This is a genomic window from Kineococcus gynurae (assembly GCF_042433995.1).
Classification (GTDB): domain Bacteria; phylum Actinomycetota; class Actinomycetes; order Actinomycetales; family Kineococcaceae; genus Kineococcus; species Kineococcus gynurae.
In genome coordinates, this window is record NZ_JBHLUI010000003.1 from 169,955 (window position 1) to 226,518 (window position 56,564).

Consider the following 56,564-nt stretch of genomic DNA (forward strand, 5'->3'; position numbering starts at 1 on the left):
GCTGCCCGCGGCCCTCGGCGCGGTGCTCGCCGCGCCGGACCGCGAGACCGTGCTGCTCATCGGCGACGGTTCGGCGCAGCTCACCGTGAACGAGCTCGGCCGCCTGCTGGAGCAGGGGTCCCGGACGACCGGCCCGGCCCCGACGATCTTCCTGCTGAACAACGAGGGTTACACCGTCGAACGGGCCATCGCCAGCCCCGAGGCCGTGTACCAGGACGTGCTGGCATGGAACTGGACGCAGCTGCCCGCGGCGCTCGGGGCGCCGGCCACCGCGGTGTTCCGGGCGGCGACGTCGGCCGACCTGACCAAGGTCCTCGCCGAACGTCGGGCCGACCCGCAGCGGCCGGCCCTCATCGAAGTCGTGCTTCCCCGCGACGATGCTCCCGAGCTGCTCAAGGTGCTGGCCCGCAGCATCCGCTGAGCCGGGGGGTTCCCCCACGCACGTCCCGTGTGAGTTTCCTCGCCCCCTCGTCGCTGAAGTTGACGGGGGCAGCAGCGGCTCCTAGCGTTCCCTCAGGTCATGAGTGACAGCGCGAAGCCCTGGCTGGCTGTCCGGCAACCCTCCTCCGTGGCGGGGTGCCCCAGGTGAAGACTCGGCCGCTCCCCGCCCGGGGCCGCGGCAAGTACGGGTTCTGAGTCGCCGACGAGCGTTCCGTCGGCACGAGCGTGAAAGAGGTCGACCAACCATGTCCAGCACCGGGTCCTCCCCCGCCCTCCCGCCCAAGCCGAAGCGCAGCCCGGTCCCGATCGTCGCGGGAATCGTGGTCGCCGTCCTCGTCGTCGTGGGCGCGGTGATCTTCTTCAACCGCGGCGGCGACGACGTCACCACGACGGCGGCCGGCGGGGCCGAGGCGCAGACGGTCAAGATCGGCGTCGCCGACAAGGCGCAGGACTACTGGAAGCCCTACGTCGAACTGGCCAAGTCGCAGCTGAACGTGGACGTCGAGCTGGTCAACTTCGGCGACTACAGCCTGCCGAACCCGGCGCTGTCGCAGGGTGAGCTGGACATCAACCAGTTCCAGCACATCCAGTACCTGGCGAACTACAACGTCACCGCCGACGACGACCTGCAGCCGATCGCCTCCACCGCGGTCTACCCGCTGCCGTTGTACTCGACCACGGTCGACGACGCCTCGGCGATCCCGCAGGGTTCCGTCGTCGCCATCCCGAACGACGCGATCAACGAGGCGCGCGGCCTGCTCGTGCTGCAGTCGGCCGGGCTGATCACGCTGGCCGACGGCGGCAACGCCTACTCCACCGTCTCCGACGTCACCAGCGCCAAGGTCAAGGTCACCCCGATCGACGCCTCGCAGACCGCCAACGCGCTGCTCTCCGGTTCGGCCGTGGCCGCGATCGTGAACCAGAACTACGCGACCGACGCGAAGCTCCCGCTGGACGACGCGATCGCCCAGGACGACCCGTCCGACCCGACCGCGGCGCCGTACGTCAACCTGTTCGCGGTCCGCGCCGAGGACAAGGGCAACGAGACGTACCGCAAGCTCGGTGAACTCTGGCACGACCCGTCGGTCCAGGAGCTGTTCAAGAAGGCCAACCCGACCGCGGTCGTGGTGGACGAGTCCGCGGCCAAGCTGCAGGCCGACCTGGCCACGGTCGAGCAGGACGCGCGGGACGCGGCCTGACGTGACCGCGCTCGTCACGCTCGACAAGGTCGGCAAGCGCTACGACCGGCCCGGGGCCGGGCCGGTCGTGGCGGTCGACGACGTCAGCCTCGAGGTCGCCGAGGGCGAGGTGCTGGCGGTCATCGGGTACTCCGGGGCCGGCAAGTCCACCCTGGTACGCCTCGTCAACGCCCTGGAGATGCCGACCTCGGGATCCGTCCGGGTGGCGGGTCAGGACCTGACCCGGTTGTCCGAGAAGGAGCTGCGGGCCGCGCGGTCGCGGATCGGGATGATCTTCCAGCAGTTCAACCTGTTCCGGTCCCGGACGGTCGCCAAGAACGTCGGCTACCCGCTCAAGGTGGCCGGTGTCGCCCGGGCCGAGCGGGACCGGCGGGTGGCGGAGCTGCTCGACTTCGTCGGGCTGCTGGACCGCGCGCACGCCTACCCCGAGCAGTTGTCGGGCGGGCAGAAGCAGCGCGTCGGCATCGCCCGGGCCCTGGCCACGAACCCGCCGCTGCTGCTCGCCGACGAGGCGACCAGCGCGCTGGACCCGGAGACCACCGAGGAGGTGCTGGCCCTGCTGCGGCGGGTCAACACCGAGCTCGGGGTCACCGTCGTCCTCATCACCCACGAGATGGAGGCGGTCCGCCAGATCGCCGACCGGGTCGCGGTCATGGAGAAGGGTCGGATCGTCGAGATCGGCGACGTCTACGAGGTGTTCACCGCCCCGAAGACCGCGGCCGCCCGACGTTTCGTCCGCACGGCCACGCACGACCGGCCCTCGCCGGAGATCCTCCGGCGGTTGCGCGAGCACCACACGGGCCGCCTGGTGTCGGTCCGCATCACCGACCGCCCCGGGCTCCAGCAGGTCGTCGATCGCTGCTTCCGCGACGCGGGGGTCCAGGCCGAGCTGGTGTTCGGCGGGGTGGGGGAGATTGCCGAACGGCGGGCGGGGTCGCTGACCTACGAGCTGGGCGGCGGTGACGGGGTCGCCGACGTGGACGCCGCCCTGCGCAACCTGCGCGACGCCGGGATCGACGCCGAGGAGGAGAACTGACGTGGACGGCTTCTTCGACGGCGTCGACCCCGACGTCTACCTGACCGCGATCGGGACCACGCTGTTCATGACGGTGGTCTCGATGGTCATCGCCGGGGCCGTGGGGCTGCTGCTCGGGGTCGCGCTCTACGCGACCCGGCGGGGCAACATCCTCGAGAACCGGATCGCCTTCGGGATCATCGGGTTCGTCGTCAACCTCATCCGGCCGATCCCGTTCGTGATCCTCCTGGCCACCCTGTTCCCGCTGCAGCAACTGGTGGTGGGGACCTCGATCGGCACCCCGGCCGTGACCTTCACCATCGCCTTCGCCGCCGGGTTCGCGGTCGCCCGCATCGTCGAGCAGAGCCTCGTCGCGGTCGATCCCGGGGTCGTCGAGGCGGCCCGGGCCGCGGGTGCCTCCCGGCTGTCGATCCTCTTCACGGTGGTCGTCCCGGAAGGGCTCGGCCCGCTGGTGCTGGGCTACACGTTCATCTTCATCGGCATCGTCGACATGACCGCCCAGGCCGGGATCATCGGCGGTGGTGGGCTCGGCGACTACGCCATCACCTCCGGTTCGCAGCGCTACGACTACGGCGTGGTCATCGCCGCCGTCGTGGCCATCGTGGTCATCGTCCAGATCGGTCAGCTCGTCGGGAACCGCATCGCCCGGGGTGTCATGCGTCGGTGACGCGGTCATCCCGGTGGGCTCACCCGTCCCGCCGTTCAAGACCGCCGACGGCGGTGCCGAACGATGAAGGGTGTTGCGGACCTGGCGCTGGACCCTCCCCGCGCTGCTGTGCGCGGCGGCGGTCGTCCTACCGGCGTTCCATCCCGGCCCGGTCGCCCGCTTCCCCGTCGCCGTGGCCCCACCCCTGCTCCTGCTCGGGGTGGGGCTCGTCGGCTCCCGCCGGGCCCACCCCGTCGAACGTTGCGGCTGGCGCTGGATCAGCATCGGCGCCGGGTTCCTCGTCGTCGGGTTCGTCATCTTCCACGTCCTGTGGCTGCAGCAGGGGCACGCGGTGTTCCCCTCGCTCGCCGAACCGTTCTTCGCCGCCGGGTGGCTGGCCCTCATCGTCGGGCTCTACCGCTGGGGTCGGGGTGCGGAACGGACGCTGCTGTCCGACAGTGTCGTGCTCGCCCTCGGGCCGGGACTGGTGGTCCTGTCCCAACTGGTCCGTCCGCTGCTGGCCCGGGCGGACTCGGTGGAGATCTTCGTCACCGCCGCCTTCCCGCTGCTGGACCTGGTCCTGCTCGTCATGGTCGTCCGGCTGGGGTTGCAGGGGCGCATGCGCATCGCCTCGGTCGCGCTCATCAGCACGGGGTGCGGCCTCCTGCTGGTCGGCGACACGTTGCTCACCGTGCTCTACCGGGTCACCGACACCCCGCTCGTCTACTGGTTCGGCGCCCCCACCTCGATCGCCGTCTCGCTCATGGCCGCCTCCGGCCTCGTTCATCCGGCGGGTGCCCGCTACGGGACGGAGTTCGGCGACCGCATCCGCCTCACGCTGCTCCCCATCGCCGCGTGCGTGCCGCCGGTCGCCCTGTTCCTGCAGGGCCTGGCCGGCCACCCCGTCGACTGGCAGCTCCTCGGTGGCGGATCGGTCCTCATGGCGGTCCTCATCACCTTCCGCCTGCGCGGTGCGCTGCGGACCATGGGCGAGCAGTCCCGCCGCCTGCGCCGGGAGGCCAGCACCGACCACCTGACCGGCCTGGCCAACCGCCGCAGCCTCGCCGGAGACCTGGACCAGGTCTTCGCCCATCAGGAGTTTCCCCGGGTCGCCGTGATCCTGCTCGACCTCGACCACTTCAAGGCGGTCAACGACCGGTTCGGCCACGAGCGGGGCGACCAGGTCCTGCAGGCCTGCTCGGCCGCCTGGGCCGGGGTGCTGCACCGCCGTCACCCACGCTCGACGCTCTACCGCTGGGGCGGGGAGGAGTTCCTCGCCCTCGTGCACGAGGTGGGGGTGCGCGACGCCCTCAGCCTCGCCGAGGCGTTGCGCGAGGCCACGCCGATCCCGAACACGGTCTCGGCCGGGGTGGCCGTGCTGCGCCCGGGGGAGACGACGGGTGACCTCCTCGCCCGCGCGGACCGCGAGCTCTACCGGGCGAAGCAGTCCGGGCGCGACCGGGTCTGCGTCTGAGCCACCACGCTCCGCGTCGAATGCGACAGTGATCTCCCACTCCCGAGGAGGTCCACCTGCGCACTCTCGACACCACCCTGCATCTCACCGACGAAGACCGCGCGGCCCTGCGCCAACTGGCCCGACCGGCCTCGTCACCCCGCGGTGACCGGATGCTCATGACTCACCAGGTCGCGGACGTCCTCGCCGAACCCCGGACGACCGAATGGTTCGCCGAGCACGCCGGGTTCCCGATCCCCGAACTCCCGGGACTGCTGGCACGCGGCTTCACCACCGTGTGCACGGGTCGGGAGGACGGAGCGTCCGGGCGCTGGTCGGCCGTCGTGGGTTTCCTCCCACCAGCGGTCGAGACGTGGTCCGGTTTCCGGGAAGCCCGTCGGGCGGGACTCGTCTGGATCGGCCTCGGCCCCGCCCGTGAATATGCGGGGGGAGACCGCGGCGACGACCCTGATCGGCCCCGCCGCCCCGACGTCCACCTGCTGCCGACGGGCGAGGAGGGGCACCTCGGTGTCCAGAAGCGTTCGGGGGGTACCCGGGTGGGGTGGCTGACGACCACGGTCCGGCCCCGGTTGGAGATCGAGGTCTGGACCTCGTGGGACCCGTCGTCCTCGATCGACCTGTTGCGGGACAGTCGACACCTCCCGGTCTGAACCCGAGGAAGGGCTCGCGGGCAGGAGGGGTGACCGGTCGACGGTCGGGGTCGACCGGCCCCGCTGGTTACGGTGGGGTGCGTGCCCCCCCGACCACCCCTGTCCGTCGTCCCGGTCCGCACCAGCCGTCGCAGGGTTCCGCTGGACCTCGTCCGCGGGGGCCTCATCGGGTGCGCAGAGGTGGTTCCCGGGGTCAGCGGCGGCACGATCGCCCTGGTGACCGGGGTCTACGGGCATCTCATCGATTCCGCCGGGCACGTCCTCGGCGCGGCCCGGGCCGGGCTCACCGCCGGTCCGCGCGCGGCGCGCGACCGGCTGCGCCGGGCCCACTGGGCGGTGCTGATCCCCGTGATGGTCGGCATGGTCGTCGCCCTGCTCGTCGCGACGACCGTGCTCGAACCCGTCGTGACGGAGCACCCGGTGGGTTCGCGGGGCGTGTTCTTCGGTCTGGTGCTGGCCTCGGTGATCGTTCCGCTGCGGATGGTGTCCCGATGGTCGCCGGCCCGGCTGGCCACGACCGGGGCCGTGGCCGTGGCCGCGTTCGTCCTCACCGGGCTCCCCGCGGGCTCGGTGTCGGACCCGCCGCTGGTGCTGGTCGCCGCGGCCGCTGCGGTGGCGGTCTGCGCCCTCGTCCTGCCCGGTGTCTCCGGGTCCTTCCTCCTGCTGACGCTCGGGCTCTACGAGGTGACCCTCGCGGCGGTCAGCGAGCGGGACCTCGCCTTCCTGGGCGCCTTCGTCCTCGGTGCCGTGATCGGCCTGGGCTCCGTCGTCCGCGTCCTGCAGCACCTGCTGCTGCGGCACGCAGACCAGACCCTGTCGGTGGCGACGGGGCTCATGCTCGGTTCCCTGCGGGCCTTGTGGCCCTGGCAGGCCGACGATCGCACGCTGCTGGTCCCCGGATCCGACCTCGTGACGGTCGCCGCCCTGGCCCTGGCCGGGGCCGCCGGGGTCGTGCTGCTGCTGCTCGTGCAGTCCCGGGCGGAGCAGGGATCCGGTCGGGCATGAACGAGCAGCCGGGTTCCCGCCTGGGTGCGGGCCTGTTCCGGTTCGGTCGGGCCCGGCGGGACGTGATCGCGTCGTTCCTGCGACGGCGGGGGTGGAGCTACGCCGTCCTGCCCTACCCGGGATACGGCACGTCGGAACAGGTGCGGGTCCTGGCCCGCGTCGTCCTGGCCGCCCCGGGGAAGGACCCGGACTCGGTCCGCGGGGTGGCCGCCTGGCGACGGCTGGTCACCCTGCAACGTTCCCGGGTGGACGTCGAGATCGGGGTCGACGGCATCGCGGGGCCGGCGGAGGTGCGCAGCGGCCCCGGAGGACTGATCGACAGCACCCTGCCGTGGTCCCTCGGGCCGGGGGAGCACCGCGTGACCTTCCGGGTCGGCGACCGCCCGCCGGTCACGGCCCCGGTGCACGTGGCCGCCCCCTCCGCGCGCACCGGGATCGTCTGCGACATCGACGACACCGCGCTGCTGACCGGCCTGCAGCGCCCGTTGAGCGCCGCCTGGCGGACGCTCACCCGGGCGTTCGCGCAGCGGGCCCCGGTCGAGGGGATGGCGGACCTGCTCGCCGCCGCCCGCGAGCACGGTGACGAGCACGCGCCGGTGGTCTACCTCAGCACCGGGCCCTGGAACTTCAACGAACCGTTGACGCGTTTCCTGCACCGCAACGGGTTCCCCGCCGGACCGTTGCTGCAGACCCGGTGGGGCCCGTCGGAGGAGGGTTTCTTCCGCGACGGGCAGGCCCACAAACGGCGCAGCCTGCGGCGGCTGCGCGAGGACTTCCCCGACGTGCGGTGGCTGCTGGTCGGCGACGACGGGGAGAACGACCCGGCGATCTACCGCGAGTTCGCCCGGGAGCATCCGGGCAACGTCGCGGCCGTCCTGCTGCGGCAGGTCCGTGGCGACGTCGACCCCGCGGCGACGGAGCGCGGCCCGGTCGAGACGGTCGGGGGCTCGGTGCCCGTGGTCCGCGGGCCGGACGGTCACGTCCTGCTGGAGCGCTTCCGCGCGGCGAGAAGCACCGGGGGATAGAGCACGCGCCCCCCACCCCCACCCTCCCGTGATCAAGGAATCAGTGATCACGCATCCCAGGCGTCCCACCAGCCGGTGTGACGCGGGGGACGTGAGGCAAGAGATTCCTTGATCACCGGAGGTGGGGTGGGTCAGGCGTCGGGGGCGAGGGCGGCGCGGACGCGGTCCTCGGTGATGCCGAAGTGCTCGTGGGCGATGGCGCCGGCGCGGTCGGCGTCGCGGGCCAGCACGGCCTCGACCAGCTCGGCGTGCTGGGGGAGGGCGCGTTCGTAGTCGGCCTGGGTGAACGGTTCCCAGACCAGACCGAGGTTGACCCGGGCCAGCAGCTCGCGGCTGAGGGCGGCGAGCTGGGAGTTGTGGGTGGCCGCGCAGATGGCGTCGTGCAGGTCGGCGTCGGCCCGTCGGCCCCGCTCGGCGTCCCCCTCGGCGGCGACGTAGTCGGCCAGGCACTGCCGGATCAGCTCGGCCTCCGCGTCGGTGTGGCGCAGGGCGGCGGTCCGGGCGATGGTCGCCTCGACCAGGCGGCGCAGGTCGAAGGACTCCTCCAGCTCGGTCCAGCTGGGCAGCAACGTCCGGGCCACGGCCGAGCTGGTGCGCTCGTCGGCCCCCTCCAGCACCCACGTACCCCCGGAGCGGCCGCGGCTGGTGGTGAGGAACCCGGCGACGGTGAGCTCCTCGATGGCAGCCCGCAGGGTCGGGCGGCTCACCCCGAGCAGTTCGGCCAGTTCCCGTTGGGCGGGCAGTCGCTCCCCGGGAGCGAAGTCGCGCACGGCGATCGCGGTGATCAACCGGTCGACCACCGCCTGCACGCTCGTCCGCGGCCGGGCGGGGTCGAGCGTGAGATCGCGCCGCGCTTCACCCATGGGCGCCATCATGGCAGCCCGATCACGCGTCACCCGTTTGTGACAATCTGGTTAATGGTCTTGTCCATTAACCATTGAAACGGCACGCTCGTCGCATGTCGTTCACGTCCTCGCCACCCAGCGCTCCTCCGATCCCGGTCAGCGAGCGGGTCCTGCCCTTCGGGGAGCACGTCACCGCGGTCCGGGTCACCGGTCGCCTGGAGCCCGGCGCCGGCCGTCGTCCGCTGGTCGTCCTGCACGGTGGCCCCGGGTGCACGATGGACTACGTCCTCGCGATCGCCGACCTCGCCGAGCGGGGTGTCCCGGTCGTCCACTACGACCAGCTCGGCAACGGCCGTTCGACCCACCTGCGCGACGCCGACCCCGGGTTCTGGACCCCGCAGCTCTTCCTCGACCAGCTCGACTCGGTGCTGGAGGGCCTGGGCATCGCCGACGACTACGACCTCCTCGGGCAGTCCTGGGGCGGGATGCTCGCGGCCGAGCACGCGGTCCTGCGACCGGCGGGCCTGCGCCACCTCGTGATCGCGAACTCCCCCGCCTCGATGGCGACCTGGTCCAGCGAGGCGCTGCGGCTGCGGGCGGGCCTGCCCGAGAACGTCCGCAGGGCCCTGGACGAGCACGAGGCCGCCGGGACCCTGGACTCCCCGGAGTACCAGGAGGCCACGGCCGAGTTCTACGCCCGCCACGTCTGCCGGGTCCGGCCCATGCCGGCGGAGGTCGCCCGGACGTTCGCGTGGATCGACGAGGACCCGACCGTCTACCACACGATGAACGGCCCGACCGAGTTCCACGTGACCGGCACGAACCGTGGCTGGACGATCGAGGACCGTCTTCCGGCGGTGACCGCGACGACCCTCGTGCTGAACGGTCGTCACGACGAGGCGACCGACGCCTGCGTGGCCCCCTTCGTCGAGCGCATCCCCGGCGCCCGGTGGGTCCGGTTCGAGGAGTCCAGCCACATGCCCCACGTCGAGGAACCCGAGCGCTACCTCGACGTCCTCGACGAGTTCCTCGGCGACGACGTCCGGTCCCCCCGCACCCCTTCCGCAGAGCAGGAGTAGTCATGTCCGCCACCTCCGCCGGACCCGCCGGGGCCACCGGGTCGGGTCCCGCCGAACCCTCGGGCGACCTCAGCGCCTACGGCTACACCCAGGAACTCAAGCGCGGCCTGTCGCTGCGCAACCTGGTCGTCTACGGCATGGTCTTCATGGTCCCGATCGCGCCGTTCTCGATCTTCGGCGGCGTGTTCGACGCGTCCCGCGGCATGGTACCGCTGACCTACCTCATCGGTTTCGTCGCCATGATCTTCACCGCGGTCAGCTACCAGCAGATGTCGCGGGCGTTCCCCGTCGCCGGATCGGTGTACGCCTACGCCGGTCGCGGGATCGCGCCGCCGGTCGGGTTCCTCGCCGGGTGGGCGATCCTCCTCGACTACCTGCTGGTCCCCACCCTGCTCTACGTGATCGGCGCCAACGCCATGGCCTCGGTCGTCCCTGTTGTGCCGCAACAGGTCTGGATCGTCGCCTTCGTCCTGCTGAACACGGTCGTGAACCTGCGCGGGGTCGAGACCACCGCGCGGGCGAACCTCGTGTTCCTGGCCGCCCAGCTCCTCGTGCTCGCCGTCTTCGTCGTCCTGGCGGTCGTGGCGATCCAGCGCGGGGTGAACGGTGCGGAGTGGACGACCCTGCCGTTCTACAACCCGGCCGAGTTCTCGACGCCCCTGGTGTTCACCGCGCTGAGCGTGGCCGTCCTCTCCTTCCTCGGGTTCGACGCCATCTCGACCATGTCGGAGGAGACCACCGGAGGGAACCGCGTCGTCGGTCGCGCCACCATCCTGGCGCTCTGCGTCGTGGCGTTCCTGTTCGTCCTGCAGACCTACCTGGCCTCGTTGCTGCACCCGGGGATGACCGCGTTCCCCGACGCCGACGCCTCGAACAACGCGTTCTACGACATCGGTCGGATGATCGCCGGTCCGTGGCTGCAGGTCGTCATCGCCCTCGCCGTCGCGATCGGCGCGGCCGTCGCGAACTCCCTCGTCGCCCAGGCGGCCACCTCGCGCCTGCTGTTCTCGATGTCGCGCGACCGGCAGCTGCCGGCGTTCCTGCGCCACATCGACCCGGTCCGTCGGGTTCCGCAGCGGGCGATCCTGCTGGTCGCCGGGATCAGCCTGGTCCTCGGTCTGTTCTTCGTCGGGCAGATCAACCTGCTGGCCTCGCTCTGCAACTTCGGTGCGCTGAGCGCGTTCCTGCTCCTGCACGTCTCGGTGGTCTCGCACTACCTGCTGCGCCGCCGCCAGAAGACCTACGGCGTGCACCTCGTCGTCCCGGTCCTGGGTTTCGCGATCATCGGCTACGTGCTCTGGAACGCCGACGTGCACGCCAAGGTCGGTGGCCTGGTGTGGCTGGCGATCGGCTGCGGCGTGCTGCTCCTGCTGCGGCGGATGGGACGATCGGTCTCCTTCGAGGCCACCGACTCCCTCGGCTGAGACCCACCGGCACGACGACTGCTCCGGACCCCCGACGCGGGGTCCGGAGCAGTCGCCGTTCCGGGGCCGGTAGCGTGCGGGAACCGAACCCGAGGAGGTGTTCCGCGTGCCCCAGGCGCCGCTGTCGACCGAGGCTGCCGAACTGTTCGCCCGTCCGAACCCCGCCGTCATGGCCACGGTCCACCCCGACGGTCACCCCGTCACGGTGGCCACCTGGTACCTCGTCGAACCGGACGGGCGGGTCCTGCTGAACCTCGACGCCCGCCGGGCCCGTCTGCGCCACCTGGCGACGAACCCGTGGGTCTCGGTGACCGCCCTGGCCGAGGGTGACTGGTACACCCACGTCAGCGTCCAGGGACGGGTCGTGGAGACCCGCGACGACGTGGACCTCGTGGACATCGACCGCCTGGCCCGCCACTACACGGGTTCGCCCTACCCGACGCGGGACTTCCCGCGGGTCAGCGTCCTCGTGGAGATCGACCGCTGGCACGGCTGGGGCGCCACCGCCTCCTGAGCGCGAGGTCCAGGACGAGGAACAGCGCGAGGGACGCCCCGAGCAGGGGCAGCGCCCACCCGAGGGCGACGGTGCCCGCCACGACGAGGGCGAGCAACGGGACCGGCAGGCTCCGCCAGGTCCCGGGTCGCGGCGGGGGGCCGACCGCGGCGCGCCGGGTCAGGTCCGGGCGACGCAACCACCACATGCGGTAGCCCCCGGCGAGCAGGCCCGTGAGCCCGAGCCCGAGGGCTAGGAGCACGAGCTGGTTCAGCACCCCGAAGGACCCCATGTGCAGGTCGATGCCCCAGCGGGCCAGTTTCGCCATGAACGGGTAGTCCGAGAACCGGACGACGTCGGTGACCTCACCCGTCAGGCCCGCGTCGGTCGAGGTGAGCACGACGGCGGCGGAGTCCACCCGGGTGTGCCACCCCCGGTCGATCTCGTCCACCTTCCAGGTGGCCCCGGCCTCGCTCGGGGCCTTCACCTCGATCTTCGCCGCGGTCAGCCCGGCCGAGCGGGCCGTCGCCAGCACCGTGGCGAAGGCCGCGGGGCTCACCGTCGTCCGACCCACCGCCGGGTCGGCGCCGCCCGTCGCGCCACCGGGCCCGTGGTGGTCGTGGTTCCCGCCCGCCACCGCGGGCCCGGCACCGGGAGCGGTGGTCTCGACGGTCGGCGTGGTCCAGGACAGCCCGGCCCGCAGCGCGTCGACGTGGGCGCCGGCGTAGGTCGACCAGGTCAGCCCGGTCGCCGACAGCCCGACGAGACCGACCGCCAGCCAGATCCCCAGCACCCCGTGGACCCGTCGGGTGCGCGCCCGGGGCCCCCGTCCGCTTCCCCGGGGTCGCCGTCGGGCGAGCCAGAGCGCCGAGCCGGACAGCGCGAGCACGCCCAGCCAGGAGGCGGCCAGCTCGCTGTACAGGCGCCCGGGTTCGCCGAGGTGCAGATTGCGGTGCAGCTGGCTGATCCAGGTCCGCACGGGCAGCGACCCGCTGGTCCCGTAGACGGTCAGCTCCCCGCGAATCTCACCCGTCCCCGGGTCGACGAAGACGGCCGTGCGTTCGGACTCCCCCAGCGTGGGGTCGGCGAACAGGACCCGGGTGGTGCTGGTCGGGTCCGGCGCCGGGCGGACCGCGGCGGGTTCGGCCCCGCCGCGGGCGTCGGTCGCCGCCTGGATCTGCGCGGTGAGCGGGAGCGGGGTGGCGACGGCGGGCACCTGGAGCTGGTGGCGGTGGACCAGGCCCTCCAGCTGCGGGGTGGCGGCGTACAGGGTTCCGCTGATCGCGGCGACGAGCAGGAACGGGGCGACGAGCACGCCGGCGTAGAAGTGCAGGCGCAGCACCAGCGGGCGCAGGCGTTCCCAGGGGGTTGGGCCGACCGGTGGGTCGGCGGGTCGGACCGGGTGCAGAGCGTTGTCGACGGACACGGGGGGTTCTCCTCAGGAGGCGGCCGCGTGGGGGCGGCCGGGTGGTCGTGGGCGCGCGGGCGCCCGGACCGGGTCCTGGGACGTGCGGGACCGCGGATCAGGCGCCGAGGGCGACCGGGGGTCCGCGGTGGGTGAGGGTCCGGGTGAGCAGCGCGTCGAGGCGCGGCCGCCGGTGCCAGGCCCCGGCCGCCGCCCGGCGCACCCGGGGGGTGACGGCGGGCGTGACCGGGACGAGGGCGACGACCAGCGGGGCCAGCCAGGCGAGGAGGCGCCACAGCGCCGCCTCCCCGCGGGCCAGGACGACGGCGGTCAGGACCGTGGCCAGCACGTGGCCGAGCAGCATCGGGTCGAGGCCGGCGCCCACCCCGGGCACGACGGCCGGGGCCCCGGGCAGCACGACGGCACCGAGGGCGTGGCCGTGGGCGAGCGCCCCGGTCGGCAGGTCGGCGGCGGCTGCGACGGCCGCCGACCGCGCCACCGCGGGGTCGAGGGCCATCAGCACCTGGTGCAGCGAGACCTGCCCCACCCCGAGGACCGCGAGCAGGAGCGGGACGGACATCCGCCACCGGGTCAGCAGGTGCGCCACCGACCCCACGAGGACGAGCAGCGCGAGGGCGGGGAACGCCTCCGGGAGGGCGCCGCCGCCCCCGAGGTGCGCGGCCGAGGCCAGGGCGACGACCACGACCGCCACCACCGCGCTGCGCAGCGTGCGCAGCGGGCCGGTGGTGGGTCGGATCACGCCGGTCAGCGTAGGCGCCGCTCCGGCTCTTCCGGGGCCGATGACGCCGTTTGTCCCCCGACCCGCCACGCGTCAGGATGGTCCACCGCTCTACGGGAGGTGGGTGAGTCTCACGACCAACGAACTGCTGGGGGCGTCGGACTGCGCTGCCACCGTGAACTCCCTCGCCGTGCCGGTCCGGGTCGTGGACGCGACCACCACGGCCGACGAGGTCGACGCCCTGTTCCGTGCCGATCCCGGGTTGCGCTGCCTGGCCGTGCGGCCGGCCGTCGGGACCCTGGGCCTGCTGACGCGCGACCGGTTCCAGACCTGGATGGCCGGGCCGCTGGGGTACGGAAGGGTGCTGCACGCGCGCCGGTCGGTCGCTCCGATCGTCGACGTCGATCCGGTGGTGGTGCCCGCGGGGACGTCGGTGACGGCGGTCGCCCGGCTGGTCCTCGCCCGGGGTGGACCCGATCCCCAGGTCACCGAGGTCCTGGTGGTCGACCCCGGGGAGGCACCCCGACGCGTCGGGGTGGCGGAGATCTTCCGGTCCCTCGCGGCCCAGCTCTCGGCCAAGGTGCTGACCGACCCGTTGACCGGTCTGCCCAACCGTCAGCACGTCCTCCTGCACCTGCAGGGCGAGGTCGCGCGCCCCGAGCCGGGAACCCGGGTGGTGGTCGTCTTCGTGGATCTCGACGGGTTCAAGTCGTTCAACGACGGGTACGGGCACGGCGTCGGGGACCGGGTGCTCGAGACGGTCGGTCGACGACTGCGCGAGTTCTGCGGACCCGGGACCCTACCGGCCCGGCTCGGTGGGGACGAGTTCGCGATCGTGACCCGGACGCCCGCCGCCGATCCCCTTCGAGGGGCTCGTGACCTGGCCGATGCGTTGCAGCAGTGCCTGTTCCGCACGGTGGAGGTCGGTCGGCTCGTCCTGCCGGGCCGGGCGAGCATCGGGATCGCCGTCGCCGGCGACCGGCTCATGGAGGGGGCCGCGCCCGTCGCCGCCGACGACCCCCGGGTCGTCGGGGCCGCGGACCTCCTCCTCCGGGAGGCCGACCTGGCCATGTACCGGGCGAAGTCGGCGGGGGGCAGCGGGTGCGCGATCGTCACGGACGCGGGTTCCTCGGCGGTCCGGGCGCCCTTCACCGCCGACCGGGCCGAGCTGGCCCGGGCCGTGGCCGAACGGCAGTTCGTCGTCCACTACCAACCGATCGTGACGCTGCCCGTCCGGGCCCTGGCCAGCGTCGAAGCCCTGGTGCGCTGGCGGCACCCCGCGCAGGGGCTGCTCCGCCCCGACCGCTTCCTCGACGCCGTCGCCGACGCCGGGTTCTCCACCGAGCTGGACCGTCACGTCCTCGGGGAGAGCATCCGGCAGGCGGCGCGGTGGCGGCGCGAGCTCGGGCCGGACGCCCCGCCGCACGTCAACGTGAACATCTCCCGCCCGGGGTTGTCGGACCCGGAGATGGTGGCGGACGTGCTGCGGATGCTGGCCGAGCACGACGTGCCGGCCTCCGTGCTGCGGCTGGAGATCCCGGAGTCGGCCACGGTCGAGCACCTGCGCTCGGCCCGGCGGAACCTGGACGCCTGGCGGGCGGCGGGGGTCGGGCTCACCCTCGACGACCTGGGCGCGGGGGCCTCGACCCTGCACCACCTCACCGACCTCGCCCTCGATGGCGTGAAGATCGACCGCCGCTTCGTGGCCGGACTGCCCGAGGACGCCCGCGACGCCGCCGTCGTCCGGGCTCTGCTCGGGCTGGCCTTCAGCACCCGTCTGGCGATCACGGCCGAGGGCGTCGAGACAGCCGCGCAGCTCGCGGCCCTCACCACCCTGGCCGACGGCCGGCCGGCGTTCGTGCAGGGCCACCTGATCGCCCGGCCGGGCCCGGCCGACGACCTCGGGCTGCCCTGGCCCCGGGGGGTCTGGCCGGCCCCGACCGCCGGGTGCGCCGCCCGGGCCCCGGTCGGGGCGCGACCGGTGGTGCGGACCGGCCCGCTCTGACCCCGCTCAGGAGGCGACGATGCTGTCCCCGTCGACCGACACGGTCACGGGCGCCAGCGGTTCGGTCGCCGGCCCCTGCAGGACCTCTCCGGTGATCGCGTCGAACTTCGACTGGTGGCACGGGCAGTCCAGCTCGGTGCCGCTGCCGGCCTGCACCGCGCAGCCCTGGTGCGTGCACTTGCCGGAGTAGGCGACGAACTCACCTGCGGTCGGCTGGGCCAGGGCGACCGGACCGGACGCCGCCTCGACCACGAGGACCCCGCCGACCGGCACGTCCGCGGTCGCGGCCAGGGTGTTCCCGGTGGCGCTCGCCGTCGGGGTGTCGCCGGCGCTCGCACCGGCGTCGGACCCCGGCGTGGTCGTGTCGTCGGAGCCGCAGGCCGCCAGGCCGAGTCCCGCGACGCCGACGCCGCCCAGGCCCACGGCGCGGCGGCGGGTGAGGATCGAGCGGGTCTCGTTCGGGTGGTGCGCCATCAGGACCTCCGGGTTCGAGTCGTCGACGATGGCCCCCACTGTGACGCAGACCGCGTCCGCGCGCACCGTTCATCCGCTGCTCACCGCGTCGTCACCGGCGCGCAGCCGGGCTCGGACCCGCCCCCGGCATCCTGTGCCCCGCGCGCGTGCCGACGGGCCCGGCGTCGAGGAAGGATGCTCCGTGGACCTGCTGGCCGACCGTGACTTCACCGTGCTGGACGACGAGGACGAGCCGGTCCTGCTGCGCCCGGACGGGACGCCGGTCGACACCTGGCGCGAGGACTACCCCTACGACCAGCGGATCGGGCGTGACGAGTACGACCCGGCCAAGCGGCTGCTGCAGATCGAGCTGCTGAAGCTGCAGAAGTGGGTCAAGGCCAACGGAGAGCGGTTGATCATCCTCTGCGAGGGGCGTGACGCGGCGGGCAAGGGCGGAACCATCAAGCGGTTCACCGAGCACCTGAACCCGCGCGGGGCCCGGGTCGTCGCGCTGGAGAAACCCTCCGACCGCGAGGCCACCGAGTGGTACTTCCAGCGGCACGTGAAGCACCTCCCGGCCGCCGGGGAGATCGTGCTGTTCGACCGGTCCTGGTACTCCCGGGCCGGGGTCGAGCGCGTCATGGGGTTCTGCACCCCGGAGCAGTACGACCGGTTCATGCTCCAGGCCCCGTTGTTCGAGCGGATGCTGGTCGAGGACGGCATGCACCTGGTCAAGTTCTGGTTCTCGGTGACCCGGGCCGAGCAGCGCACGCGGTTCGCCATCCGCCAGATCGACCCGGTGCGGCAGTGGAAGCTCTCGCCGATGGACCTCGCCAGCCTGGACCGCTGGGAGGACTACACCGCGGCCAAGGAGGCCATGTTCGCGCGCACCGACACCCCGTACGCCCCGTGGACGGTCGTGAAGACGAACGACAAGAAGCGGGCCCGGCTGGAGGCCATGCGGGCCGTGCTGAGCCGGTTCGACTACGACGACAAGGACCACGAGGTGGTCGGGCGGCCCGACCCGCGCCTGGTGGTGGACGCCCGTACGATCCTGGAGCAGGACCGCCGACCCGAGCGGTAGACCGAGTCGGAGAGCCAGGGGGCGCCGGTGGCCGAGGAACTGCGACCCTTCCCCGCCGAGTTCGACCGCGTCCTGGCCGTGGTGGCCCACCCCGACGACGTCGAGTGGGGGATGGCCGCGGCGATCGCCGGATGGACCGCGGCGGGCCGGCACGTCCGGTACCTGCTCGCGACCCGGGGGGAGGCGGGGATCGACGCCCTGCCGCCCGCCGAGGCGGGGCCGCTGCGCGAACGCGAGCAGATCGCGGCCGCGTTGCGCATCAACGTCGCCGGGGTCGAGTTCCTGAACCACGCCGACGGGGCGATCGAGGACGGTCAGGCTCTGCGCCGGGACATCGTCCGCGCGCTCCGGCGGCACCGGCCCGACCTGGTCCTCACCCTCAACCACGACTACACCTGGGGTCGTGACGCCGAGGGCCGCGGGAGCTGGAACAGCCCCGACCACCGCGCGGTCGGGCGGGCGACCCTCGACGCGGCCGGGGCCGCCGGCAACCGGTGGATCTTTCCCGAACTGGCCGCCGAGGGCCTGCAGCCCTGGACCGGCATCCGACGGGTCGGGGTCGTCGGCTCGCCCCGGCCCACGCACGCGATCGACGTCACCGACGGCGTCGAGGCGGGCATCGCCTCGCTGCGGGAGCACCGCAGCTACCTGGCCGGCCTGTCCGACGAACCGGTCGAGGACCAGGCCCGGGCCGTCTACGAGAACGTGACGCGTCGCGACCTGCCGGGGTTCGAGGGGCGACGCATGCTGACGCTCGAACTCGCCATCGGGTGACGGCGCGGGGGAGGGCCCCGGTGGCCCGACCCACCCGGGACGCGCGCTCGCTGGCCCTCGTCGGGGTCGGTGGGGCGCTCGGCACCCTGCTGCGCTGGGCGGTCGAGCGGACCCTGCCCGCGGGGGTGGGATGGCCCTGGGGGACGTTCGCGGTGAACGTCGTGGGTTCCCTGATCCTCGGGTTCCTCCTGGAACGGCTGTCGCGGGCGGGGGCGGAGGACCGCCGCCGCCAACGGCTGCGGCTGGCCCTGGGCACCGGCTTCTGCGGGGGGTTGACGACGTACTCGACGTTCGCGCTGGAGCTCGGCACCCTGCTGCGCGCCGGGTCCACCCCGCTCGCGTCCGGTTACGCGCTCGCCTCGGTCCTGGGTGGTCTCCTCGCCGCCGCGGCGGGGGTGCTGCTGGCCGGACGCCGACGCCCCGGGCCGCGCCCGTGAGCGGCTGGGTCGTGATCGCCGTCGCGATCGCCGGTGGGGTCGGGGCGGTGGCGCGCTTCGCGCTCGACGGCGCGGTGACGGCTCGGGCGGGGACCCGCTGGCCGCTCGGGACGCTGCTGGTCAACGTCAGCGGATCCCTGGTCCTCGGCGGGTTGGCCGGCCTGCTGCTCCGCGGGGTCGACCCCCGTTGGGTCCTGGTGCTCGGAACGGGTTTCTGCGGCGGGTTCACCACCTTCAGCACCGCCGCCGTCGATGCGCTGCGACTGCTGCGGTCGCAGCGGGCGGGAAGCGCGATCGCCTACGCCGCAACGACCCTCATCGCATCGGTGGCGGCCGCGGGGGCGGGTTTCGCCCTGCTCGGGTAAACTCGGCCGCTGGTGTGCCGGGAAGTCTGGTCGGCGATCTCGTCCGCGACCCCGAAATGAGTGACGTGAACCGTCCTGCGCCGTCCACCGCCCCCGTCACCCGCACCGGCCGCGTGGCCGGGCACCTGCGCACCGAGAAGGTCAGCGGTGTCCTCCTGCTGCTGGCCACCGCGGCGGCCCTGGTCTGGGCCAACGTGTCCGCCGGCAGCTACGGCGCGGCGCGCGAGATCGTCCTCGGTCCGGCGTCCCTGCACCTGGACCTGACGCTGGAGGCGTGGGCCGCGGACGGTCTGCTGGCCATCTTCTTCTTCGTCGTCGGGGTCGAGCTCAAACGGGAGTTCGTCACCGGCGACCTGCGCAACCCGCGCGCCGCGGCCCTGCCGATCGCCGGGGCGGTGGGTGGCATGGCGGCACCGGCGCTGCTGTACGTCCTGGCAACGGTCACCCTGCCGGGTTCCCCCGAGGGTGCGCTCGGGGGGTGGGCGATCCCCACCGCCACCGACATCGCCTTCGCCCTCGGCGTCCTCGCCGTCATCGGCCGACACCTGCCGAGCGCCCTGCGCACCTTCCTGCTGACCCTGGCGGTGGTGGACGACCTGCTCGCGATCACCATCATCGCGATCTTCTACGCGGGCGACCTCAGCGTCGCGCCCCTGCTGCTGGCCCTGCTGCCCCTGGCGGCGTTCGCCCTCCTGGTCCGGCGTGGGACGACCACGCCGCTGCTGCTCCTGCCGCTGGCGGTGCTCACCTGGGCCCTCGTCCACGAGTCGGGTGTGCACGCCACCGTGGCCGGGGTGGCGCTCGGGCTGCTGGTGCCGGTCCGCAACGGGCTGGCCGACCGGTTCGAGCACGTCTGGCGCCCCGTCTCGACCGGGTTCGCCCTGCCGGTCTTCGCGCTGCTGGCCGCCGGGGTGACGGTCGGGGGGGCCTCGGGCTTCGTGGAGGCTCTCCGTGACCCGGTGGCCCTGGGCGTCGTCCTGGGGCTCGTCGTGGGCAAGCCGGTCGGGATCCTGCTGGCCACGTTCGTCGTGTCCCGTCTCAACGGTTCGGGGCTCACCCCCGGCCTGCGCTGGCTCGACCTGACGGGGCTGACGATGCTGGCCGGGATCGGCTTCACCGTGTCCCTGCTCATCGGGAAGCTGTCCTTCGGCGAGACCAGTGCCGCCGGGCAGCACGTCACCCTCGGGGTGCTGCTCGGCTCGCTGCTCTCCGCGATCCTGGCCGGCGTCGTCCTCGGTCTGCGCAACCGGTCCTACGGCCGGGCCCGGGTCGACGCCTGAACCCGGCCCCGGCCCCGGCCTGGCCCCCGGGTCATCGGGTGGGGGCCGGTGCCAGCCCGGAACGGATGACGAACGTCGAGTCGGCGCGCCCCAGCGCAACGAGGTCGGCCGGCTGCGCGTAGAGCCGGAACCCCGTGTGCCGCAGCACCAGGCTCCGGTTGCCGAAGACCTGCAACGTCGTGTTCTGCCCGCTCGCGCCGGTCACCGGGCAGAACGTCGCCCGGGCGGCCAGGGCCGCGCTGCCGTCGTCGCGGACCATCGCGACCGCTCCGCCACCGCTGACGTCGGGGGAGGCGAGGACCCAGCCCGGCCAGTCCAAGGACTCCAGCGAGATCCAGTCGGTCGACGCCAGCCCCGGACGGACCACCCACGAGGTGCCGTTCTTGACGGCCGCCGCGCTGCCCGTGCCCGCCGCGCGCAGGTAGGCCGCGAAGTTCTCGTGCTGCACCCGTTGGCCGGGGAAGTTCTCCGCCTCCAACCCGATCGTCCGGCCGACGGCGAGAGGGACCGGGGTGGCGGGGCTCAGGGCCGCCCGGACCACGAAGGTCGAGTCCGCCCGACCGAGATCGCTGGTGTCGGCGGGCTGGGCGAAGAGCTGGTAGTTCGCGTGCCGCAACCGCAGGCCCCGGTTCCCCCAGACCTCGAAGGAGGTGTTCTGGCCCGTCGCCCCGGTGACCGCCGCGAACGTGGCCCGGGTGGCCACCGCGGTGCTGCCGTCGTTGCGGACCAGCTGCACCGCACCGGCTCCCGCCGGCGCGGTCAGGTAGTACCCGGGCCAGTCCAGGGATTCGAAGGACACCCCGTCGGCGGAGGCCAGGCCGGGACGGACCGACCACGAGGTGCCGTTCTTGACGGCCGTGGAGCTGCCGGTGCCCGCTGCGCGCAGGTAGGCGGCGAAGTTCTCGTGCTGCACGCGCATGCCCGGGAAGTTCACCGCCTCCAGGCCGACCGCGCTGTCCGGCGTCAGCGCGACGGAACCGGTGGGTGCGCCTCCGGTGGAGCCGCCCTCCGACACCTGGACCGCGCTGCCGACCGTCACCAGTCCGGCCGCACCCCGGCGGAACGTCACGACCTGACCGGGTGAGGGGACGCCGGCCTGGTCGACGACCGTGAGCAGGTAGTCGGCGGGCGGCAGGGTGCTGGTGGAGTTCGGGACCGTCGCCACGACGGTGGCCCCGTTCTGGGTGAACGACAACGGGACCCGGCGCTGGTCGGTGTTCTCCGAGTGGGTCACCGAGGGCAGGCTGATGAGCGAGACCGCCCGGATCCCCCGGGTGTCGGCGAGCTTGAGGGTGAGGGTCCCGCCCAGGGTCGCCGAACCCGAGATCGCCTCGATCGCCGGTCGCGAGGCCCACCGCACGACCCCGTCCGCCCCCCGGGCGAACAGGTAGGACGGGTAGAAGAGTTCGATGTTCAGGTTGTCCTCGGGCCCCGGGGCCCCACCACCGCCGGTGAAGACCGCTCCGCTGGGCAGCAGCAGGGCCGTCGAGTGGTACGTCCGGGTGCGCGCGGCCGTGGCCGCCGTCCGCCAGCGTCCGGTGCCCGGGTCGAACACCTCGGCCTGCCGCACCGAGTTCGCGTCCCCGCCCTGGGTCCCGACCCGCGTCCCCCCGTTGGCCAGCACCTCCCCGGTCGGCAGCACGGTCAGGTTGAGCCAGTTGCGGTTCCAGGCCATGGCCGCCACCGAGGTGACCCGCGGCGTAGCGGTCGTGAAGTCGACCACGGCGGCGGCGTTGGTCGCCGTGGTGCCGTCCTCGTTGAAGGGTTGCCCGCCACCGGCGACCAGGACCCGGCCGGGGGCGAACATGACCTGCGAGCCGGAGACGCGCGGGTTGAACGGAAGACGACCCAGGGCCGTCACGGACCCGCGGTTCGCGGTCGAGATTGTCCACAGGCGGTCGCCGGAGATCCCCACGACCTGCCCGCGCGGACCGTTGAACGCCCGCGGGTACCACCAGCGGTTGTCCTCGGCGCCGAACGCGACCGTGCTCGCCGCACCGGTGAGCGCCGTCCACGCCCCGAGACCGGTCCCGATCTCGGGGATGGTCGCGACACCGTTCTGGTTGGTGGGGTTCTGGTAGGCCCGGGTGTTGTAGTAGTCGCCCCCGCCCATCACGAGCACCCGGTCGTCGGGCAGCCGCAGCGCCGTCGCGTACCAGCGCTGGTAGGCGAGGTTCGCGTACATCTCCTGGGCCCGCGTGACGGGGTCGTAGGTCATCGTCATGGTGGTGGAGTTCCCCCCGACCATGAGCAGGCGGCCGTCCGGCAGCGCGACCATCGAGTTGCAGAAGCTGTTGTAGTTGTGCGCCGACGGGTCCTGCACGTGGGCTCCACCACCGAACCCGGCCGCGACGTTCCAGACGTCGTAGACCAGCCCGCCCTGCGCGGTCGAGTTCAGCGGGGTGCCGAACGTCACCACCTGTCCGTTGCGGGCCACCGCGGCGTGCAGCGGGATGAGGGGCCAGGCGACCTGGGGACCGAACATCCCCCGCTCCGGTGCGTCGGCGGCCGGGACCGCGGTGCCCATCAGGGGGTCCGACGGCTGGTTCAGCGGGACCGGGGTCGCACCGATCGCGTACGTCCCGGCCGGGGCGGCCTCGGACCGGGTCGCCGCGACGACGGACAGGGAACCGAGGGTCGCCACCGCCCCGAGACCCGTCAGCAGCGACCGCCGCGAGGGACGGTGGGTGGGGGTGGACGGGTGCGCGTCGGACGGCTGCGGTTCGGACATGCCACGGCTCCAGGAACAGGACGCGGCGGCCCGGTGCCCCTCGCGCGAGGGGGACGCTAGGAAGATCGCGGGAGCGTGGTCAATCGGAATGGCGCGATGGCGCAACGCCTTTCACCCGACGTGAGCGAGAACCCCCGTTGAGTCACCAGTTCGGGCTGCGACCGTCGGCTCACGGGAGGACGCCTGTCCACCCCTGGGCGGAGACCGGCCTTCCTCCCCGGGGGCGACGACCCCGGGCCGGGGGACGGCGCACCCTGGACGGACGAGGTCGGGCGAGGCCCGAGGAGTTCGAGGAGAGGGTCGGACGATGGGTGCGACGGCGACGGTGCTGGGAACCCTGGCGGCGGGGTTCGGGGGACTGCTGGCCCTGGGGCTGCTCGCGGCCCTGGCGTCCGGGACGGCCTGGGCCCGGCGGGGACGGACGCTGCGCGATGCGGACGACCTGCCCCTGGTGGCGCCGACCCGGGCCGAGTTCGGCGACGCCTCGGCGATGGTGCGCACGGCGACCGCCACCCGGGTGGCCACGGTGGTCGACCTCGACGCGCGGCGGGACCGCGGGCACCGGGCGGCCGCCGCCTGAGACCGGCCGCCGAGGACCGGGCCGCGTCAGACCGGGAGGGCGGGACCGTACGGTCCCGCCCTCCCGGTGACGTCACTTCTCGAAGCTGCGCAGCGCGTTGCCCACGCCGAAGAAGGTGGGCGCCCAGTGCCCGACGAAGATGCCCCAGCGGTCGGCGCGGTCGGTGCCGGCGTCCTCCACCTTCTTGGACAACGTCCAGGCGACGAAGGACAGGCCGATGCTCGCGAACCCGGCCGCGTAGGCCCATTCGGAGCGGACGCCCGCGTCGTGAAGTTTCTCGATCATGATGTGGCTCCTCGGTGTCGTGGCCGTCGGTGAGGCGCTGCTCGGACCGGCCTGATCTGTCAGCGGGGCTGGTGTTCTGATGGGACCCGACTTCTGCACCCTCCGCCACTCCAGATCTCCGTCCGGTGACCGAGGACGGATCTCGTTCATCGGGACGTGGTAGTTCTTCCTTCCATGTCTGCACCCCGCCTGGCTCTCACCCGGACCTACCTCGCCCCCGTGGACGCCCCGGCCGAGGGGTCCGCGCCGGGCGGTGGCGAGCTTCCCGGGGTCGCGGACGTGCGCCCGGGTGCGGGCAGCACGAACGAGGAGACGCACTACGACACGGTCGACCTCGCCCTGGCGGCGGCCGGCGCCTCGGTGCGTCGGCAGACGGGCGGGGCCCCCCGGGGCTGGGTGCTGGAGCTGCCGGGGCGGGGTCCGCGCACGCACGAGGTGCGCACCGCCCTCGGACGCGCCGTGCGCACGGCCCCCGCTGCGCTGCAGCGGTTGACGTGGGCCGCGGCGCGGGGACGCTCGCTCGGCCCGGTCCTGCAGATCAGCACGGTCGACGTCCCCCGGGAACTCCTCGACGCCGAGGGCCGGCTGCTGGCCCGGGTCACCGCGCGCACGGTCACGGCGCGTCCGTTGAGCCCGGCGGAGTCGGTCGCGCAGACCTGGGTCGAGTGGCAGGCCGAGGTGGTCGACGGCCGCCGCGACCTGCTCGACGCCATCACCGACGCCTGGGAGGAGATGGGCGCCGAGGAGTCCGACCGGACCGAGCAGGTCCGGACGGTCCTGGACGACCTCGAGGACGAGGCCGCCCCCGAGGGCGGGGACAAGGGCACCCCCAGCGCGGGCGCGGTCGTCCTCGGCCAGCTCGCCGAAGACGTGGCGGCGCTGCTGGCGGCCGACCCCCTGGTGCGGATCGACGCCCCGGAGGTCGTGGTCGGGTTGCGGACCGCGGTCCGGCGGCTGCGTCGGGTCCTGCAGGTCTACGGCTCCCTGTTCGGCGCCGAACGTCGCGAGGCCCTCGTCGCCGAGCTGGACTGGTTCGTCGCCGTCGTCGACGAGGTGCGGGCGGTCGAGGTGCTGCAGGAACGGCTCGCCGAGGAGGCCGCCGAGGAGCGCCTGGCCGAGGGGGCCGGGGACGTCGCGGGAGCGGGGGCCCTGCTCGAGGAGCGCCTGGGGGCCCGTCACGGAGCGGCCCGGGCCGCGCTGCTGGAGGTCATGGACTCCGAGCGCTATCGGGAGCTGGTCGCCGCGCTCGAGGCCTTCGTGGCCGCCCCCGACCTCACCAAGGACGCCCGCAAGCAGCTGAAGAAGGGCACCCTGCTGCCCTTCGCGGCCGAGGCCCACCGGGCCGTGCGCGACGCCTACCGCGAGATCGACCCCGACGGTGACGCGGGGGACCCGTCCGACCCGCTGACCGGGGCGACCCTGCTGAAGCTCGGGGAGACCGCGGAGAGCGCGCGCAGCGCCGCCGAGACGCTGGTCCGGGCCTACGGGGACGACGTCGAGACCTACGTGCACACCGTGCGCGACCTGCTCGACGTGCTGGCCGACCTGCGCGACTCCGTGGCCGCCCGGGAGCTGCTCGAGGCGACCCTCGACGCGCCCGGCCCCGTCGCCTTCGTCATCGGTCGGTTGCACGCGCTGGAGGAGGTGCGCTCGGCGATGGCCCGCCACGACCTCGACGAGGCCTGGGACGAGGCCAACCGCAAGAAGCTGCGCCGCTGGATGGGCTGACCCCGGGGGGTCGTTCGTCGGACCCCTCCGCCGACGCTCGACGGAGGCCACGGCGGACGGGGCGCCGCTAGGTTCGCCCGGGTGAGCATCCCGGCCGACCTCAGACCCTCCGTCCCCGTCGTGCTCGAGGGCAGACGCGTGCGCCTGGAACCGCTGACGGTGGACCACCTCGCCGAGCTGCGGGCGGCCTCGGCCGACGGCGAGGTGTGGCGGCGCTGGTACACGACGGTCCCGACGCCGGAGGGGATGGCCGCCGAGATCGACCGGCGGCTGGCGTTGCAGGCGGCCGGGACGATGGCGCCCTGGGTCCTGCGCGGCACGGCCACCGGCCGGGTGTGCGGCATGACCACGTTCATGAACATCGTGACCGAGCACCACAAGCTCGAGATCGGCTCGACCTGGTTGGCGGGTTCGGCCCAGGGTTCCGGGATCAACGCGGAGGCGAAACTCCTCCTGCTGACCCGCGCCTTCGAGACGTTGGCCTGCGTGAAGGTCGAGTTCCGCACCCACTGGCACAACCACCAGTCGCGGGAGGCCATCGCGCGGCTCGGGGCGAAGCAGGACGGCGTCCTGCGCGACGACCAGGTCCTGCCCGACGGGAGCCTGCGCGACACGGTGGTGTTCTCGGTGCTGGCCGCGGAATGGCCCGCGGTGCGCGCCGGGTTGCGCAGCCGCCTCGAACGGCGCGAGCGCGGCGAGCAGGTCGACGGCGGGGAGGGGACGCGACGATGACCGGACCGGCACTGAGCCTGCGGAACCTGAGCAAGCGGTTCGGGGAGAAACTCGCGGTGGACGCGTTGTCCCTCGACGTCCCGGCCGGGTCCTTCTTCGGGGTGGTCGGCCCGAACGGGGCCGGCAAGACGACGTCGTTGTCGATGGCCACGGGGTTGTTGCGGCCCGACACCGGCCAGGCCTTCGTGCTCGGGACCGACCTGTGGGCCGACCCGTTGCGCGGCAAGCAGAAGTTGGGCGTCCTGCCCGACGGGGTCCGGTTGTTCGACCGGTTGAGCGGGGCCGAGCTGGTCCGGTACTCGGGGTTGCTGCGCGGGGTCGGCGAGGAGGACGTCCGCGTCCGTACCGAGGAACTCCTCGACGCCCTCGACCTGACCTCGGCCGGGGAACGGCTGGTCGTCGACTACTCCGCGGGCATGACGAAGAAGATCGCCCTGGCCTGCGCCCTCGTGCACGCGCCGCGGTTGCTGGTCCTCGACGAACCGTTCGAGGCGGTCGACCCGGTCAGCGGGGCGACCATCCGTTCCCTGCTCACCGGGTACGTGGCCGGGGGTGGCACCGTCGTGCTGTCCTCGCACGTGATGGACCTGGTCGAGCGGCTCTGCGACCATGTCGCGATCATCGCCGAGGGGCGGGTGCTGGCCGCGGGGGAGCTCGGCACCGTCCGCGGCGGGGGCACCCTGGAGGAGCGGTTCGTCGAGCTGGTCGGCGGTGGCCGTGACCTGTCCTCCGGTCTGACCTGGCTGCGGGGGCGGCCGTGACCAGCGCGCGCCCGGAACTGGTGCTGCTGCGCCTGAAACTCGCCCTGCTGCGCAGCGGTCTGCGCCGGAGCCCCTGGCAGATCGTCGCCCTGGTCCTCAGCGGGTTGTCCGTGCTCTCGATCGTCGCCTCGCTGGGTTTCGGGCTGGTGCTGCTGCGCGGGGTCGGGCTCGGGGTGTCCGGCCCGGTCGTCGTCGGGCTGGGCAGCCTCGCCGTGCTCGGGTGGGCCGTGGTCCCGCTCGTCGCGTTCGGGGTGGACGAGACCCTCGACCCGGAACGGTTCGTCACCTTCACGATCCCGGAGCGCACCCTGGTCCGGGGCCTGCTGCTGGCCGGGGTGGTCGGCCTGCCCGGCCTCGCCACCCTCCTGCTGTCGTTGTTCACGGTGGTCACCTGGTCGCGATCGGTGGGGGCCGGGGTGGTGGCCCTGCTCGCCGCGCTGCTGCTCACCGCCACGTGCGTGGGCCTGTCCCGCCTGACCACGACCGCGGCGGCCGCGGTGCTGCGCGCCCGGCGGACCCGGGACGTACTGGTGGTCGTCGGTGGTCTGCTGGCGGTCGGGGTCGGCCCCGCGCTGAACCTGCTCGTCCCGCAGGACGGTTCCGACGTGCGGGCGTGGGTCGCCGCCGGTCGGCAGACCGCGGAGGTCCTCGGGTGGACACCGCTGGGGCTCGCCCTGGCCGCGCCCGTCGACGCGGCCGCCGGGGCCTGGGGGAGCGCCCTGCTGCGGCTGGTGCTGGCGGGCCTGGTCGTGCTCCTCGTCCTGCGGGCGTGGCGGGCGGCCCTGACCCGGACCCTGGACCGGCCCCGGGTCTCCGGCGGGAGCGGCACGGCGCGCGGCGGACGCGACACCTACCGGTTGCCGTTGCTGTCCGCGCCCGCGGCCGCGGTGGCCTGGCGCTGCCTGACCTACTACCGCCGCGACCCCCGCTACCTCATCGGCGTCGTCTCCATCCTCGTCCTGCCGTTCGTGCTCCTGGTCATCCCGATCACCCAGGGGAGCGACGTGGGGCCGTGGCTGCTGGCCGCCGGGCCGGTCGTCGGTTTCCTCGCCGGATGGTCGCTGCACAACGACGTCGCCTACGACAACTCCGCCTTCGCGCTGCACGTGGTGTCCGGGATGCGGGGCCGCGACGACCGGATCGGCCGGGTGGCCGCGTCGGGGATCTGGGAGGTACCGCTGATCGTGGTGTTCGTGCTGCTGGGGGCGGCGCTGGCCGACCGGTGGGACCTGGCGGGGCCGTTGCTCGGGGCCTCCCTGGCGCTGCTCGGGGCCGGGTACGGCGTCTCCTCGATCACCAGCGCCCTCACGCCCTACCCGGTGGCGGCCCCCGGCGGGAACCCGTTCCAGTCGCCCAAGGGGGCGGCGGTCGCGACCGTCCTCGTGCAGCTGGTGACCTCGGTGGTCGTGGCGGTCGTCTGCCTGCCCGTGCTGGTGCCCGCGGTCATCGCCGTCGTGGGCCCGGCCTGGGCCCCGGGGTGGCTCGCGGTGGTGGCGACCGTCCTCGGGGTGCTGCTGGCCCCGGTCTTCGTCGCCGTCGGGGTGCGGATCGGGGGTCGGACGCTGGACGCGCGCCTGCCCGAGGTCCTCACGGTCGCCTCGCGCTCCTGACCCCGTCGCCCGTCGACCCACCCGAACGACGGAAGGCCCCCGCTCCGAGGAGCGGGGGCCTTCCGGCGAAGAGGGGGGAGGCTCAGAGAGCCTGGACCGAGTCGGCCTGGGGGCCCTTCTGGCCCTGGGTCACCTCGAACTCCACGCGCTGGTTCTCCTCCAGCGAGCGGTAGCCGTTGCCGGTGATCGCCGAGTAGTGGACGAAGACGTCGGGGCCGCCACCGTCCTGCTCGATGAACCCGTAGCCCTTCTCGGCGTTGAACCACTTGACGGTGCCCTGAGCCATGCTTTCTCCATCAATGCCAGTCGGTGCGGGACCCGCACGCGCGGGGCCCGGGCTGAGTGGGGAGCCACTCTGCATCCGGCCGGGAGCCGAGCACAGGCGACGCCCGCAACGAACTCCGCGGGCGCGTAACACGATCGAGGAGCTGCGCTAGCTGCAGCCAGCGCGACCGTAACAAGGAGTCCGCGCCCTCCGCAAGACCTTCACGGACGGACCACGGGCGGTCCCGGACGCGCGGACGAACGGATGGGAAGGAGCCTCGCCGGGGCCGGGGGAGCGGGTCGGATCGCGGGTGGACTCGATCTTTCCGGCGTCGTGTGATGAGGTGTGCCTGCCCAAACCAAGGTTGGGCTCACCAAACCTGTTCGCCAGGCCGTCCCCCCGGAGGAACCCCCGATGCCGTCGTCCCTGCCCCGCCGTCGTTCCGTGCTCGCCGGACTGGCCGGCACCGCCGGCCTGGCCTCGCTCGCCGCCTGCGGGGACTCCGCCACGGAGACCGGCGCGACGCCCACCGCCACCGCCACCGCCGAGGCCGGGGCGTTCCCGGTCACCATCACCCACGCGCTCGGCAAGGCCGAGATCCCGGCGCAGCCGAAGCGCGTCGTGACCTGGGGCTGGGGTTCGGGCGACGTGTGCTGGAAGCTCGGCACCGCGCCCGTCGCCGTGCCCACCAACACCTACGGTGCCGAGGAGGACGGGACCCTCGCGTGGTGGGAGGGCTACTACGACGCCTCCGTGACCACGCTGCTGCCGAACCCCGACGGCGGCCAGGTGCCCTTCGAGGCCATCGCCGCCGCGACGCCCGACCTCATCCTGGCCGTGTACTCCGGCATCACGCAGGACGACTTCGACCGCCTGACGCAGATCGCGCCCACCGTCGCCTACCCCGACGGGGCCTGGAAGACGCCGTGGCAGACGCAGACCACGCTCATCGGCGAGGCGCTGGGCCAGAAGGCGGCCGCCGAGAAGCTCGTGACGGACACCGAGGCCAGCTACAAGGAGAAGGCCGCGGCCGACCCGGCCATCGCCGGCAAGACCTTCGCCTACCTCTACGCCACCGAGGCGAGCCTCTCGGTCTACCTCCCGGGCGACTCCCGCGTCGACCTGCTCTCCGACATGGGCCTGGTGAACGCCCCCATCGTCGAGGAGCTGGCGGGCACGACCGACCAGTTCTACACGGAGCTCGCCAAGGAGCGGTCCGGGGACATGGACGCCCAGGTCATCGTCGGCTACGGCACGTTGACGCTGGAGCAGCTGCAGGCCGACCCGGTCTACGGCGCCGTCCCGGCGGTCAAGGCGGGTTCGGTCGCCTGGCTGACCGACGAGGCCGAGATCTCCGCCACCTCGCCCACCGTGCTCAGCCTGCCGTGGGTGCTCGACCGGTTCCTGCCGAGCCTGGCCGAGGCCGCCGGGAAGGCTCCCGCCTGACCGGATGAGTGAGGTCGAACACTGAAGTTCGGATCACCGAACTTCTGTGGCAGTCTCGGATCGTGACGATCCTGGGCGGGCTCCGGCCGACCACGCGCAGCGGGATGCTGCGCCTGCTGGGGCCCGCCTTCATCGCCGCGATCGCCTACGTCGACCCCGGCAACGTCGCCGCGAACCTCACCGCGGGCGCGGGGTACGGCTACCTGCTGCTCTGGGTGCTCGTCCTGGCCAACGCCATGGCGGTGCTCGTGCAGTACCTCTCGGCCAAGCTCGCGGTCGTCAGCGGCAAGACCTTGCCCGAGGCGGTCCGGGACACGCTGCCGGACGGGGGGCGTCGGGCGTACTGGGTCCAGGCCGAGCTCGTCGCCGTCGCGACCGACGTCGCCGAGGTCATCGGCGGGGCGGTGGCGCTGAACCTGCTGTTCGGGATCCCGCTCGTCGCCGGCGGGATCATCGTCGGGATCGTCTCGACCGTCCTGCTCATGCTGCACGGCTGGCGCAGCGTCCGGGTCTTCGAGCTCGTCATCATCGGCCTGCTGCTGGTCATCGTGCTGGGATTCGTCTCCGGGTTGTTCCTCGCCCCGCCGGACCCGGCCGAGGCCGTCGCGGGCCTGATCCCCGGGTTCGAGGGGACGCCCACCGTCCTGCTGGCCGCCTCGATGCTCGGGGCCACCGTGATGCCGCACGCCATCTACCTGCACTCGGCCATGACCCGGGACCACGTGGGCCGCGTGGCCGTCGTCGACCGGCCGCGCGTGCTGCGGGCCACGAAGTTCGACGTGGTGGGCGCCCTGCTCGTCGCCGGGTGCGTGAACATCGCGATGCTGCTGCTGGCCGCGAGTGCGCTGCGCGGGGTGGAGGGCACGGACACCCTGGAGGGGGCGCACGCCGCGGTCGTGGCCGCGATCGGCGCCGGGGGCGGGTTGCTGTTCGCCATCGGCCTGCTCGCCTCGGGGCTCGCCTCCACCTCGGTGGGCGCCTACGCCGGGTCGGTGGTCATGGGCGGGCTGCTCCGGATCCGGGTGCCCCTGCTGCTGCGCCGGGTGCTCACGCTGGTCCCGGCCCTCGTCGTGCTCGCGGCCGGCGTCGACCCCACCCAGGCCCTCGTGCTCAGCCAGGTCGTGCTGAGTTTCGGCATCCCCTTCGCGATCGTGCCGCTGGTCCGGTTCACCGGGAACCGGGAGCTGATGGGCGAGTACGCCAACGGCCCGGTGGTGCGGGTGCTGGCGTTCGTCGCGGTCGCCCTGGTCGTCGGCCTGAACGTCACCCTGCTGGCCCTCACCTTCCTCGGGTAGACATCTCCGGGTGAGCACCCCGGACACCCTGGACACCACGACCACCCGCCTCGACGGGCACACCGCCCACGCCCACCGGTTGACCGTCCCGGTGGACCGCGGCGACCCGACGCAGGGCGAGATCACCGTCTTCGCGCGCGAGGTCGTCCGGGACGGCGGCGAGGACCGCCCGCGGTTGTTGTTCCTGCAGGGCGGTCCCGGGAACCCGTCCCCCCGACCCGACACCATCTCGGGCTGGCTGGACCGGGCCCTGGAGGACTACCGGGTGGTCCTGCTCGACCAGCGCGGCACCGGGCTGTCCAGCCCGCAGGACGCGCAGAGCCTCGCCGGACTGACCCCGGTGGAGCAGGCCGACCGGCTGAGCCGGTTCCGGGCCGACGCGATCGTCGCCGACGCCGAGGCGCTGCGCGAGGCCCTGGGGATCGACCGGTGGAGCCTGCTCGGGCAGAGCTACGGCGGGTTCTGCGCGGTCACCTACCTCTCCCGTTCGCCGGGATCGCTGCGGGAGGTGTTCATCACCGCCGGGTTGCCCGGGCTGACCAACGGGCCGGACGAGGTCTACCGCCGCACGTACGCCCAGACCGCGCGCCGGCACGCGGAGTTCTACGCCCGCTACCCCGACGACGCCGCCCTGGCCGCCCGGATCGCCGAGCACCTCGCCGGTGAGGACGAGCGGTTGCCGACGGGGGAGCGGTTGTCCCCGCGCCGGTTCCGTCGTCTGGGCACCCTGCTCGGGACCACGTCCCGGTTCGACGGCCTGCACCACCTGCTGGAGGACCCGTTCACGACCGTCGGCGGGGAGAGGCGGTTGCGGTCGGGCTTCCTGCAGGACGTGGGGGCGGAGCTGTCGGGAGCCCGGCATCCGCTGTACGACGTGCTGCACGAGTCGATCTACGTGCTGGGCCCGACGACCGGACCCTCGGCCTGGTCGGCCGAACGGGTCCGGGCCGAGTTCCCGGAGTTCGCCCTCGACTCGACGGGGGAGTTCCGGTTCACCGCCGAGCACGTCTACCCCTGGCAGTTCGAGGAGGACCCGGCGCTCACGCCGCTGGCCGAGGCCGCGGAGCTGCTGGCCCACCGCGACCTCGGCCCCCTCTACGACGTCGAGGCCCTGGCGGCCAACGAGGTCCCGGTGGCGGCCGCCGTCTACGTCGACGACCTGTACGTGCCCTACGACCTGTCGGTCGAGACGGCCCGTCGGATCCGGGGGACGCGGACGTTCGTGACGAACGAGTACCACCACGACGGGTTGCGCCTCGACGGCCGGCGCCTGCTCGACCGGTTGGTCGAGCTGGCGCGTCGGTGACCGCGTCGCCCGGGTGGAGCCGTCAGCGGGAGTAGCGGCGACGGAACTTCTCGACGCGCCCCTCGGAGTCCAGGACCCGGGCCTTGCCGGTCCAGAACGGGTGCGAGGCCGAGGACACGTCGACGTCCTGGACCGGGTAGGTGCGGCCGTCCTCCCACTCGACGGTCGGCAGGTCACGCCGGCTGCTCAGGGTGGAGCGGCTCAGGAAGGCGACGCCGGCGGACTTGTCGCGGAAGACGACCAGGTCGTACTCGGGGTGGATGTCGGGGCGCATGCGATCTCCTCGTTAACGCGAATGGTTATCGTCTGCTGTAGTGTGGCACGTCGTCCGCCGTCGACGCCAAGGAGGAGCGGTGTCCGCTCGTTGCCAGGTGACCGGGGCCGAACCGAGTTTCGGCAAGTCCGTGTCGCACTCCCACCGCCGCACCAGCCGGCGCTGGGACCCGAACGTCCAGCGCAAGAAGTACCTCGTCCCCTCGCTGGGACGGGTCGTCACGCTCACCGTCTCCGCGCGGGGGATCAAGACGATCGACCGCCGCGGCATCGAGAGCGTCGTGGCCGAGATCCGGGCCCGGGGGGAGAAGGTCTGATGGCGAGGACCACCGACGTCCGTCCGATCATCAAGCTGCGGTCGACCGGGGGGAGCGGGTACACCTACGTGACCCGCAAGAACCGCCGCAACGACCCCGACCGGATGGTCATCCGCAAGTACGACCCCGTGCTGCGCAGGCACGTCGACTTCCGTGAGGAACGCTGATGGCCAAGACCTCCAAGATCGCGCGCAACGAGCAGCGCAAGGTCGTCGTCGCGCGGCACGCCGCGCGTCGGGCCGAGCTCAAGCGGGCGGCGGTGAACCCGCACCTCGACCCCGCGGAGCGGGCCGCCGCGCAGCTCGCCCTGCAGAAACTCCCGCGCGACGCGAGCCCCACCCGGGTGCGCAACCGCGACGTGGTCGACGGTCGCCCGCGAGGGTTCCTGCGCGACTTCGGGTTGTCGCGCGTCCGGCTGCGCGAGATGGCGCACGCGGGAGAACTGCCCGGGGTGACCAAGAGCAGCTGGTGAGTGCGACGATCCGGGGGTGAGCAGCGCCGAGATCACCTTCCGGACAGAGCACCCCGGCACGGAGTCCGGGGTGCTCCTGCGTCGCGTCTACTGGGCCGAGGTCACTGCGGCCTGTGGCCTCCCCGGCGGGGAACCCCCCGCCGGGGACGAGCACGACCTCGTCGCCCCCCGGGGCACCTTCGTGGTGGCCTCCCGCGCGGGGGAGGATCTCGGCTGCGTCGGCGTGCGCCTGCTGGCCGGTGGTGACGCCGAGGTGAAACGCCTCTGGGTCTCGCCCGCCGCCCGGGGGCTGCGGCTGGGCACCCGGCTGCTCGAGGTGGCCGAGGAGTGGGCCCGGGCGCAGGGAGCCACGCGCCTCTGCCTCGACACCCGTCGGGAACTCGCCGCGGCCGTCACGCTGTACGCCCGCGTCGGCTACGTCGAGGTCGAGCCCTACAACGAGAACGCCGACGCCGACCTGTGGTTCGCCAAACCGCTGGTCTGAGGCGGTCGGTCAGGGGGCCCAGCGGTAGCCGTTCTCGGGACGCCCCGCCCGCCCGTAGCGGGGGTGCACGGTCGCCCGCCCCACGCTCTCCAGGTGCTCGAGGTAGCGGCGGGCGCTGACCCGGGCGATCCCGCACCGCTCGGCCAGCTCGGCGGCCGAGACGTCATCGGAACCCGCCTCCCGCAACGCACCCGCCACCAGCTCCAGGGTGCGGGTCGACAACCCCTTGGGCAGCACCGGTTCCCGGGCGGGTTGCTGCCGGGACCGGAGCAACCGGTCGACGTCGGCCTGGCCCAACCGGTCCTCGCCCGCGCGGGACAACTGCCCCAGGTCCGCGCGGTGGGCCGCGTAGGAGCGGAGGCGTTCGGCGAACGTGGTGAGCGAGAACGGCTTGACCAGGTAGTGCAGGACGCCGCCCGCCATCGCCTCCCGCACCGTCTCGACGTCGCGGGCGGCCGTGATGGCGATGACGTCGACGTCGGTCGCCGCCGCCCGCAGTCGGCGCAGCACCTCGATGCCCGACTCGTCGGGGAGGTGGATGTCGAGCAGCACGAGATCGGGTCGGGTCGCCCGGACGGCGGGGAGCACCTCCCGTCCGCGGTGCACCGTCCCGCACACCGCGAAACCGTCGACCGCCTCCACGAACCCCCGGTGCACCCCGGCGACGGCCACGTCGTCGTCGACCACCAGGACCCGCAGGGGTCCCTCACCGCCGGCTCTCACGTCGTCACCGTCTCCTCGTCACGGGCACCGCTGCGTCCGGCCGCCGGCAGGTCGACCTCGATGCGTGCCCCGCCACCCGGCGAGGCCCCCGCGACCGCACGCCCCCGTCGGCGCGAGGCGATGCGGGCGACCAGGGCCAGACCGATCCCGTGCCCGTGCCGGTCGGCGTCCGTGGTCCCGCCCGGGCGACGGGTGGTCACCCCGGCGCGGAAGACGTCGGCCCGCAACGATTCCGGGATCCCGGGCCCGTCGTCGTCCACGACCACGCGGACCGTCCCGTCGGGACCACCGCGCACCGTCACGACGACCGTCCCCCCGGGCCCGGACGCGAAGACCGCGTTGTCCACCAGGTTCCCGAGCACGGTCAGCAGGTCGTCGTCCCCGGCCCCCGGTTCCAGCGAGCTGGACGGGTGCACCTGGACCCGGCTCCCGCGCTCCCGGGCGGCGGCGGCCTTGGCCAGCAGGAGGGCCGCGGTCGCCGGGTCGCGCACCGCGGAGGCGCCCTGCCCGGGCAGCAGGTCACCGCCACCCCCGATCCGGTCGATGAACCCGGTGGCCTCCTGCACCCGGCCGAGTTCCAGCAGACCCTGGACGACGTGCAGGTGGTTGGAGAACTCGTGCGCCTGCGCCCGCAGGGCCGTGGTCAGGCTGCGCTGGGAGTCGAGCTCGCGGATCGCCCCGGCCAGTTCCGTGCGGTCGCGCAACGTCAGCAGGTGCGCCACCTCGCGGCCGGCCACGACGGCCGACGTGCGGTTCACGACGAGCAGCCGTTCCCCGGCGAGGACCGGTTCGTCGACGACGTCGCGGGACCCGGTGACGAGTTCCACGACGTGCTCGTCGAGCGCGTCGACGGCCGCCCGTCCCGTGGGGTCGGTCCCCAGGTCGAGCAGGCGCACGGCCTCGTCGTTGGCGAGGACGAGGATCCCGTCCCGGTCGACGGCGAGAACCCCTTCGCGGATCCCGTGCAGCATCGCGTCCCGGGTCTCCAGCAACCGCCCGATCTCCTGCGGTTCCAACCCGTGGATGCGCCGCCGCACCAGGCGCACCAGCAGGAACGAGGCCGCCGAACCGATCAGCGCGGCACCCCCCATCCACGCGACCAGCAACGGCACGTCCTCGCGCAGGTCGTCGGCGAGTTCGCTCTCGAGGATGCCCACGCTCGCCGCGCCGATCACCGTCCCGGAGGCGTCGCGGACCGGAACCTTCGCGCGCAAGGAGGGACCGAGCGTCCCGGTCTCGATGCCGACGAACTCCTCCCCGGCCAGGGTCGGGGAGGGATCGGTCGAGACGCGTCGTCCGATCTTGGTCGGGTCGGGGTGGGAGTAGCGGATGCCGTTCTCGTCGGTCATCACCACGAACGTCGTTCCCGACGCCTGCCGTAGCAGCTCGGCCAGGGGCTGCAGGGTCGCGGCCGGGTCAGGACTGCCGTAGGCCGCCACCACGCTCGGCAACCTGGCCGTGGACAGGGCGACCGTGCGCACCCGTTCCGTGTAGGCGTCGCGGATCTGCAGCTGCTGCAGGTGGACGGCCAGGGCACCGGCCAGACCCACGACGAGCACGACGATGCCGATCTGCAGCAGGAACAGCTGCAAACCCAGCGGCATCGACCGGTGCATGCCGCCAGTGTGCCCCGTCCGCACGGCCCGTCGGGCCGTCGCGGGCACGGAAACCGTGACCACAACGACCAGAAAGACCGTTAGCACCGGATCGGTCCGGGCCCCCGTGGCGGCTCCTACGTTCGGCCTCGACCGCACACACCCTCGACGAGGAGGACCCGTGTTCCAGGGCTCGCCGTTCCGCTCCACCACCGTCTCTTCCACCCGCCGCCGCACGCTGGCCCTCCTGGCCGCCCTGACCCTCGCCGGGACGGCCGCCTGCGCCGACACCGGCGCAGGGACGTCGGGGGGTGACGGCATCAACCGCCTCGAGGTGATGGCCCCCGCGGACCCGGGTGGGGGCTGGGACTCCAGCGCTCGCGAGATCGCCCGCGTCGTCGAGGCCGACGGGCTGGCCCGCAGCGTGCAGGTCAGCAACGTCGGCGGCGCCGGCGGCACCGTCGGACTGGCCGAGCTCAAGAACGAACGCAGCGAGGACTTCCTCATGGTGATGGGGCTGGTCATGGTCGGGGCCATCGAGACCAACCAGTCGCAGGCGACGCTCGACGACGTGACGCCCATCGCCCGGCTCACCGGTGAGGACGAGGTCGTCGTCGTCCCCGCTTCCTCGCCGTACCAGACGATCGACGATCTGGTGGCCGACCTGAAGGCCAAGGGGCAGGGCGTCGCCATCGCCGGTGGCTCGGCCGGCGGGACCGACCACATGCTCGCCGGGCTGCTGGCCCAGGCCGCGGACGTCCCCGCCACCAACCTGAACTACGTCCCCTTCTCCGGGGGCGGTGAGTCGCTGGCCGCGCTGCTGGGCAGCCAGGTCTCGGCCGGGATCTCCGGGGTCGGGGAGTACGCCGAATCGGTCAAGAGCGGCGACCTGCGCGCCCTGGCGGTGTCCGGGGAGGAGCGGGTGGCCGACCTGCCCGACGTCCCCACCCTGGTCGAGTCCGGCTACGACGTGACCCTCACGAACTGGCGCGGGGTCGTGGCCCCGCCGGAGATCAGCGACGAGGCCACCGAGAGACTCACCAAGCTCGTCGCCGACATGCACGCCTCGCAGGCGTGGAAGGACACCCTGGCCACCAAGGGGTGGACCGACGAGTACCTCTCCGGCGCCGAGTTCACGACGTTCCTCGACGAGGAGGAGCAGCGGGTCCAGGGTGTCCTGAAGGAGATCGGGCTCACCTCGTGAGTGCGGTGGGGAGCGCGGTGGAGATCCCCGTCGCGCGGCGGCGACTCCGGCCCTCGGAGTTCGTGTTCCCGCTGGCGGTGATCGGGCTGGGCGTGTTCACGCTCGTGGAGACCAGCCAGATCGCCGTCGGAGGGATGCAGAACGCGGTGGGGCCGCGGGTGTTCCCGACGGCCGTCGGGATCCTCCTGGTCGCCACCGGTCTCGGCGTCGTCCTGGCCGTCCTCACGGGGCGGGTGGGTGAGGTCGAGGACTCCGAGGACGTCGACGCCTCGGCCCGCACCGACTGGGGGACCGTCGCGAAACTGGCCGGTTCCTTCCTGGCGCTCATCGTCCTGGTCGAGCCGCTCGGCTGGCCCATCGCCGCCACCGTCCTGTTCGGGGGGACGGCCTGGGCGCTGGGGGCGCGCCCCGTCTGGCGGCCGTTCGTCGTCGGGGCCGTCATCGCCGTCGTCGTGCACGTCCTGTTCACGCAGGTGCTCGACCTCTACCTGCCCGCCGGGCCGTTGTCGGGAGTGATCGGTTTTGGGTGACCTCGGCCTGCTCATGGACGGGTTCGCGACCGCCGTGAACCCCGCCTACCTGCTGTTCGCGCTGCTGGGCGTCATCGTCGGGACCGCGGTCGGGGTCCTGCCCGGCATCGGCCCGGCGATGACCGTGGCGCTGCTGCTGCCGCTGACCTACGTCCTGGAACCCGAGGCGGCACTGATCATGTTCGCCGGGATCTACTACGGCGGGATGTACGGGGGATCGACCACCTCCATCCTCCTCAACACCCCGGGGGAGTCCGCCTCGATCATCACCGCCCTGGAGGGCAACGCGATGGCGCGCGCCGGCCGCGGGGCCGCGGCCCTCGCGACGGCGGCGATCGGGTCGTTCGTGGCCGGGACCATCGGGACCATCGGCCTGAGCCTGCTCGCCCCGACCCTGGCCGACCTGGCCGTGGGCCTGGGGGCCCGGGACTTCGTCGCCCTGATGGTCGTCGCGTTCATCACCGTGGCCGCCGTCCTGGGCGGGTCGCCCACCCGCGGCCTCGTCGCCCTGGCCGTCGGGTTGTTCGTCGGACTGATCGGCACCGACACGCTGACCGGTCAGCAGCGGTTCACCTTCGGGCTCTCCACGCTGGCCGACGGCATCGACGTCGTCGTCGTGGCGGTCGGGGTGTTCGCGGTGGGGGAGGCGCTGCTGGTCGCCGCCCGGATGCGCCGCGGCCCGATCCCCGTCATCCCGATCGGGGGGAAGTGGTTCACCCGCAGCGACCTCCGGCGCTCCTGGCCGGCGTGGTTGCGCGGTTCGCTCATCGGGTTCCCGATCGGGACCATCCCGGCGGGCGGGGCCGACGTCGCGACGTTCCTGTCCTACGGGGCCGAGCGGAAGGTCTCCCGCCGCAAGGACGAGTTCGGCAAGGGGGCCATCGAGGGGGTGGCCGGGCCGGAGGCGGCGAACAACGCGGCCGCCGCGGGCGTGCTCGTCCCGCTGCTGACGCTGGGTCTGCCGACGTCGGCCACCGCCGCCGTCATCCTGGTCGCCTTCCAGAGCTACGGGATCAACCCCGGGCCGACGCTCTTCACCGACGAGGCCCCCCTGGTGTGGGCCCTCATCGCCAGCCTCTACGTCGGGAACCTGCTGCTGCTGGTCCTGAACCTCCCGCTGGCCCGGGTCTGGGTGAAACTGCTGCAGATCCCCCGGCCCTACCTCTACGCCGGGATCCTCACCTTCGCGGCCCTCGGCAGCTACTCGGTCGGAGCGGCCGTCTCCGACCTGGTGCTGCTGTTCGTCCTGGGGCTCGTCGGCTGGGCCATGCGCGTCTACGGCTACCCCGTCGCCCCCCTGGTGATCGGACTCATCCTGGGCCCGCTCGCCGAGGAGAACCTGCGCCGGGCCCTGCAGATCAGCCAGGGCGACCTGGGAACCCTGGTGGGTTCGACGTTCACCGTGGTGGTCTACGGCAGCCTCCTGCTGCTGCTGGCCGTGAGTTTCTGGCTCAAGCGCCGGGAACGCCGCCTCGGCGAGGCCGTGCTGGCCAACGTCCACGAGTCCGACCCGGCCCCGGTCGCGGCCGGACGCGCGGAGACCCCGACCCCCGATCCGACCGACCCGACCGAGAGGAACCACCCATGACGATCGTCGTCGGCTGGACCCCCAGCCCGCAGGGCGAGGCCGCCCTGACGTTCGCCCTCGACGAGGCGGACCGGCGGGGTGAGGAGTTGTACGTCCTGAACACCTCGAAGGGCGACCGCATCTCCGACCCCCGCTACGCCGACGACGACCAGCTCGCCGAGGCGCGCCGTCGCCTGGAGGAGTCGGGGATCGGTTTCGAGATCGTCCAGGAGATCGACCCCCGCGGTGGTGCCGAGCACGTCCTCGACGCCGCGGAACGGGTGTCGGCCTCGGCCATCGTCATCGGGCTGCGCCGGCGCAGCCCGACGGGGAAACTGCTGTTCGGGTCCGAGGCGCAGACCATCCTGCTGGAGGCGGACTGCCCGGTGCTGGCGGTGAAGGCCCCGCGCTAGTCGGTACGGCCCTGGTCGGGAGCGCGGTAACGTCGCCGCGTCCCGACCAGGGCGTACCCGAGCAGGCCGAGCAGCCAGACGCCGAAGACCGCGCCCGCCCACCACGGCAACCGCCCGCTCCCGGAGCGGGCCGCCGCGAGCACCGCCAGGTTCCCGACGGCGACGAGCAGGACGGTGGCCGACCCCACCCAGCAGAGATCGGTCCGCAACCGTCGCCGGACGACGTCCTGCTTCCCGAGTTCCGTCCAGCGCTGCTTGTCGGGGAGGTTCACGAGGTCCCAGGGGATGCGTGGGACGAGGGCCGCGAGCCCGGCGAACAGCGCGGCCAGGGCGACGGTCAGGACGGCCATGAAGGTCACCGCCCCGACCCGGGAACTCCAGTCGTCGGCCGCGCCGTCGAGGGCGAAGTGCGTCGGTACCCGTTCGGGCAGGAGCGCCGCCGACAGCGCCACGGACCCGGCCGCGAGCAGCGCGGCCGCGCCCAGGGACGTCGCGGCGAGACGGGCGGGGTTCATGTCGCAAGGTTAGGTGTTCCCGCCCCAGGTCGGTGTGCGGCGGCAGATCGTCGACTGGCGAGGGTGCCTTGAAGACCATGCTAGACAACGTGTTACGAGTACTCCGCGCTTGATCGCGGCCCTCTGTCCGGGTAGAATTCGGACATGAGTACGGGGTGCGTGGAACCGGTGGACGTGGGGGATCACTTGGCGCCCCGTGACGCCCTCACCGAGTTGCTGCAGGCCTCCGAACGGCTCCGTTCCACCGGTCACGCGATGGCGATCGACGCCGTGATCGCCCTGCTCGACTGGGTCCGCCGCGAGCACCCCGACGTGGTCCGCGCCCGCGACCTCGGCTGCACCCGCGACGGCGAGGAACTCACCCCCGAACTCCTCGACCACCTCATCGCCGAGGTGGCCGCGATGATCCTGGCCGAGGCTCGGCACCTGTCCCACCTGCAAGCCGTCGGGCAGGTCGGCGACGCGGAGGACGCCCTCCAGGACCCGGTCCTGCAGGACGCGTACCGGGCCGGAGCCATCACCGCCACCCACCGCGCGGTCATCCGCCGCGCCCACGACCGTCTCGCCGCTCGCGAGGCCACCCTCGTCCCGGTCGAGGGTTCGGAGGGGGTGCGGGTGGGCGCCTTCGGGGAACCCGTCCTCGACGGCGACGCCCTCACCGCGGCGCGAGCCGAACTCACCCGCAGCGCGCTGGAGTGCATCGCCGCCGCGCATCCCACCCCGCAGCAGTTGACCCGGCACTGCACGAAGGTCATCCGCCGGCTCACCCCCGAGCACGTCCCGGTCGCGGTGCGGGTGGCGGACGCGAACCGCCACGTCAGCATCGACCTGTGCGACACCGGTGAGGACTCCGGCCTGTCCGCCCACCTCACCGCCCTGGTCGGCAAGGACGTCGCCGTGCGCTTCGACCGGTGGTTGACCGCCGCCGCCGACGCGGCCGCCGACCACGCCACGGCCACCGGGACCCGCGATGACCGGACGCATCAGCAGCGCCGCGCCGACGTGTTCACCGACGTCCTCACCACCGCGATGCGCGAGGGCGTCCCCGCCCTCTCCGACCCCACCACGCCCGCCGAACCGGGTGAGGTGAACCCGGTGACGCGCGTCCGGACCCACCGCCCCGCCTCCAGCACCACCGTCCACGTGACCATCGCGGCCAGGACGTTGTTGGGGTTGGACGACGAACCCGCCGAGGTGGCGGGGATCGGTCCGGTTCCCGGCGCCCTGGCCCGCGCGTTGGCTGCGGACGGGGACTGGCGCCGCATCCTCACCGACCCGGTGTCGGGTGAGGTCCTCGACGTCTCACCGCGGACCTACCGTCCCGGCAACGCGTTGCGGAGATTCGTCCAGACCAGGGACCGGACCTGCACCACCCCGGGCTGCCTGGTGACCGCGATCGACTGCGACCTCGACCACCGGATCCCGTTCGAGGAAGGCGGACGGACGGTCCGGTCGAACCTGCACGCCGCCTGCCGCCGGCATCACCGCCAGAAGACCCTGTACGTGTTCGAGCACCGGGCGGCCCACCGCCGGCGGACGACAGCGGTCACCCCGCCGCACTGGCCAGGAGACGAACCCCCGTTCTAGGCACCAGGTACGTGTCGGGCCTTGGCCAGGGTCAGGACCGCGTCGAGGGTCGGCGGCGAGAACGACGCGTCGAAGGCGTGCGCCCGTCGGTCGTCCCCCACGACGACCCAGCGGGCATGGACGCGGCCGCGGCGGAACTGCACCCACAACGGGTTGCCGTCGCGGAACGACAGGGTCGCCTTGTCCCAGCGCTCCCAGCGCTCCCAGCGCTCCCAGCGCTCCCAGCGCTCCCAGCGCTCCCAGTGGTCCCAGTCCTCCGCGTCGTCAGGGATGTCGCGCAGGGCGATCCGGCGGATCGTCAGGAACACCGCGGCACCCGGGACGTGGTCCTCCAGGGTCACACTGCCCGGGACGACGCCGGGCGCCGTCCAGAGCCGGGAACTCCGGCAGCGCGAACGGCAGGTTCTGCCGCGCGACCTTCTCGTCGATGCGGGGATACCACTGGTCCAGCGGGGTGATCTGATTGCGGTTCACCCCGATGTGGCCGCTTCCCCAGTCCGTCATCATCCGCAGCCACCGTTCGTCGGCCGGGGTCAGCACCACCGCGCCCCGCGCCACCCCCGCCTCGCGCCCCACCGCACGCACCCCACCCTCCCGTGATCAAGGAATTCGCCGGCCTCGCGGAACCATCATTCCTTGATCACGGGGGTGGGTTAGCGTCGGCGGGGTGGAGCTGAGCGGGATCGCGCTGGCGCAGGGGTTCTGGGAGCAGGTGGTGGGGCCGCTGCTCGCCCGACGGTGGCCGGGTCTGCCGGTGGTGGCGGGGCGGTTCGGGACCGGGTCCGACGTCCTCGGTCTGGACGACGCGACCTCCCGGGACCACGACTGGGGTCTACGACTCAGCCTGCTGCTGGACGACGGGAACCCGGGCACCGGGAACGGAGGCGGGGATCGCGTCGCGGAGATCGACGCCCACCTCCAGGCCGCGCTGCCGCGGACGTGGAACGGGTTCCCGATTCGCTTCCCCGTGACCGGAGACCCTCGCGAGCACCACCGGGTCGAGGTCGCGACGGTGCGCGGATTCGCCTCCGCGCGGCTGGGGCTCGACCCCGGGGAACCGTGGGACTCCCTGGACTGGCTGTCGGTGACCGGGCAGTCCGTGCTCGAGGTGACGGCCGGGCCGGTCTTCATCGGCCCGTCCCAGACGCCCGGCGCGTTCGAGCTGCTGCGACGACGGCTCGCGAGATACCCGGACGACGTGGAACTCGTCGTGGTCGCGGCGGCGTGGGCGCAGCTCGCCGAGGAGTTGCCGTTGCTCGGCCGCACCGCGGACTCCGGTGACGAGGTCGGGTCGCGGATCATCACCGCGCGGCTCGCGCGGGTCGCCGTGCACCTGGGGTTCGTCCTGGAGCAGCGGTGGTCGCCCTACCCGAAGTGGGCGGGGTCGGTCTTCGCGGGGCTGCCCGCGGCCGGGGCGGCGGCCCCGGGGTTGCGGCGGGCGCTGACGGGCGGGACGTGGCGCGAGCGCGAGGCCGGGCTGGCCGAGGCCCTGGGCGTGCTGCACGCGGTGCAGGCGGGGCGGGGGCTGCCGGTGGCGCCCCGGGCCGTCGAACCGTTCTTCGCCCGTCCCTACCTCGGGGTTCCTGACGCGGCGGTGGACCTGCTGCGGGCCGGGGTCGTCGATCCCGTGCTGCGGGCGTTGCCGCGCGGCGTCGGCGCCGTCGAGCAGTGGGTGGACGCCGTCGACGTCCTCGTGGATCCCCTGCGGCGTCGGGCCCTCGTCGACGCCTGGCGGTCACCCCGTCCCTGACCGGCGTCAGGCGCGGGTGCCCGAGACCGGGGGCAGGGCGGATCGGAAGACGACGTCCCCCGCGAGGTCGCGGATCTGGATCTCGGTGACGTCCTCCCGCAGGAGCGCGGCGTTCATCCGGCACTCGACCGGCACCGTGCTGCCGAGGAACGACCCGGCGGTCTCCGTGCGCCCGTCGGTACCGACGACGTCGACGGTGAACACCTCGCCGACCGCCAACCCCGAGACGTCCAGGACCGTCTCGGTGCCCCAGGTGTGCGCGACCACCGCGGTGCTCGCCCGGACGCCCTCGGGCGCACCGGAGACGGTGAGGGTCTCGACCGCGCCCAGGGTCCCCGGCGGTCCCTCGACGGGACGATCGCCCAGGGCGGCGGTGAGGATGCCACCGCCGAACCCCGCGCCGAGCAGCAGGGCCGCGGCCAGCGCCAGCCGCCACCGGCCTCGGTGGTGGGAAGGGCGCCGGGCCGGGGCGGGCGGCGGGAACGTCACCGGGGGGACCGTCGCGGGCGGGGTCGTGTCGATCCACCCGGATCCGCGCGGAGGCAACCGGTCGAGGACCGCCCCCAGTTCGGCGAGGTCGGCGGCCGCGGAGGGATCGGTGCGCAGGAGCTCGTCGAGCTCACGGCGCTCCTGCTCGTCCAGGTCGCCCCCGAGCGCCGCCCCCAGCAGTTCGGCGCGGCGGTCGACGGCGCCGTCCGGTTCACCCACGCGGTCCACCCCCCTCCGCCTCGTCCTGCAGCAGTGCCCGCAGCGCCTTCAACGCGTAGAACGTCCTGGTCCGCAGCGTCGCCACCGGGACCCCGGTCATCTCCGACACCTCCTGGTAGGAGGCACCCCCGAGGTGGATACGTACGAGGACCTCACGATGTTCGGGGGAGAGCTTCGCCAGTGATTCGACCACGAGCAGCCGGTCGAGGCTGGCGGCGTGCGTGTCGGGACCGGTCGGGGCGGTCTCCTGGGGGGCCGCGCCCGCGGTGGCGACGTCCTCGACCGGGCGGGGGCGGCGGGAACGGGCCCGCACCGCGTCGACGACGACGTTGCGGGCGATGGCGAACAACCAGGTCCGCGGGGAGGCCCGTTCGGGGGAGTAGCGCTCGCGGGCCGTCCAGGCCCGGACGAACGTCTCCTGCAGCGCGTCCTCCCCGGCCGCGCGGTCGCCGAGCGCGTTCACCGCGTAGGCGAGGAGGGCCGCCGACTCCGCGCGGAAGGCCGCGTCGACGTCGAGGCCCGGCGTCGCGGGCGCGTGCGGGTCCACGCCACCTCCCGACCTCGGCCCCATCGCTGCCAGGACCGTAGCGGGGCGATGAACGGGGCGCGCCCGGGGGGCGTATCCCCTGCACCGGGACCGCGGCGGGACCGGAGGGGATCCGCCGCGAGGGGGCCGTCACCGACCGGTGGCGGCCCCCACCCGTCCCCGGTGGGCCCGGTGCCGCGCCACGTGCCGGGGACCGGGACGGGTGGATCCGACCAGGAGCAGTCCCCCGCCCAGCACGGCGAGCGTGATGCCCGCGGTGACCACCCGGGCGCCGTCGAAGCCCGTGCGGGCCAGCGCCGAGACGGTCTCGGCCACCCGCGCCCGAACGGGGCCGGCGACTGCGACCGCGACCGGGACGCGGGCCCCCGGCCGGTCCGGGGTGACGGGGACGACCGCGCCCGCCACCATGACCGTGACGGTGACCGTGCTCTCCAGCCCGTGGGCGTTGCGGACGGTGTAGGTGAAGCTGTCCGGTCCGCTGAACCCGGCCGGCGGCACGTAGACCACCCGGCCGTCGACGACCGTGACGCGCGCTCCGGCCCGGGAGGCCGAGACCGCGACGATCTGCAGCGAGCCGCCCTCGGGGTTCAGGTCGTTGTCGAGCACCGCGACGGTCGTGGGGCCCCCGCCGGCCGGGGCCTGCACGACGTCGGCCACGGCCCTCGGCGCGACCGGGTCCACCGACACCGTCAGCCGGGCCGGCGTGACCCCGCCCGCCCCGTCGACGACCGAGAAGACGACCACCACGTCACCCACCTGGGCCCCCGTTGGGCGGACCACGAGGCGTCCGGTGGGGTCCGTCGCGACCGTCGCGGACCCCTCGACGACCCGGGGGCCCTCGGCGAGCCGCAGCCGCTGGCGGGTGACCGGGGGGACGTTGACGTTCGCGTCGGCGGCCGCGGCCAGCACGTCGACCGTGACCGGGGTCGCCCAGTCGGTCCGGGCGTGCTGGTCGGGGACCACGGGCGCGGCGTTGAGCACCGACACCGTGACGGACCCGACCGCCTCGGTCTGCCCGTCGGTGGCGGTGTAGGCGAAGGTGACGCGACCCGCGAACCCGGGCTGCGGGACGAACCGGACCCGACCGTCGACGACGCTCGTCGTCCCGCGCAGCACCCCGTCGGCGTCGCGCGGCGCGAGCACGGCCAGGACGCTCAGGCGGTCCCCGTTGTCGTCGCGGTCGTTGCCGACCGGGTCGAGGTCCAGCGCCGTGCTCGTCGGGGTCTCGGCCACGTCGTCCCGGGTGACGGGGGCGGCGTTCGCGACCGTCACCTCGACGGTGCCGGTCGCCGACCCGCCCGCGCCGTCGGAGACGGTGTAGGTGACCAGGACGAGCCCGGAGACCCCGCCGGCCGGGCCCACGGTGAGCGTGCCGTCGGGGTTGACGGTGACGACGGCCCCGCCCTGGGCCGAGGCCGAGACCACGGTCAGGACCTGCCCGCCGAACCCGGCCGTGACGTTGACGTCGGTGGTCCTCGTGAGGACGTCGACGGTGACCGGTGTCGCGCTGGGGGTCGCCACGGCCTGCGCGAGCGTGACCGGGTCGGCGTTGGCGACCTGCACCGTGACCGTGCTCGCGGTGGTGGCCGTCCCGTCGCCGACCGAGTACGCGAAGATGACCGGGCCCAGGATTCCCGGGGTCGGGGTGAACCGGACCCCGGACCCGTCCACGACCGCGGTCCCGGCCGGGGTGGTGCCGAGGAGCGGCGCGCCCAGCGAGACGACGGACAGCGGGTCGGCGTTGGCGTCGGTGTCGTTGTCCAGCACGGCGACCGTGACCGGGGTCCCCGACGGTGTCGCGACGGTGTCGGGGGTGGCGACCGGGACCGCGTTGGCGACCGTCACGTGCAGCAGGGCGTTCGCCGACCCCCCGGCCCCGTCGCTCACCGAGTAGGCCACCGCCAGGGCGCCCTTGAACCCGGGGGCCGGGGTCACCCGCACCCGCCCGGACACCACGGTCGCGCTCGCCCCGTGGTCGGCGCTCGTCGTCGACACGGTGAGCTGCTGGCCACCCTGGTTCGCGGTGACGTTCGCGTCGGTGTCGTTGGCGAGCACGTCCACCTCGACCGGGGTGTTCGTGGCCGTCGCGGCGGTGTCGTCGCTCGCGACGGGGACGGCGTTGGCCACCGTCACCGTGACGGTCGACGACGCCGAGTCCGATCCGTCGGAGACGGTGTAGGTGACCGTGACGTCGCCGACGACGCCCGTGTCCGGCACGAACCGGACCCGCCCGGCGTCGATCGTGGCGGTCCCGGCCGGTCGCGCCCCCTGCTCCGGGGTGTCGACGGCGGTCAGGGTCAGCGGGTCGGCATTGGCGTCGGAGTCGTTGCCCAGCACGGTGACCGTCACGGGCGTCGCCGACGGCGTCGCGGCGGAGTCCGGCCGGGCGACGGGGGCGGCGTTGGTGACCGTCACGGTGACCGTCGAGGTCGCGGTCCCGCCGGCGCCGTCGGACACGGTGTAGGACACGGTCAGCGTCCCGCGGAAACCCGTGGCCGGAACCACCCGCAAGGAGTCGTCGGGGTTGCGGGCGACGGTCGCGCCCTGGTCGGCGCTCGCGGTGACGACGTGCAGGGTCTGGTTCCCGAGCCCGGTGGTGTTGGCGTCGGTGTCGTTGGCGAGCACGGCCACGTCGACCGCGGTGTTCGTCGCGGTCGAGGCGGTGTCGGGGGCGGCGACCGGGATCGCGTTGGCGACGGTGAGGGTCACGACGGCCGTGTCGGCGTTCGCGCCGTCCGTCGCGGCGTAGGTGAAGGTGACCGGGCCGCTGAAACCGGGAGCGGGGTCGAAGCGCACCCGACCGGACTCCATCGAGAGGGTTCCGACGTCGACGCCGTTGGACCGGGGTTCCCCGAGCGAGGTCGGGTCGACGCCCAGCACGTCGCCGTCGGCGTCGCTGTCGTTGGCCAGGACGTCGATCAGAACACCCGTGTTCGTAGGGGTCGAGATCCTGCCGTCGTCGGTGGCGACGGGGTGGGCCCCGGAGATCGTCACCGAGAACGTGGAGGACGCGCTCCCCCCGGCCCCGTCGGTGACCGTGTAGGCGCCCGAGACCGTCCCCGCGAAGGTGGCGGCGGTGAGGACCCGGATCGAGTTCCCGGTCACGGTTACCGTGGCGTCGGGAGAGGCGGTCGTGGCGGAGACGAGGGTCAGCTGCTGGGCCGTGCCGGGGATGTTCGGGTCGGTGTCGTTGCCGAGCACCGGCAGGTCGAGCGGGACCCCGGCCTGACCGGAACCCGTGTCCGGGTTGGCGACGGGACCGGCGTTCAGCACGGTCACGGTGACGGTCTCGGTCGCCGTCCCGCCGCGGCCGTCGGTGACGGTGACGACGAAGGAGTCGGTTCCCGCGAAACCCGCCGCCGGCGTGTACATGACGTGGCCGGACGACCCGGCGATGACCGAACCGTGCACCCCCTGACCCACCGTGGCGATGCTGAGCGGGTCGTTCTCGGGGTCGCTGTCGTCGATCAGGACGTCGATGTCGACCGCGGTGTCCGTGGGGGTGCTCACCGCGTCGTCGACGGTGACGGGGGCCGCGTTCGCGACCAGGGCCACCGTGACCGGCGGGCCGACCGCGCCGGTCGGGTCGCTCAGCAGGTAGCTGAACGAGGCGGTGCCGGAGAACCCGGCCGGCGGGGTCCAGGTCCCGGTGCCGTCGGCGTTCAGGACCACGGTGCCCGCCCCCGGCTGGTTCGCCACGGCGGCGGTCAGCGGGGAGTCCCCGTCGGGGTCGGAGTCGTTGCCCAGCACCGAGGGGAACGAGACGGCGGCACCGGTCTGGGTCAGGACGGAATCAGGGTTCCCGACCGGTGCCCGGTTCGTGACCGTGACGGTCACCCGGGCGCTCGCGGGTGTACCGCGGGCGTCGACGACGACGTAGTCGAACGTGTCCGTGCCCGTCCACCCCGGGGCGGGGGTGAACCGGACCTGGTTCCCCACCAGGGTCGTGGTGCCGTGGGCGGGGGTGGTCGCGGAACGCAGGGTCAACGGGTCGCCGTTGGGGTCGGAGTCGTTGCCCAGCACGGGGACGAGGATCGGGGAGTTCTTGGACCCGCTCGCGGTGTCGGGGTTCGCGTCGGGGGCGTCGTCGAGCACCTGGACGTAGACGGTCTCGACGGAACGGTTCCCGGCGGCGTCGAGGACTGCGTAGCTGAAACCGTCCTCCCCGTCGAAGTCGGAACGAGGCGTGTAGACGATCGTCCCGGTGGCGGGGTCGACGGACACCGAACCACCGGCCGGATCGGTCACCCCGTCGAGGGTGAGTCCCGGGGAGTCGTTGTCCAGCAGCCGGACCGTCACCGACGGTTGGGCAGGGGTGGGGCGCAGGCTTGCCCGGTCGGCTCTCGTGACCGGGTTGCTGCCGCCCACCGGGGTCCCGGCCTTCTGCACCGCGACGACGTTCGTCGGGGACCCGGCCGCCTCGCCGCTGTCGGCCCCGCGGTAGTCGTACGTCGCCAGGTTCTCGATGTCGGCCCCGGCGGGGGTGGCCGCGTCCACGGTGACCTGGAAGGACACCCCGAACTGCGGGGACCCGTTGCCGACCTCGACCCGGCCCCCGCGCCGGTCGGTGGCCCCCGCGCCGACGTGGGCGACGACGCGCGCGCCGTTCGGGGAGTTCTCCAGGTACCCGGTGTCGTCCCCCGGGGCGTCGGTGACCGGGGTGCCGTCGATGCGCAGCGACCCCGGGACGTAGGTGGTGCCGATCGGGATCGCGTCGGCCACCCGGCTGTCCACCGAGGCGTCCAGACCGACGTTCGCGACGGGGACGGTGTAGCTCAGCGTGGTGACTCCGCCCGCGGTGCTGGACGACACCGACTTGGTGCCGTCGAGCTGCGGTTCGTAGAGGTCGGTGGCGAACGTGACGACCCCGGGGTAGTACGCCTCCCCACCCGTGGTCAGGTCGATGGTGGCCGACGTGGCCCCGCTGCCCAGGATGTTGTCGGCGCTCACGAGGTCGGCGTCGAAACCCATCTGGTTGTCGTAGGCCGGGGTCCGCCCGCCGGTGACGGTGCCGCGGTCGGTCAGCGTCGCGTTGAAGATGTTGGTGGTGGGGTTGCGCGCGTCGCCGACGGCCGTGCCGTTCAGTTTGAGGGAGTCCCCGGTCTTGCCCCGGTCCCCCTCGTACACGACGAAACCCAGGGTCGTGCGCCGGTCTCCCCGTTTGGGGGTGACGAACCCGTCGATGGCGATGCTCTCGGTGGGGTGACCGTTGTTGATGGTGGTGAACCCGCGGTAGACGGTCAGGTTGCGGGCCGGTCGGCTGCTGTCGCCGACCGCCACGACGAGGGCCCAGCCCGCGTACTGGTCGCTGGCCAGGGTCCCCTTGACGTCGGCCAGCGTGTACACGCCGGACCCGCCGGCGCGCACCAGGTCGGTCACGTCCACGAAGCTCTGGTACGAGCTGCTGTCACCGTTCGACAGGTCGGCCGCGGCCGACGAGACGAACTGGTAGCCGGGGGTGGCGGGGGTGTCGAACAGGGCGGTCCCGATGGCGGGGTCGGTGCTACGGGCCCCCCAGACCAGGGCGGCGTAGAGCACCTGGCCGCGGGCCGGGAGGTCGAGCGTGAGCTTGGAGGAGTTGACGGTCGCCGGGTCGCCGTCGACGTCGACCCATTCCGACGTGTACTCGTTGTTGTCCAGGCTGCCCGAGGCGTTGCCCTGGCGGGCGTCGACGCAGGTGCCTCCGCTGTTCCCCGTCGTCGAGCACGTCATCAGCGTGTTGCCCCGGATGACGACGTCCCCGCGGACGTTGGCGGAGAACTTCTGCTCGAACGGCGTGCTGGCCGCCTGCGCCGGGACGGCCGTCCCCACGGTGAGGAGGGGGGCGAGCACGAGCGAGAGCACCACGACCAGCGCCGCTGGTCGTCGCGGCAGCCACCGGGCGAGTCGACGCAGCACGGCACCCGCCGGGGTTCCGGCGAGTTCGGCGCGGTGCGTCGGCGGGCGAGGGGGCACGGTGGTTCCCGGGTTCGGTGGCAGCGCCTCCGCGGCGCCTCACCGTGATCTCGACCGGGCCCAGCAGAACTTGAGCGTGCGACCACCCCGGACACGCCGACAGCGGTTCACGATCACCCGCTCGGCCCAGTCGGCCCCGGCGTCCCCGTCGCTGCGGCCCGGGTCAGACGCCCAGCTCGCGGCGCAGCGCCCGCCCGGGGACCCGCCGCGCCGGCGGCCGCAGCCGCGCCACCAGCCGGCAGACCAGGTAGATCACGAACGAGATCGTCGTGACGTAGGGGCTGATCGGCACGCTCGCCCCGAGGGAGAGCAGGATCCCGCCGACGACGGCGGTCACCGCGAACAGCGTGCTCAGCAGCGGCACGACGACGGGGGAGGCCGAGACGCGGACCGCGGCCGCGGCCGGGGTCACCAGCAGCGCGAGGACGAGCAGCGCCCCGACGATCTGGACGCTCATGGCGACGGCGAGCCCCAGCACCAGCATGAAGATCGGGGCGAGCGCCCGGACCGGGACCCCGCGCGCCGCGGCGACGTCGGCGTCGAGGCTGGCGAAGAGCAACGGTCGCCACATCACCAGCAGGGCGACGACCACGATCGCCGAGATGACCGCGAGCGCCGTGAGCTGGGGCGTGGCGATCGCGACGATCTGCCCGGTCAGCAGGCCGAACTTGTTGGCCGCCCGGCCGGGGTAGAGGGCCAGGAAGAGCACGCCGAGACCGAGCCCGAAGGGCATGAGGACGCCGATGGCGGAGTTGTGGTCGCGGGCCCGGGCGCCGAGCACGCCGAAGAGGGTCGCGGCGACCACGGATCCGACCAGGGAGCCGGTGACCACGTCGACCCCGATCAGCAGGGCGAAGGCGGCCCCGGCGAAGGAGAGCTCGCTGATGCCGTGGACGGCGAACGGGAGGTCACGGGCCACGACGAACACGCCGATGAGTCCGCCGACGAGACCGAGCAGGGCCCCGGCCCAGACGGAGTTCTGGACGAGGGCGAGCAGGGCGCCGTAGTCGGAGAAGTCGAACAAGGCCGACCAGACGTCGGTGATGCTCACGGGGTCCCTCCCGGTCGGGGCTCGGGATGGGGGTGGGGCGAGGGTTCGGCCCCGCCGGCGACGATCAGGCGGTCCCCGGAGCGCAGGACCTCGACGGGCGAGCCGTAGAGGCGGGTCAGCACCTCCGACGTCATCACCTCCGCGGGCGGGCCGATCTCGAAGCGTCCGCCGGCGAGGTAGAGCACCCGGTCGACGTAGGGCAGCACGGGGTTGACGTCGTGGGTGACGAAGAGGACAGCGGCCCCGGTCTCGCGTCGGCAGCGGTCGACGAGGGCGGACACCTGGCCCTGGTGGTGCAGGTCGAGGGAGAGCAGGGGTTCGTCGCAGAGCAGCAGGGCCGGGTCGCCGACGACGGCCTGCGCCACGCGCAACCGTTGTTGCTCCCCGCCGGAGAGGAGACCGATGGGCGCGTCGGCGTAGTCCTCGGCCCCGACGGCGGCGAGGGCGGCGTCCACCCGGCGGCGGGCGCCGCGGCTCGGCAGCCACGGACCCCAGCGGTGCCCGTCGACCCCGAGGCGGACGAAGTCGCGGGCGCGCAGCGGGGTGGTCGGGTCCAGGCCCCGCTGCTGGGGGACGTACCCGACGGAGCGGCCGACGCCGGCCCGTCCGCCGGGCCGGCCGCCGACCTCGACCGTGCCGCGCGACAGGGCCTGGCGCCCGAGCAGGACCTTGAGCAGGCTGGTCTTGCCGGCCCCGTTGGCGCCCAGCACGGCGACGAACTCGCCGGGGGCGACGTCGAGGTCGAGACCGGCCCAGAGCCGGTGCTCGCCGTAGCTGAGCTCGGCCCCGCGCAGCCGCAGCGCCGGGGTCGGGCCCGGGGAGTGCTCAGCCGAGGGCATCGGTGATCGCGGTGATGTTGTCCCGCATCCATTCCTCGTAGGTCTTGCCGGCGGGCAGGGTCTCGGTGACCGGGACCACGGGCACACCGGCCGCGGTGGCGGCCTGCTGCACCTGGTCGGTCTGGGCCCCGGAGGTCTGCTCGTTGTACACGACGGCCTTGGCGGTGCCGCCCGAGACCAGGTCGAGGGTCTGTGCGAGAACGGTCGCGGGCACGTCGGTGCCCTCCTCGACGCCCTCGGAGAACTCCGGCGGGGTCACGTCGTTCACGCCCATCGCCTCGAGCAGGTAGTCGGGGACGGGTTCGGTGACGACGACGTCCTTGCCGCCGACCGTCTGCTGCGCGGCGGTGGCCTGCTGCTGCAGGGCGTCGATCTTGTCGGCGAAGGCGGCGGCGTTGGCGGTGAACGTCGCGGCCTGCGACGGGTCCTTCTCGCCCAGCGCGGTGGCGATGGCCTCGGCCACCTTGCTCGCGGTGGCGAGGTCGTAGAAGACGTGCTCGTTCAGGCCCTCGACGTGGTCGTGGCCCGCGTGCCCGTCCCCGTGGTCCGCGTGGTCCTCGCCCTCGTGGTCCGCGCTCCCGTGGTCGTGGTCGTGCTCCTCGGTGGTCGCGGACGGGGTCGAGGCGTCGGCGGCGGGTTCCTTGCCGGAGAGCTCGACCGCGTCGACGACGACCGGCTGGGCGTCGCTGCTCCCGAGCATCGTCTCGATGAAGGGGTCGTACCCGCCGCCGTTCTCGACGACGACGGTGGCCCGGCTCAGCGCGAGCTGGTCGCGGGCGGTGGCCTCGTAGGAGTGCGGGTCCAGGTTCGGGTCGTCGATGATCGCGGTGACCTCGACACCCTGGCCGAGCAGGTCGCCGGCCACCTGCTCGGCGATCGAGCCGTAGACGTCGGTGGAGGTGACGACGCTCAGCCCACCCGCCGGGGTCCCCTCGTCGCCGGTGGTCGACCCCGGGGTGTCGGACCCGCCGCACGCGGCCAGGGTGAGCGTCCCGGTGAGGACGAGGCCGAGGGCGAGACGCTGCGGACGGGCGGGGGAGGGCATGCCGGGGCTCCAGGGGACGGGCGGCTGAATGGGAACGATTCTCGCTCCAGCCTACTCCTGGGTGGGACCCGTCCCGGCCCGGTCGTGAGTAGTTGCGCTCGGTAGCGGGGCCTCGTCGGCGGGTAGTTGGTCGCGCAGGAGCTGGGCACACGCGGCGATGATCAGCGGCACTGCGAGCATGGCTCCGACCGCGGGGATCACCGTGCCCGAGTCGTTCGCCGCGAAGCCGATCCCGATCAGCACGAGCAGGGCCGCGCTGCCCTGGCGCATGGTCGGGTGGAGGTCGTAGAGCCGCTGCAGCGCAGCCACTCCGACGATCCGCGGACGCATCAGCACCACGCCGATGAACACCGCCACGACGGGCAGGACCAGGGTGTACCAGGAGCCGACGAGGATGTGCAGGTTCTGCTCGGCCTTGCGCTGCACGACCTGCCAGGCGCCCCCGTCGACGAGGGTCTGGACGAAGCGACCGAGGTGGGTCTGGTCGTCGACCGGGCGCAGCCAGTCGGCGACGGCGATCACCGAGATGACGAGCACGGTGCCCACCAGGAGGGTGAGGACCCGCCGGACGGTGAGGCGGACGCCGGCCACCTGCAGGGCCAGCAGCCCGAACGCGGGCACGATGGCCGGCACCCCGCCGAAGTCGGCGCCCACCACGCCGTCGACGTACGTCGCGACGATCCCGAGGACGGCCACCACCACGGCCGCCTCGCGCCGGCGGCCCCGGGCGACGAGGCGGTCGGCCACCGCCACCGTCAGCAGGAGCACGCCGACGGCGAAGAGGGCGAACTGGGCGTTGCCGAGTCCGTAGAAGCGACCGGCGACCACCGGCTGCAACCCGATCAGGCTGCTGGTGACCAGGCGGGACCCGGTCGCGACGTCGACCGCCAGCACCCCGGCGGTGATCGCGCCGACGGCGGCGGTCGGGCCCAGCAGGTGCCGTCGCCAGGGACCGCCGAGGGCGACCGCGGTGATCACGGCCACGAACAGCCCGACGGCGCCGGTGATCGCCAGCAGGTGCGAACCGGTGCCGTCACCCCCCCGCCACCAGGGCAGCAGGTTGGCGAGGAAGGTCGCGGCCGGGACGGCGCCGTAGACGATCGCCAGCACGCGCAGCGCCGAGAGGACCCGCCGCCGCGGGCCGCCCCCGGCCCGTCGGCGGAGCAGCACGGTGGCGACGACGTACAGCACGATCTGGGAGAGGACCCAGGCGATGACGAACGGCGGGACCAGCGGCTGGATGGCCTGGGCCGCGAGGTCGAGGTCGCGGACCTTCTCGACGCGGTCGGCGGGAGCCAGGTCGGCGTCGACGCTGCCCACCGGCGCCCCGACCAGTCCGCCGATCCCGTTGTCGCTGCCCAGCGCCAGGGCGAGCACGGTCGGGGGCAGGTCGGTCGTCTGCACGATCCCGGTCTGACGGGTGGAGCGGGAGTCCAGCAGACCGTCGTAGCGCCCACCGCCCGGGGCGGGGCCCGTGGCCCCGGCGAACTGCAGGTGCGGGGTGTAGCCCGCGTCGGCGATCGAGACCGCCAGCAGGGTGGTCCGGTCCGGGTCGGCGCCCGAGGCGATCGCGGCCCGCACCGCGGCGAGCCGCTGCTCGACGTCGGCGACCTGGGCGGCCCGCGAACGGCCCGGGTCGGCCTCCCGGCCGGGCAGGTTCTCCGGGTCGCGCACGACCCCGGCGTCGACCGCGACGACCACGGCCCCCGAGGCCAGGGCCCGGCGCACCTGCTCCTGCAGCCCGGCCGGGGAGTCCGCGCGCGGTTCGGCGGCGGCCACGGCTCCGTCGCGCCCCGCCAGGGCGATCGCCGCCCCCGGGCCGATGGCCACGGTCGAGGTGCCGCGCAGGGCGTCGCCGAGGAGACCGGGCTCGGCCGAGAACGTGCCCGCGTCGGCGATGCGGCGGTACTCGGCCATGGCCGGGACGCGGCCGTCCACCGCGTCGGTGAGTTCGGGGCAGGCCGCGGAGTTGTGCTCGGTCGGGGTCACGTCGAGGTCGGTGGCCCGCCGCCCGGCCGAGAGCGCCAGCCAGCCGTCACCCGGGCAGGCGGAGGTGTAGACGCTGCGGACGGCGACGGTGCCGATGGCCCCGTCCTCGGCGAACGACTCCAGGGTCGGGGTCTGCGGGCCGACGTCGGCCCAGCGCACCCCGGAGAACCCGACCAGCACGAGCGTGGAGCCCGCGCGCTCGGCGGGCGCCGTCCCCGCCCGGGCCGGGGTGGCCGCCAGGAGCAGGGTCGAGGCCAGGAGGGCGAGGAGCAGCAGGGGCGGCAGCACCGTGCGCGCGAGCGGGCGGGACACCGCGCCAGGCTACGGCGCGGCCCGTGGACGTCCTGTGCTCCTCGGTGAAGCTTCCTGGCCCGGCGCCCGGGTGCGGGAGGATCGGGCCGT

55 protein-coding genes and 1 riboswitch (2 of these 56 running past the window's edge) are annotated in these 56,564 nt (G+C 73.6%); of the genes, 36 read left to right on the top strand and 19 right to left on the bottom strand.

Translation table 11 applies throughout. From position 1 onward, the window contains the following. The 8 genes from ACFFKU_RS02165 to ACFFKU_RS02200 all read left to right on the top strand — a co-directional run. Positions 1–421: the end of an alpha-keto acid decarboxylase family protein gene (locus ACFFKU_RS02165; protein WP_380135140.1), read on the top strand. It extends 1,280 nt beyond the left edge of the window; 421 of the gene's 1,701 nt are visible here — the last part of the coding sequence; its start codon lies beyond the left edge, outside the window; the stop codon is at positions 419–421. A gap of 95 nt (positions 422–516) precedes the next feature. After that, positions 517–632, top strand: a riboswitch (SAM riboswitch). 54 nt (positions 633–686) lie between these two features. Then, positions 687–1,640 (top strand): MetQ/NlpA family ABC transporter substrate-binding protein, encoded by a 954-nt coding sequence (locus ACFFKU_RS02170; RefSeq protein ID WP_380135143.1) that lies wholly within the window; start codon positions 687–689, stop codon positions 1,638–1,640. A gap of 1 nt (position 1,641) precedes the next feature. Further along, complete coding sequence (locus ACFFKU_RS02175; RefSeq protein WP_380135144.1) at positions 1,642–2,676, top strand: methionine ABC transporter ATP-binding protein; 1,035 nt, start codon at positions 1,642–1,644, stop codon at positions 2,674–2,676. 67 nt (positions 2,677–2,743) lie between these two features. Further along, a complete protein-coding gene (locus ACFFKU_RS02180) occupies positions 2,744–3,343 on the top strand; it encodes a methionine ABC transporter permease (RefSeq protein WP_380136091.1) in 600 nt (199 codons plus the stop codon). Positions 3,344–3,413: 70 nt separating this feature from the next. Then, positions 3,414–4,796 carry a GGDEF domain-containing protein gene (locus tag ACFFKU_RS02185; RefSeq protein WP_380135146.1) on the top strand — a complete coding sequence of 461 codons (1,383 nt, stop codon included), beginning with the start codon at positions 3,414–3,416 and terminating at the stop codon, positions 4,794–4,796. Between the two features lie 152 nt (positions 4,797–4,948). After that, on the top strand, positions 4,949–5,446 hold the full coding sequence (locus ACFFKU_RS02190; RefSeq protein WP_380135148.1) for a hypothetical protein: 498 nt from the start codon (positions 4,949–4,951) through the stop codon (positions 5,444–5,446). 81 nt (positions 5,447–5,527) lie between these two features. After that, the gene (locus tag ACFFKU_RS02195) at positions 5,528–6,451 is read left to right on the top strand and encodes a DUF368 domain-containing protein (protein ID WP_380135151.1); all 924 of its coding nucleotides are present in this window, start codon (positions 5,528–5,530) and stop codon (positions 6,449–6,451) included. Continuing rightward, complete coding sequence (locus ACFFKU_RS02200; protein WP_380135153.1) at positions 6,448–7,476, top strand: App1 family protein phosphatidate phosphatase; 1,029 nt, start codon at positions 6,448–6,450, stop codon at positions 7,474–7,476. Before ACFFKU_RS02195 ends, ACFFKU_RS02200 begins: the two co-directional genes overlap by 4 nt. Positions 7,477–7,607: 131 nt before the next feature. On the opposite strand, the gene ACFFKU_RS02205 is transcribed toward ACFFKU_RS02200, so the two are convergent. After that, positions 7,608–8,339 (bottom strand): FadR/GntR family transcriptional regulator, encoded by a 732-nt coding sequence (locus ACFFKU_RS02205; RefSeq protein ID WP_380135155.1) that lies wholly within the window; start codon positions 8,337–8,339, stop codon positions 7,608–7,610. A 131-nt stretch (positions 8,340–8,470) separates the two neighbouring features. Here ACFFKU_RS02205 and ACFFKU_RS02210 point away from each other — a divergent pair, with 131 nt between their 5' ends. The 3 genes from ACFFKU_RS02210 to ACFFKU_RS02220 all read left to right on the top strand — a co-directional run bounded on the left by ACFFKU_RS02210 (position 8,471) and on the right by ACFFKU_RS02220 (position 11,338). Then, a complete protein-coding gene (locus tag ACFFKU_RS02210; RefSeq protein WP_380136092.1) occupies positions 8,471–9,400 on the top strand; it encodes a proline iminopeptidase-family hydrolase in 930 nt (309 codons plus the stop codon). Positions 9,401–9,402: 2 nt separating this feature from the next. After that, on the top strand, positions 9,403–10,824 hold the full coding sequence (locus ACFFKU_RS02215) for an APC family permease (RefSeq protein ID WP_380135157.1): 1,422 nt from the start codon (positions 9,403–9,405) through the stop codon (positions 10,822–10,824). 106 nt (positions 10,825–10,930) lie between these two features. Continuing rightward, positions 10,931–11,338, top strand: coding sequence for a TIGR03618 family F420-dependent PPOX class oxidoreductase (locus ACFFKU_RS02220; protein WP_380135160.1), 408 nt, complete (start codon positions 10,931–10,933; stop codon positions 11,336–11,338). Here ACFFKU_RS02220 and ACFFKU_RS02225 read toward each other — a convergent pair. Both ACFFKU_RS02225 and ACFFKU_RS02230 read right to left on the bottom strand, forming a co-directional pair. After that, entirely contained in the window at positions 11,283–12,743 is a 1,461-nt protein-coding gene (locus ACFFKU_RS02225; protein ID WP_380135162.1) for a PepSY-associated TM helix domain-containing protein, read from the bottom strand. The genes ACFFKU_RS02220 and ACFFKU_RS02225 overlap by 56 nt on opposite strands. Before the next feature lie 97 nt (positions 12,744–12,840). Beyond that, positions 12,841–13,482, bottom strand: a complete 642-nt coding sequence (locus ACFFKU_RS02230; RefSeq protein ID WP_380135164.1) for a hypothetical protein — start codon at positions 13,480–13,482, stop codon at positions 12,841–12,843. Positions 13,483–13,585: 103 nt separating this feature from the next. Between ACFFKU_RS02230 and ACFFKU_RS02235 the strand changes: the two genes are divergently transcribed. Beyond that, positions 13,586–15,466: a putative bifunctional diguanylate cyclase/phosphodiesterase gene (locus ACFFKU_RS02235; RefSeq protein ID WP_380135167.1), complete on the top strand. Its 1,881-nt coding sequence runs from the start codon at positions 13,586–13,588 to the stop codon at positions 15,464–15,466. A gap of 6 nt (positions 15,467–15,472) precedes the next feature. On the opposite strand, the gene ACFFKU_RS02240 is transcribed toward ACFFKU_RS02235, so the two are convergent. After that, complete coding sequence (locus ACFFKU_RS02240; RefSeq protein ID WP_380135170.1) at positions 15,473–16,006, bottom strand: QcrA and Rieske domain-containing protein; 534 nt, start codon at positions 16,004–16,006, stop codon at positions 15,473–15,475. A 115-nt stretch (positions 16,007–16,121) separates the two neighbouring features. Here ACFFKU_RS02240 and ppk2 point away from each other — a divergent pair, with 115 nt between their 5' ends. Genes ppk2 through nhaA form a run of 5 tightly spaced genes read left to right on the top strand, consistent with a single transcriptional unit; the run spans position 16,122 to position 19,859 of the window. Then, a complete protein-coding gene (gene ppk2 / locus ACFFKU_RS02245; RefSeq protein ID WP_380135171.1) occupies positions 16,122–17,003 on the top strand; it encodes a polyphosphate kinase 2 in 882 nt (293 codons plus the stop codon). 27 nt (positions 17,004–17,030) lie between these two features. Further along, a complete protein-coding gene (locus ACFFKU_RS02250) occupies positions 17,031–17,777 on the top strand; it encodes a PIG-L deacetylase family protein (RefSeq protein WP_380135173.1) in 747 nt (248 codons plus the stop codon). A 20-nt stretch (positions 17,778–17,797) separates the two neighbouring features. Beyond that, a complete protein-coding gene (gene crcB / locus ACFFKU_RS02255; RefSeq protein ID WP_380135175.1) occupies positions 17,798–18,214 on the top strand; it encodes a fluoride efflux transporter CrcB in 417 nt (138 codons plus the stop codon). Continuing rightward, the gene (gene crcB, locus ACFFKU_RS02260) at positions 18,211–18,579 is read left to right on the top strand and encodes a fluoride efflux transporter CrcB (RefSeq protein WP_380135177.1); all 369 of its coding nucleotides are present in this window, start codon (positions 18,211–18,213) and stop codon (positions 18,577–18,579) included. Before crcB (ACFFKU_RS02255) ends, crcB (ACFFKU_RS02260) begins: the two co-directional genes overlap by 4 nt. Before the next feature lie 56 nt (positions 18,580–18,635). Next, entirely contained in the window at positions 18,636–19,859 is a 1,224-nt protein-coding gene (gene nhaA / locus ACFFKU_RS02265) for a Na+/H+ antiporter NhaA (protein WP_380135180.1), read from the top strand. A 31-nt stretch (positions 19,860–19,890) separates the two neighbouring features. On the opposite strand, the gene ACFFKU_RS02270 is transcribed toward nhaA, so the two are convergent. Next, positions 19,891–22,590: an AbfB domain-containing protein gene (locus ACFFKU_RS02270; RefSeq protein WP_380135182.1), complete on the bottom strand. Its 2,700-nt coding sequence runs from the start codon at positions 22,588–22,590 to the stop codon at positions 19,891–19,893. A 307-nt stretch (positions 22,591–22,897) separates the two neighbouring features. Between ACFFKU_RS02270 and ACFFKU_RS02275 the strand changes: the two genes are divergently transcribed. Then, a complete protein-coding gene (locus ACFFKU_RS02275) occupies positions 22,898–23,170 on the top strand; it encodes a hypothetical protein (RefSeq protein ID WP_380135185.1) in 273 nt (90 codons plus the stop codon). Between the two features lie 72 nt (positions 23,171–23,242). Here the strand turns inward: ACFFKU_RS02275 and ACFFKU_RS02280 are convergent, their stop codons facing one another. Continuing rightward, positions 23,243–23,455, bottom strand: a complete 213-nt coding sequence (locus ACFFKU_RS02280) for a hypothetical protein (protein ID WP_380135188.1) — start codon at positions 23,453–23,455, stop codon at positions 23,243–23,245. A gap of 174 nt (positions 23,456–23,629) precedes the next feature. On the opposite strand from ACFFKU_RS02280, the gene ACFFKU_RS02285 reads away from it, so the two are divergent. The 4 genes from ACFFKU_RS02285 (at position 23,630) to ACFFKU_RS02300 (ending at position 28,286) form a co-directional block, all read left to right on the top strand. After that, positions 23,630–25,183, top strand: coding sequence for a CYTH and CHAD domain-containing protein (locus ACFFKU_RS02285; protein ID WP_380135190.1), 1,554 nt, complete (start codon positions 23,630–23,632; stop codon positions 25,181–25,183). 81 nt (positions 25,184–25,264) lie between these two features. Next, positions 25,265–25,915, top strand: coding sequence for a GNAT family N-acetyltransferase (locus ACFFKU_RS02290; RefSeq protein ID WP_380135192.1), 651 nt, complete (start codon positions 25,265–25,267; stop codon positions 25,913–25,915). After that, positions 25,912–26,676: an ABC transporter ATP-binding protein gene (locus ACFFKU_RS02295; protein WP_380135195.1), complete on the top strand. Its 765-nt coding sequence runs from the start codon at positions 25,912–25,914 to the stop codon at positions 26,674–26,676. The genes ACFFKU_RS02290 and ACFFKU_RS02295 overlap by 4 nt, the downstream gene beginning before the upstream one ends. Beyond that, positions 26,673–28,286 (top strand): hypothetical protein, encoded by a 1,614-nt coding sequence (locus ACFFKU_RS02300; RefSeq protein ID WP_380135197.1) that lies wholly within the window; start codon positions 26,673–26,675, stop codon positions 28,284–28,286. Before ACFFKU_RS02295 ends, ACFFKU_RS02300 begins: the two co-directional genes overlap by 4 nt. A gap of 82 nt (positions 28,287–28,368) precedes the next feature. On the opposite strand, the gene ACFFKU_RS02305 is transcribed toward ACFFKU_RS02300, so the two are convergent. Then, on the bottom strand, positions 28,369–28,572 hold the full coding sequence (locus tag ACFFKU_RS02305; RefSeq protein ID WP_380135199.1) for a cold-shock protein: 204 nt from the start codon (positions 28,570–28,572) through the stop codon (positions 28,369–28,371). A gap of 393 nt (positions 28,573–28,965) precedes the next feature. Here ACFFKU_RS02305 and ACFFKU_RS02310 point away from each other — a divergent pair, with 393 nt between their 5' ends. From ACFFKU_RS02310 to ACFFKU_RS02320, 3 genes are all read left to right on the top strand, one after another. Further along, positions 28,966–29,997 (top strand): ABC transporter substrate-binding protein, encoded by a 1,032-nt coding sequence (locus ACFFKU_RS02310; protein ID WP_380135200.1) that lies wholly within the window; start codon positions 28,966–28,968, stop codon positions 29,995–29,997. Between the two features lie 104 nt (positions 29,998–30,101). Further along, positions 30,102–31,292, top strand: coding sequence for an Nramp family divalent metal transporter (locus ACFFKU_RS02315; RefSeq protein ID WP_380136093.1), 1,191 nt, complete (start codon positions 30,102–30,104; stop codon positions 31,290–31,292). Between the two features lie 10 nt (positions 31,293–31,302). Then, complete coding sequence (locus ACFFKU_RS02320) at positions 31,303–32,598, top strand: alpha/beta fold hydrolase (protein ID WP_380135202.1); 1,296 nt, start codon at positions 31,303–31,305, stop codon at positions 32,596–32,598. Between the two features lie 22 nt (positions 32,599–32,620). On the opposite strand, the gene ACFFKU_RS02325 is transcribed toward ACFFKU_RS02320, so the two are convergent. Next, positions 32,621–32,872: a type B 50S ribosomal protein L31 gene (locus ACFFKU_RS02325; protein WP_380135205.1), complete on the bottom strand. Its 252-nt coding sequence runs from the start codon at positions 32,870–32,872 to the stop codon at positions 32,621–32,623. Positions 32,873–32,951: 79 nt separating this feature from the next. Between ACFFKU_RS02325 and rpmB the strand changes: the two genes are divergently transcribed. Genes rpmB through ACFFKU_RS02345 form a run of 4 tightly spaced genes read left to right on the top strand, consistent with a single transcriptional unit; the run spans position 32,952 to position 34,144 of the window. Next, positions 32,952–33,188, top strand: coding sequence for a 50S ribosomal protein L28 (rpmB, locus tag ACFFKU_RS02330; RefSeq protein WP_380135208.1), 237 nt, complete (start codon positions 32,952–32,954; stop codon positions 33,186–33,188). Further along, on the top strand, positions 33,188–33,355 hold the full coding sequence (gene rpmG, locus ACFFKU_RS02335) for a 50S ribosomal protein L33 (RefSeq protein ID WP_380135210.1): 168 nt from the start codon (positions 33,188–33,190) through the stop codon (positions 33,353–33,355). Before rpmB ends, rpmG begins: the two co-directional genes overlap by 1 nt. After that, positions 33,355–33,660: a 30S ribosomal protein S14 gene (gene rpsN / locus ACFFKU_RS02340; RefSeq protein WP_380135212.1), complete on the top strand. Its 306-nt coding sequence runs from the start codon at positions 33,355–33,357 to the stop codon at positions 33,658–33,660. Before rpmG ends, rpsN begins: the two co-directional genes overlap by 1 nt. A gap of 16 nt (positions 33,661–33,676) precedes the next feature. Next, on the top strand, positions 33,677–34,144 hold the full coding sequence (locus ACFFKU_RS02345; protein ID WP_380135215.1) for a GNAT family N-acetyltransferase: 468 nt from the start codon (positions 33,677–33,679) through the stop codon (positions 34,142–34,144). Positions 34,145–34,153: 9 nt separating this feature from the next. Here the strand turns inward: ACFFKU_RS02345 and ACFFKU_RS02350 are convergent, their stop codons facing one another. After that, positions 34,154–34,867, bottom strand: a complete 714-nt coding sequence (locus ACFFKU_RS02350; RefSeq protein ID WP_380135218.1) for a response regulator — start codon at positions 34,865–34,867, stop codon at positions 34,154–34,156. Further along, positions 34,864–36,483: an ATP-binding protein gene (locus ACFFKU_RS02355; RefSeq protein WP_380135220.1), complete on the bottom strand. Its 1,620-nt coding sequence runs from the start codon at positions 36,481–36,483 to the stop codon at positions 34,864–34,866. The genes ACFFKU_RS02350 and ACFFKU_RS02355 overlap by 4 nt, the downstream gene beginning before the upstream one ends. Positions 36,484–36,643: 160 nt before the next feature. Here ACFFKU_RS02355 and ACFFKU_RS02360 point away from each other — a divergent pair, with 160 nt between their 5' ends. The 4 genes from ACFFKU_RS02360 to ACFFKU_RS02375 are packed head-to-tail and all read left to right on the top strand — an operon-like array spanning position 36,644 to position 40,176. After that, entirely contained in the window at positions 36,644–37,666 is a 1,023-nt protein-coding gene (locus tag ACFFKU_RS02360; protein ID WP_380135222.1) for a Bug family tripartite tricarboxylate transporter substrate binding protein, read from the top strand. Next, a complete protein-coding gene (locus ACFFKU_RS02365) occupies positions 37,663–38,196 on the top strand; it encodes a tripartite tricarboxylate transporter TctB family protein (protein ID WP_380135224.1) in 534 nt (177 codons plus the stop codon). The genes ACFFKU_RS02360 and ACFFKU_RS02365 overlap by 4 nt, the downstream gene beginning before the upstream one ends. Further along, entirely contained in the window at positions 38,189–39,784 is a 1,596-nt protein-coding gene (locus ACFFKU_RS02370) for a tripartite tricarboxylate transporter permease (RefSeq protein ID WP_380135226.1), read from the top strand. The genes ACFFKU_RS02365 and ACFFKU_RS02370 overlap by 8 nt, the downstream gene beginning before the upstream one ends. Beyond that, positions 39,781–40,176, top strand: coding sequence for a universal stress protein (locus ACFFKU_RS02375; protein ID WP_380135227.1), 396 nt, complete (start codon positions 39,781–39,783; stop codon positions 40,174–40,176). The genes ACFFKU_RS02370 and ACFFKU_RS02375 overlap by 4 nt, the downstream gene beginning before the upstream one ends. Here ACFFKU_RS02375 and ACFFKU_RS02380 read toward each other — a convergent pair. Further along, a complete protein-coding gene (locus ACFFKU_RS02380) occupies positions 40,173–40,691 on the bottom strand; it encodes a DUF1648 domain-containing protein (RefSeq protein ID WP_380135230.1) in 519 nt (172 codons plus the stop codon). The genes ACFFKU_RS02375 and ACFFKU_RS02380 overlap by 4 nt on opposite strands. A 144-nt stretch (positions 40,692–40,835) precedes the next feature. Here ACFFKU_RS02380 and ACFFKU_RS02385 point away from each other — a divergent pair, with 144 nt between their 5' ends. After that, on the top strand, positions 40,836–42,278 hold the full coding sequence (locus tag ACFFKU_RS02385; protein ID WP_380135231.1) for an HNH endonuclease: 1,443 nt from the start codon (positions 40,836–40,838) through the stop codon (positions 42,276–42,278). Here the strand turns inward: ACFFKU_RS02385 and ACFFKU_RS02390 are convergent. Beyond that, positions 42,275–42,586, bottom strand: a complete 312-nt coding sequence (locus ACFFKU_RS02390) for a hypothetical protein (RefSeq protein WP_380135233.1) — start codon at positions 42,584–42,586, stop codon at positions 42,275–42,277. The two genes, ACFFKU_RS02385 and ACFFKU_RS02390, sit on opposite strands and share 4 nt — an antisense overlap. A 359-nt stretch (positions 42,587–42,945) precedes the next feature. Between ACFFKU_RS02390 and ACFFKU_RS02395 the strand changes: the two genes are divergently transcribed. Beyond that, positions 42,946–44,028, top strand: a complete 1,083-nt coding sequence (locus ACFFKU_RS02395; RefSeq protein WP_380135235.1) for a DUF4037 domain-containing protein — start codon at positions 42,946–42,948, stop codon at positions 44,026–44,028. Positions 44,029–44,034: 6 nt separating this feature from the next. Here the strand turns inward: ACFFKU_RS02395 and ACFFKU_RS02400 are convergent, their stop codons facing one another. The 7 genes from ACFFKU_RS02400 to ACFFKU_RS02430 all read right to left on the bottom strand — a co-directional run bounded on the left by ACFFKU_RS02400 (position 44,035) and on the right by ACFFKU_RS02430 (position 56,474). Further along, positions 44,035–44,736 carry an anti-sigma factor gene (locus ACFFKU_RS02400; RefSeq protein WP_380135237.1) on the bottom strand — a complete coding sequence of 234 codons (702 nt, stop codon included), beginning with the start codon at positions 44,734–44,736 and terminating at the stop codon, positions 44,035–44,037. Continuing rightward, positions 44,729–45,283, bottom strand: a complete 555-nt coding sequence (locus ACFFKU_RS02405; RefSeq protein ID WP_380135238.1) for an RNA polymerase sigma factor — start codon at positions 45,281–45,283, stop codon at positions 44,729–44,731. Before ACFFKU_RS02405 ends, ACFFKU_RS02400 begins: the two co-directional genes overlap by 8 nt. Before the next feature lie 129 nt (positions 45,284–45,412). After that, positions 45,413–51,238, bottom strand: coding sequence for a beta strand repeat-containing protein (locus ACFFKU_RS02410; RefSeq protein WP_380135240.1), 5,826 nt, complete (start codon positions 51,236–51,238; stop codon positions 45,413–45,415). Positions 51,239–51,401: 163 nt separating this feature from the next. After that, positions 51,402–52,289 carry a metal ABC transporter permease gene (locus ACFFKU_RS02415; RefSeq protein ID WP_380135243.1) on the bottom strand — a complete coding sequence of 296 codons (888 nt, stop codon included), beginning with the start codon at positions 52,287–52,289 and terminating at the stop codon, positions 51,402–51,404. Next, entirely contained in the window at positions 52,286–53,128 is an 843-nt protein-coding gene (locus ACFFKU_RS02420) for a metal ABC transporter ATP-binding protein (protein ID WP_380135245.1), read from the bottom strand. Before ACFFKU_RS02420 ends, ACFFKU_RS02415 begins: the two co-directional genes overlap by 4 nt. Further along, the gene (locus ACFFKU_RS02425) at positions 53,115–54,173 is read right to left on the bottom strand and encodes a metal ABC transporter solute-binding protein, Zn/Mn family (RefSeq protein ID WP_380135247.1); all 1,059 of its coding nucleotides are present in this window, start codon (positions 54,171–54,173) and stop codon (positions 53,115–53,117) included. Before ACFFKU_RS02425 ends, ACFFKU_RS02420 begins: the two co-directional genes overlap by 14 nt. Positions 54,174–54,224: 51 nt before the next feature. Beyond that, positions 54,225–56,474 (bottom strand): hypothetical protein, encoded by a 2,250-nt coding sequence (locus tag ACFFKU_RS02430; protein ID WP_380135250.1) that lies wholly within the window; start codon positions 56,472–56,474, stop codon positions 54,225–54,227. 88 nt (positions 56,475–56,562) lie between these two features. Here ACFFKU_RS02430 and ACFFKU_RS02435 point away from each other — a divergent pair, with 88 nt between their 5' ends. Beyond that, positions 56,563–56,564 carry a 2-nt sliver of a glycosyltransferase 87 family protein gene (locus tag ACFFKU_RS02435; RefSeq protein WP_380135252.1) on the top strand. 1,276 nt of this gene lie beyond the right edge of the window, so just 2 of its 1,278 coding nucleotides fall inside the window; its start codon straddles the right edge of the window (only 2 of its three bases are visible, at positions 56,563–56,564); its stop codon lies off the right edge, out of view.

Coding starts and splice junctions, on each gene's coding strand:
- ACFFKU_RS02170 (WP_380135143.1), top strand. CDS start 687: ATGTCCAGCACCGGGTCCTCCCCCGCCCTCCCGCCCAAGCCGAAGCGC.
- ACFFKU_RS02180 (WP_380136091.1), top strand. CDS start 2,744: ATGACGGTGGTCTCGATGGTCATCGCCGGGGCCGTGGGGCTGCTGCTC.
- ACFFKU_RS02190 (WP_380135148.1), top strand. CDS start 4,949: ATGCTCATGACTCACCAGGTCGCGGACGTCCTCGCCGAACCCCGGACG.
- ACFFKU_RS02200 (WP_380135153.1), top strand. CDS start 6,448: ATGAACGAGCAGCCGGGTTCCCGCCTGGGTGCGGGCCTGTTCCGGTTC.
- ACFFKU_RS02205 (WP_380135155.1), bottom strand. CDS start 8,339: ATGGGTGAAGCGCGGCGCGATCTCACGCTCGACCCCGCCCGGCCGCGG.
- ACFFKU_RS02215 (WP_380135157.1), top strand. CDS start 9,403: ATGTCCGCCACCTCCGCCGGACCCGCCGGGGCCACCGGGTCGGGTCCC.
- nhaA (WP_380135180.1), top strand. CDS start 18,636: ATGAGTGACGTGAACCGTCCTGCGCCGTCCACCGCCCCCGTCACCCGC.
- ACFFKU_RS02270 (WP_380135182.1), bottom strand. CDS start 22,590: ATGTCCGAACCGCAGCCGTCCGACGCGCACCCGTCCACCCCCACCCAC.
- ACFFKU_RS02275 (WP_380135185.1), top strand. CDS start 22,898: ATGGGTGCGACGGCGACGGTGCTGGGAACCCTGGCGGCGGGGTTCGGG.
- ACFFKU_RS02280 (WP_380135188.1), bottom strand. CDS start 23,455: ATGATCGAGAAACTTCACGACGCGGGCGTCCGCTCCGAATGGGCCTAC.
- ACFFKU_RS02285 (WP_380135190.1), top strand. CDS start 23,630: ATGTCTGCACCCCGCCTGGCTCTCACCCGGACCTACCTCGCCCCCGTG.
- ACFFKU_RS02295 (WP_380135195.1), top strand. CDS start 25,912: ATGACCGGACCGGCACTGAGCCTGCGGAACCTGAGCAAGCGGTTCGGG.
- ACFFKU_RS02305 (WP_380135199.1), bottom strand. CDS start 28,572: ATGGCTCAGGGCACCGTCAAGTGGTTCAACGCCGAGAAGGGCTACGGG.
- ACFFKU_RS02310 (WP_380135200.1), top strand. CDS start 28,966: ATGCCGTCGTCCCTGCCCCGCCGTCGTTCCGTGCTCGCCGGACTGGCC.
- ACFFKU_RS02315 (WP_380136093.1), top strand. CDS start 30,102: ATGCTGCGCCTGCTGGGGCCCGCCTTCATCGCCGCGATCGCCTACGTC.
- ACFFKU_RS02325 (WP_380135205.1), bottom strand. CDS start 32,872: ATGCGCCCCGACATCCACCCCGAGTACGACCTGGTCGTCTTCCGCGAC.
- rpmG (WP_380135210.1), top strand. CDS start 33,188: ATGGCGAGGACCACCGACGTCCGTCCGATCATCAAGCTGCGGTCGACC.
- rpsN (WP_380135212.1), top strand. CDS start 33,355: ATGGCCAAGACCTCCAAGATCGCGCGCAACGAGCAGCGCAAGGTCGTC.
- ACFFKU_RS02355 (WP_380135220.1), bottom strand. CDS start 36,483: ATGCACCGGTCGATGCCGCTGGGTTTGCAGCTGTTCCTGCTGCAGATC.
- ACFFKU_RS02375 (WP_380135227.1), top strand. CDS start 39,781: ATGACGATCGTCGTCGGCTGGACCCCCAGCCCGCAGGGCGAGGCCGCC.
- ACFFKU_RS02380 (WP_380135230.1), bottom strand. CDS start 40,691: ATGAACCCCGCCCGTCTCGCCGCGACGTCCCTGGGCGCGGCCGCGCTG.
- ACFFKU_RS02385 (WP_380135231.1), top strand. CDS start 40,836: ATGAGTACGGGGTGCGTGGAACCGGTGGACGTGGGGGATCACTTGGCG.
- ACFFKU_RS02420 (WP_380135245.1), bottom strand. CDS start 53,128: ATGCCCTCGGCTGAGCACTCCCCGGGCCCGACCCCGGCGCTGCGGCTG.
- ACFFKU_RS02425 (WP_380135247.1), bottom strand. CDS start 54,173: ATGCCCTCCCCCGCCCGTCCGCAGCGTCTCGCCCTCGGCCTCGTCCTC.